This is a genomic window from Leptospira soteropolitanensis, from assembly GCF_026151655.1.
In the GTDB taxonomy this organism is placed as follows: Bacteria; Spirochaetota; Leptospiria; order Leptospirales; family Leptospiraceae; genus Leptospira_A; species Leptospira_A soteropolitanensis.
Genome location: NZ_JAMQPN010000001.1, coordinates 691,111 through 748,781, shown reverse-complemented (window position 1 = coordinate 748,781; position 57,671 = coordinate 691,111). Strand labels below are relative to the sequence as shown.

60 protein-coding genes (2 of these 60 only partly in view) are annotated in these 57,671 nt (G+C 37.9%); 31 read left to right on the top strand and 29 right to left on the bottom strand.

Annotated features, from left to right (window positions below):
- A protein-coding gene (locus ND811_RS03650) for a sulfatase family protein (RefSeq protein ID WP_265350962.1) crosses the window boundary here: on the bottom strand, positions 1 to 1,642 show its 5' portion. Its footprint begins 767 nt before the window's first position; only the first 1,642 of its 2,409 coding nucleotides appear in the window; it begins with the start codon at positions 1,640 to 1,642; its stop codon lies beyond the left edge, outside the window.
- Between the two features lie 11 nt (positions 1,643 to 1,653).
- Here ND811_RS03650 and ND811_RS03645 point away from each other — a divergent pair, with 11 nt between their 5' ends.
- The 4 genes from ND811_RS03645 to ND811_RS03630 all read left to right on the top strand — a co-directional run bounded on the left by ND811_RS03645 (position 1,654) and on the right by ND811_RS03630 (position 4,056).
- On the top strand, positions 1,654 to 2,520 hold the full coding sequence (locus tag ND811_RS03645; protein ID WP_265350320.1) for an alpha/beta hydrolase: 867 nt from the start codon (positions 1,654 to 1,656) through the stop codon (positions 2,518 to 2,520).
- Positions 2,521 to 2,533: 13 nt separating this feature from the next.
- Positions 2,534 to 2,971 carry an FAS1-like dehydratase domain-containing protein gene (locus tag ND811_RS03640; protein WP_015676961.1) on the top strand — a complete coding sequence of 146 codons (438 nt, stop codon included), beginning with the start codon at positions 2,534 to 2,536 and terminating at the stop codon, positions 2,969 to 2,971.
- 15 nt (positions 2,972 to 2,986) lie between these two features.
- Positions 2,987 to 3,406 (top strand): MaoC/PaaZ C-terminal domain-containing protein, encoded by a 420-nt coding sequence (locus ND811_RS03635; protein WP_265350321.1) that lies wholly within the window; start codon positions 2,987 to 2,989, stop codon positions 3,404 to 3,406.
- Between the two features lie 224 nt (positions 3,407 to 3,630).
- The gene (locus ND811_RS03630; RefSeq protein WP_265350322.1) at positions 3,631 to 4,056 is read left to right on the top strand and encodes a PH domain-containing protein; all 426 of its coding nucleotides are present in this window, start codon (positions 3,631 to 3,633) and stop codon (positions 4,054 to 4,056) included.
- Between the two features lie 116 nt (positions 4,057 to 4,172).
- On the opposite strand, the gene ND811_RS03625 is transcribed toward ND811_RS03630, so the two are convergent.
- From ND811_RS03625 to trxA, 5 genes are all read right to left on the bottom strand, one after another.
- A complete protein-coding gene (locus ND811_RS03625) occupies positions 4,173 to 4,853 on the bottom strand; it encodes a M15 family metallopeptidase (RefSeq protein WP_409035805.1) in 681 nt (226 codons plus the stop codon).
- Complete coding sequence (locus tag ND811_RS03620) at positions 4,850 to 5,743, bottom strand: VanW family protein (protein WP_265350323.1); 894 nt, start codon at positions 5,741 to 5,743, stop codon at positions 4,850 to 4,852. The genes ND811_RS03625 and ND811_RS03620 overlap by 4 nt, the downstream gene beginning before the upstream one ends.
- The gene (locus tag ND811_RS03615) at positions 5,733 to 7,058 is read right to left on the bottom strand and encodes a hypothetical protein (RefSeq protein ID WP_265350324.1); all 1,326 of its coding nucleotides are present in this window, start codon (positions 7,056 to 7,058) and stop codon (positions 5,733 to 5,735) included. Before ND811_RS03615 ends, ND811_RS03620 begins: the two co-directional genes overlap by 11 nt.
- Positions 7,059 to 7,064: 6 nt before the next feature.
- Positions 7,065 to 8,357, bottom strand: a complete 1,293-nt coding sequence (locus tag ND811_RS03610) for a discoidin domain-containing protein (protein ID WP_265350325.1) — start codon at positions 8,355 to 8,357, stop codon at positions 7,065 to 7,067.
- Between the two features lie 70 nt (positions 8,358 to 8,427).
- On the bottom strand, positions 8,428 to 8,742 hold the full coding sequence (gene trxA, locus ND811_RS03605; protein ID WP_265350326.1) for a thioredoxin: 315 nt from the start codon (positions 8,740 to 8,742) through the stop codon (positions 8,428 to 8,430).
- Positions 8,743 to 9,099: 357 nt separating this feature from the next.
- On the opposite strand from trxA, the gene ND811_RS03600 reads away from it, so the two are divergent.
- The gene (locus ND811_RS03600; RefSeq protein WP_265350327.1) at positions 9,100 to 10,152 is read left to right on the top strand and encodes an SDR family oxidoreductase; all 1,053 of its coding nucleotides are present in this window, start codon (positions 9,100 to 9,102) and stop codon (positions 10,150 to 10,152) included.
- Between the two features lie 190 nt (positions 10,153 to 10,342).
- Complete coding sequence (locus ND811_RS03595) at positions 10,343 to 10,942, top strand: DUF4269 domain-containing protein (RefSeq protein ID WP_265350328.1); 600 nt, start codon at positions 10,343 to 10,345, stop codon at positions 10,940 to 10,942.
- Here the strand turns inward: ND811_RS03595 and ND811_RS03590 are convergent.
- Positions 10,924 to 11,529: an alpha-ketoglutarate-dependent dioxygenase AlkB family protein gene (locus tag ND811_RS03590; RefSeq protein ID WP_265350329.1), complete on the bottom strand. Its 606-nt coding sequence runs from the start codon at positions 11,527 to 11,529 to the stop codon at positions 10,924 to 10,926. The two genes, ND811_RS03595 and ND811_RS03590, sit on opposite strands and share 19 nt — an antisense overlap.
- Positions 11,530 to 11,678: 149 nt before the next feature.
- Between ND811_RS03590 and ND811_RS03585 the strand changes: the two genes are divergently transcribed.
- From ND811_RS03585 to ND811_RS03570, 4 genes are all read left to right on the top strand, one after another.
- The gene (locus tag ND811_RS03585) at positions 11,679 to 11,915 is read left to right on the top strand and encodes a hypothetical protein (RefSeq protein WP_238776828.1); all 237 of its coding nucleotides are present in this window, start codon (positions 11,679 to 11,681) and stop codon (positions 11,913 to 11,915) included.
- Positions 11,915 to 13,057, top strand: coding sequence for a suppressor of fused domain protein (locus tag ND811_RS03580; RefSeq protein WP_265350330.1), 1,143 nt, complete (start codon positions 11,915 to 11,917; stop codon positions 13,055 to 13,057). The genes ND811_RS03585 and ND811_RS03580 overlap by 1 nt, the downstream gene beginning before the upstream one ends.
- Before the next feature lie 67 nt (positions 13,058 to 13,124).
- The gene (locus tag ND811_RS03575) at positions 13,125 to 13,706 is read left to right on the top strand and encodes a hypothetical protein (RefSeq protein WP_265350331.1); all 582 of its coding nucleotides are present in this window, start codon (positions 13,125 to 13,127) and stop codon (positions 13,704 to 13,706) included.
- Positions 13,707 to 13,730: 24 nt separating this feature from the next.
- A complete protein-coding gene (locus ND811_RS03570) occupies positions 13,731 to 13,901 on the top strand; it encodes a hypothetical protein (protein ID WP_265350332.1) in 171 nt (56 codons plus the stop codon).
- 137 nt (positions 13,902 to 14,038) lie between these two features.
- On the opposite strand, the gene ND811_RS03565 is transcribed toward ND811_RS03570, so the two are convergent.
- Complete coding sequence (locus ND811_RS03565; protein ID WP_265350333.1) at positions 14,039 to 15,058, bottom strand: synaptic vesicle VAT-1 family membrane protein; 1,020 nt, start codon at positions 15,056 to 15,058, stop codon at positions 14,039 to 14,041.
- 77 nt (positions 15,059 to 15,135) lie between these two features.
- Here ND811_RS03565 and gcvT point away from each other — a divergent pair, with 77 nt between their 5' ends.
- Genes gcvT through ND811_RS03545 form a run of 4 tightly spaced genes read left to right on the top strand, consistent with a single transcriptional unit; the run spans position 15,136 to position 19,960 of the window.
- Positions 15,136 to 16,248 carry a glycine cleavage system aminomethyltransferase GcvT gene (gene gcvT / locus ND811_RS03560; protein WP_265350334.1) on the top strand — a complete coding sequence of 371 codons (1,113 nt, stop codon included), beginning with the start codon at positions 15,136 to 15,138 and terminating at the stop codon, positions 16,246 to 16,248.
- A gap of 30 nt (positions 16,249 to 16,278) precedes the next feature.
- Positions 16,279 to 16,671 carry a glycine cleavage system protein GcvH gene (gene gcvH / locus ND811_RS03555; RefSeq protein ID WP_265350335.1) on the top strand — a complete coding sequence of 131 codons (393 nt, stop codon included), beginning with the start codon at positions 16,279 to 16,281 and terminating at the stop codon, positions 16,669 to 16,671.
- A gap of 16 nt (positions 16,672 to 16,687) precedes the next feature.
- A complete protein-coding gene (gcvP, locus tag ND811_RS03550) occupies positions 16,688 to 19,600 on the top strand; it encodes an aminomethyl-transferring glycine dehydrogenase (protein WP_265350336.1) in 2,913 nt (970 codons plus the stop codon).
- 24 nt (positions 19,601 to 19,624) lie between these two features.
- Positions 19,625 to 19,960, top strand: a complete 336-nt coding sequence (locus tag ND811_RS03545; protein WP_265350337.1) for a (2Fe-2S) ferredoxin domain-containing protein — start codon at positions 19,625 to 19,627, stop codon at positions 19,958 to 19,960.
- Between the two features lie 49 nt (positions 19,961 to 20,009).
- On the opposite strand, the gene ND811_RS03540 is transcribed toward ND811_RS03545, so the two are convergent.
- Entirely contained in the window at positions 20,010 to 20,714 is a 705-nt protein-coding gene (locus tag ND811_RS03540; RefSeq protein WP_265350338.1) for a hypothetical protein, read from the bottom strand.
- Between the two features lie 516 nt (positions 20,715 to 21,230).
- On the opposite strand from ND811_RS03540, the gene ND811_RS03535 reads away from it, so the two are divergent.
- Positions 21,231 to 22,010: a c-type cytochrome gene (locus ND811_RS03535; protein WP_265350964.1), complete on the top strand. Its 780-nt coding sequence runs from the start codon at positions 21,231 to 21,233 to the stop codon at positions 22,008 to 22,010.
- Between the two features lie 5 nt (positions 22,011 to 22,015).
- On the opposite strand, the gene ND811_RS03530 is transcribed toward ND811_RS03535, so the two are convergent.
- From ND811_RS03530 to ND811_RS03510, 5 genes are all read right to left on the bottom strand, one after another.
- Positions 22,016 to 24,466 carry a C1 family peptidase gene (locus tag ND811_RS03530; protein ID WP_265350339.1) on the bottom strand — a complete coding sequence of 817 codons (2,451 nt, stop codon included), beginning with the start codon at positions 24,464 to 24,466 and terminating at the stop codon, positions 22,016 to 22,018.
- Positions 24,463 to 25,089 carry a permease gene (locus ND811_RS03525; protein WP_265350340.1) on the bottom strand — a complete coding sequence of 209 codons (627 nt, stop codon included), beginning with the start codon at positions 25,087 to 25,089 and terminating at the stop codon, positions 24,463 to 24,465. Before ND811_RS03525 ends, ND811_RS03530 begins: the two co-directional genes overlap by 4 nt.
- A gap of 74 nt (positions 25,090 to 25,163) precedes the next feature.
- Positions 25,164 to 26,864 (bottom strand): hypothetical protein, encoded by a 1,701-nt coding sequence (locus tag ND811_RS03520; RefSeq protein ID WP_265350341.1) that lies wholly within the window; start codon positions 26,862 to 26,864, stop codon positions 25,164 to 25,166.
- Between the two features lie 38 nt (positions 26,865 to 26,902).
- The gene (locus ND811_RS03515) at positions 26,903 to 30,277 is read right to left on the bottom strand and encodes a methylmalonyl-CoA mutase family protein (RefSeq protein WP_265350342.1); all 3,375 of its coding nucleotides are present in this window, start codon (positions 30,275 to 30,277) and stop codon (positions 26,903 to 26,905) included.
- Positions 30,278 to 30,380: 103 nt separating this feature from the next.
- Positions 30,381 to 31,202, bottom strand: coding sequence for a lysophospholipid acyltransferase family protein (locus ND811_RS03510; RefSeq protein WP_265350965.1), 822 nt, complete (start codon positions 31,200 to 31,202; stop codon positions 30,381 to 30,383).
- 71 nt (positions 31,203 to 31,273) lie between these two features.
- Here ND811_RS03510 and ND811_RS03505 point away from each other — a divergent pair, with 71 nt between their 5' ends.
- The gene (locus ND811_RS03505) at positions 31,274 to 32,284 is read left to right on the top strand and encodes a phosphatase PAP2 family protein (protein WP_265350343.1); all 1,011 of its coding nucleotides are present in this window, start codon (positions 31,274 to 31,276) and stop codon (positions 32,282 to 32,284) included.
- 3 nt (positions 32,285 to 32,287) lie between these two features.
- Entirely contained in the window at positions 32,288 to 33,565 is a 1,278-nt protein-coding gene (locus tag ND811_RS03500) for an oligosaccharide flippase family protein (protein WP_265350344.1), read from the top strand.
- On the opposite strand, the gene ND811_RS03495 is transcribed toward ND811_RS03500, so the two are convergent.
- Positions 33,543 to 34,169, bottom strand: a complete 627-nt coding sequence (locus tag ND811_RS03495; protein WP_265350345.1) for a hypothetical protein — start codon at positions 34,167 to 34,169, stop codon at positions 33,543 to 33,545. The two genes, ND811_RS03500 and ND811_RS03495, sit on opposite strands and share 23 nt — an antisense overlap.
- A gap of 82 nt (positions 34,170 to 34,251) precedes the next feature.
- On the opposite strand from ND811_RS03495, the gene ND811_RS03490 reads away from it, so the two are divergent.
- On the top strand, positions 34,252 to 35,598 hold the full coding sequence (locus tag ND811_RS03490) for a hypothetical protein (protein ID WP_265350346.1): 1,347 nt from the start codon (positions 34,252 to 34,254) through the stop codon (positions 35,596 to 35,598).
- Here the strand turns inward: ND811_RS03490 and ND811_RS03485 are convergent.
- From ND811_RS03485 to ND811_RS03470, 4 genes are all read right to left on the bottom strand, one after another.
- A complete protein-coding gene (locus ND811_RS03485; RefSeq protein ID WP_265350347.1) occupies positions 35,595 to 36,491 on the bottom strand; it encodes an ATP-binding response regulator in 897 nt (298 codons plus the stop codon). The two genes, ND811_RS03490 and ND811_RS03485, sit on opposite strands and share 4 nt — an antisense overlap.
- 63 nt (positions 36,492 to 36,554) lie before the next feature.
- Positions 36,555 to 37,919 (bottom strand): PDZ domain-containing protein, encoded by a 1,365-nt coding sequence (locus tag ND811_RS03480; RefSeq protein WP_265350348.1) that lies wholly within the window; start codon positions 37,917 to 37,919, stop codon positions 36,555 to 36,557.
- Positions 37,906 to 39,363 carry a S1C family serine protease gene (locus tag ND811_RS03475; RefSeq protein ID WP_265350349.1) on the bottom strand — a complete coding sequence of 486 codons (1,458 nt, stop codon included), beginning with the start codon at positions 39,361 to 39,363 and terminating at the stop codon, positions 37,906 to 37,908. The genes ND811_RS03480 and ND811_RS03475 overlap by 14 nt, the downstream gene beginning before the upstream one ends.
- Positions 39,356 to 40,225, bottom strand: a complete 870-nt coding sequence (locus ND811_RS03470; RefSeq protein ID WP_265350350.1) for an LIC11113 family protein — start codon at positions 40,223 to 40,225, stop codon at positions 39,356 to 39,358. The genes ND811_RS03475 and ND811_RS03470 overlap by 8 nt, the downstream gene beginning before the upstream one ends.
- Before the next feature lie 172 nt (positions 40,226 to 40,397).
- On the opposite strand from ND811_RS03470, the gene ND811_RS03465 reads away from it, so the two are divergent.
- Genes ND811_RS03465 through ND811_RS03455 form a run of 3 tightly spaced genes read left to right on the top strand, consistent with a single transcriptional unit; the run spans position 40,398 to position 44,385 of the window.
- A complete protein-coding gene (locus ND811_RS03465; RefSeq protein ID WP_265350351.1) occupies positions 40,398 to 41,246 on the top strand; it encodes a sulfurtransferase in 849 nt (282 codons plus the stop codon).
- A gap of 58 nt (positions 41,247 to 41,304) precedes the next feature.
- Positions 41,305 to 43,539 carry an alpha-glucosidase gene (locus ND811_RS03460; RefSeq protein ID WP_265350352.1) on the top strand — a complete coding sequence of 745 codons (2,235 nt, stop codon included), beginning with the start codon at positions 41,305 to 41,307 and terminating at the stop codon, positions 43,537 to 43,539.
- An 18-nt stretch (positions 43,540 to 43,557) separates the two neighbouring features.
- Complete coding sequence (locus tag ND811_RS03455; protein WP_265350353.1) at positions 43,558 to 44,385, top strand: metallophosphoesterase; 828 nt, start codon at positions 43,558 to 43,560, stop codon at positions 44,383 to 44,385.
- A gap of 11 nt (positions 44,386 to 44,396) precedes the next feature.
- Here the strand turns inward: ND811_RS03455 and ND811_RS03450 are convergent, their stop codons facing one another.
- The 7 genes from ND811_RS03450 to flgN are packed head-to-tail and all read right to left on the bottom strand — an operon-like array spanning position 44,397 to position 49,996.
- Positions 44,397 to 44,801 (bottom strand): OsmC family protein, encoded by a 405-nt coding sequence (locus ND811_RS03450; protein WP_265350354.1) that lies wholly within the window; start codon positions 44,799 to 44,801, stop codon positions 44,397 to 44,399.
- Entirely contained in the window at positions 44,798 to 45,472 is a 675-nt protein-coding gene (locus ND811_RS03445; protein WP_265350355.1) for a lysophospholipid acyltransferase family protein, read from the bottom strand. The genes ND811_RS03450 and ND811_RS03445 overlap by 4 nt, the downstream gene beginning before the upstream one ends.
- Positions 45,473 to 45,532: 60 nt before the next feature.
- Positions 45,533 to 45,772 (bottom strand): carbon storage regulator CsrA, encoded by a 240-nt coding sequence (gene csrA / locus ND811_RS03440; RefSeq protein WP_012390131.1) that lies wholly within the window; start codon positions 45,770 to 45,772, stop codon positions 45,533 to 45,535.
- 3 nt (positions 45,773 to 45,775) lie between these two features.
- Positions 45,776 to 46,237 (bottom strand): flagellar assembly protein FliW, encoded by a 462-nt coding sequence (fliW, locus tag ND811_RS03435; protein ID WP_265350966.1) that lies wholly within the window; start codon positions 46,235 to 46,237, stop codon positions 45,776 to 45,778.
- A 52-nt stretch (positions 46,238 to 46,289) separates the two neighbouring features.
- Positions 46,290 to 47,555 (bottom strand): flagellar hook-associated protein 3, encoded by a 1,266-nt coding sequence (locus ND811_RS03430; RefSeq protein WP_265350967.1) that lies wholly within the window; start codon positions 47,553 to 47,555, stop codon positions 46,290 to 46,292.
- 5 nt (positions 47,556 to 47,560) lie between these two features.
- Positions 47,561 to 49,474, bottom strand: a complete 1,914-nt coding sequence (flgK, locus tag ND811_RS03425) for a flagellar hook-associated protein FlgK (RefSeq protein ID WP_265350356.1) — start codon at positions 49,472 to 49,474, stop codon at positions 47,561 to 47,563.
- Between the two features lie 9 nt (positions 49,475 to 49,483).
- The gene (gene flgN, locus ND811_RS03420) at positions 49,484 to 49,996 is read right to left on the bottom strand and encodes a flagellar export chaperone FlgN (protein WP_265350357.1); all 513 of its coding nucleotides are present in this window, start codon (positions 49,994 to 49,996) and stop codon (positions 49,484 to 49,486) included.
- Between the two features lie 86 nt (positions 49,997 to 50,082).
- Here flgN and ND811_RS03415 point away from each other — a divergent pair, with 86 nt between their 5' ends.
- Positions 50,083 to 50,259, top strand: a complete 177-nt coding sequence (locus tag ND811_RS03415; RefSeq protein ID WP_265350358.1) for a DUF1289 domain-containing protein — start codon at positions 50,083 to 50,085, stop codon at positions 50,257 to 50,259.
- A gap of 5 nt (positions 50,260 to 50,264) precedes the next feature.
- Here the strand turns inward: ND811_RS03415 and ND811_RS03410 are convergent, their stop codons facing one another.
- Positions 50,265 to 50,552: an LIC10235 family protein gene (locus tag ND811_RS03410; RefSeq protein ID WP_135573202.1), complete on the bottom strand. Its 288-nt coding sequence runs from the start codon at positions 50,550 to 50,552 to the stop codon at positions 50,265 to 50,267.
- A gap of 214 nt (positions 50,553 to 50,766) precedes the next feature.
- Between ND811_RS03410 and ND811_RS03405 the strand changes: the two genes are divergently transcribed.
- Positions 50,767 to 51,102: an Mpo1-like protein gene (locus ND811_RS03405; protein WP_265350359.1), complete on the top strand. Its 336-nt coding sequence runs from the start codon at positions 50,767 to 50,769 to the stop codon at positions 51,100 to 51,102.
- Position 51,103: 1 nt separating this feature from the next.
- Positions 51,104 to 51,694, top strand: a complete 591-nt coding sequence (locus tag ND811_RS03400) for a hypothetical protein (RefSeq protein ID WP_265350360.1) — start codon at positions 51,104 to 51,106, stop codon at positions 51,692 to 51,694.
- On the opposite strand, the gene aat is transcribed toward ND811_RS03400, so the two are convergent.
- Entirely contained in the window at positions 51,672 to 52,337 is a 666-nt protein-coding gene (gene aat, locus ND811_RS03395; protein ID WP_265350361.1) for a leucyl/phenylalanyl-tRNA--protein transferase, read from the bottom strand. The two genes, ND811_RS03400 and aat, sit on opposite strands and share 23 nt — an antisense overlap.
- The gene (locus tag ND811_RS03390) at positions 52,334 to 53,065 is read right to left on the bottom strand and encodes a hypothetical protein (protein WP_265350362.1); all 732 of its coding nucleotides are present in this window, start codon (positions 53,063 to 53,065) and stop codon (positions 52,334 to 52,336) included. Before ND811_RS03390 ends, aat begins: the two co-directional genes overlap by 4 nt.
- 12 nt (positions 53,066 to 53,077) lie before the next feature.
- Here ND811_RS03390 and ND811_RS03385 point away from each other — a divergent pair, with 12 nt between their 5' ends.
- The 7 genes from ND811_RS03385 to ND811_RS03355 all read left to right on the top strand — a co-directional run.
- Positions 53,078 to 54,250, top strand: coding sequence for a hypothetical protein (locus ND811_RS03385; protein ID WP_265350363.1), 1,173 nt, complete (start codon positions 53,078 to 53,080; stop codon positions 54,248 to 54,250).
- Entirely contained in the window at positions 54,247 to 54,621 is a 375-nt protein-coding gene (locus ND811_RS03380; protein ID WP_265350364.1) for a hypothetical protein, read from the top strand. The genes ND811_RS03385 and ND811_RS03380 overlap by 4 nt, the downstream gene beginning before the upstream one ends.
- A gap of 86 nt (positions 54,622 to 54,707) precedes the next feature.
- Positions 54,708 to 55,190 (top strand): RNA polymerase sigma factor, encoded by a 483-nt coding sequence (locus tag ND811_RS03375; protein WP_407658854.1) that lies wholly within the window; start codon positions 54,708 to 54,710, stop codon positions 55,188 to 55,190.
- On the top strand, positions 55,174 to 55,533 hold the full coding sequence (locus ND811_RS03370; RefSeq protein ID WP_265350365.1) for a hypothetical protein: 360 nt from the start codon (positions 55,174 to 55,176) through the stop codon (positions 55,531 to 55,533). The genes ND811_RS03375 and ND811_RS03370 overlap by 17 nt, the downstream gene beginning before the upstream one ends.
- A gap of 7 nt (positions 55,534 to 55,540) precedes the next feature.
- On the top strand, positions 55,541 to 55,921 hold the full coding sequence (locus ND811_RS03365) for a hypothetical protein (RefSeq protein WP_265377405.1): 381 nt from the start codon (positions 55,541 to 55,543) through the stop codon (positions 55,919 to 55,921).
- A gap of 71 nt (positions 55,922 to 55,992) precedes the next feature.
- Positions 55,993 to 56,667, top strand: a complete 675-nt coding sequence (locus tag ND811_RS03360; protein ID WP_265350367.1) for a response regulator — start codon at positions 55,993 to 55,995, stop codon at positions 56,665 to 56,667.
- Positions 56,660 to 57,671, top strand: the 5' portion of a protein-coding gene (locus tag ND811_RS03355) for a HAMP domain-containing sensor histidine kinase (protein WP_265350368.1). The gene runs 353 nt beyond the window's last position; the window shows 1,012 of its 1,365 coding nt (coding positions 1-1,012); the start codon lies at positions 56,660 to 56,662; its stop codon lies beyond the right edge, outside the window. The genes ND811_RS03360 and ND811_RS03355 overlap by 8 nt, the downstream gene beginning before the upstream one ends.

The window sequence follows — 57,671 nt, the reverse complement described above, 5'->3', positions numbered from 1 at the left end:
AATCAACACCTTGGTAAGTAGAATTTTTCGGTAACAAATCTAGAAATCCTAAAACAGTTGGAGCCAGTGACAATAAAGAAGACTGACCCGGAATTCGGATTTGTCCATTTCTAGATTGATTTGCAATCTCGGAATTCAAATTTTCCCTGATAGACTGAGGAAGTTTGATAAAATATGGGACATTTATTTCCTCATCATAATGAGTTTCCCCATGACCAAACCGAGTCTGCATAATAAAATGATAACTATAATCGTGATGTGCACTAAAAAGTTCCCCATGATCACCGGTGACAATGATCATAGTTTCTTCATATACCCCTTCTTTCTTTAAAGCATCCACCAACCTGCCAATTTCACGATCGGTATAATGCATCTCGCCTAGGTAACGCTGCACCGGAGATTCATATTTATAAAATACATCAGAGGGAACAATGGATCGAACCGCGGCCATATCCTCTGGCGGAGGAGAATAAGAAGCATGGGGAGTATTCAAATTAAAATGTAAAAAATAAGGTTTGTCTTTGTATTCGATGACAAATTGGATTGCTTTGTTTGTAAGAACTTCTGTGTCCACAATATCCATTCCCACTTGAAAGGAATTATGAAATCCCAAATCCAAACCCACGGTAGTGTAATCTAAAAAGAAAACATTATTCATAATGGTCTGGGTAAAGTAACCCGCTTCGCGAAAGGTTTTAGTTAAGTTGTCTCTTTTTTTTCCATAATAAACTTTTCTCTGGTAAGGTTTTGTTGAAAACCAAGAATTCCCCAAACCCAGGTTAGACGAATACTCAGAATGGAAAAATGACATCATAGAAGGTTTGGTCCAGTTTCCATTTGCAAAAGGATTTTCAAAAAATACAGATTCCTTTGCCATTTTGTCCATCACTGGAGTCACTGAATGCGGATACCCATAGGATCCAAAAAAATCCTTCCTGGCTGAATCAATCACAATGAGAATCACCGACTTGGGTTTTTCCAAACTTTGTTTTCCAGAAGGATTCTTATCCTTTGGATATAACAAAGGTTCTCCGACAAATAAATAACTATCCGCGCTATCCCAAACCAACCGAAGAGATCCAGATTCGCCGATTTCCAATACAACTTTTTTATTAATCCAATCTTCTTTAGATAATCCGGTAAGATCCCATTCTGTTAAAACAGATTCTCCTGAATAAATTTTTAAGATTCCTGAAACTTGACTTTGAAATTCCGTTCCACCTAACAAACCTACGAGAGAAGAAAATTCATAACTTCCTTTCGGAATTTTGAATTCATACTCTTGCCCTGGCGGAAAAAAAAGGGAATCCAAGGAATGATTTAAAAAAATCTCTTTGTTTGTATTAAAAGTAATTTGTGTATTTTCCCATTTGCGAGAGAGAGGAAGCCCACTTTGGCGACCTGGATTCTTTTTCCAATGATAGGGTAATAAATCTTTAGAAATCGAAATTTTGGATTTTGCATTTCGTAATTCCAAAACCAGATCCACGGGGAAACGCCTTTCCGATTTGTTCAAACAGCTGAAGAGACAAAAAAAGATCGTTAAGGCGAAGGGAAGAGTCGCTCGCATATGGAACCAGTTTGGAAAACAGGTTTCCGAAGAACAGGAAAAGTTCTTTCTTTTTAGGTTTCCATCGTCCATCCTTGACATCTATGAGTAATTGGGAACAAGCCTACTCCCGTGAGGAGTCTACCTTTCAAAATAAAGACGGTGGTAAAATTTATTACCAAATTTACCGACCAAAATCGGGAGTCAAACGTGTCCTTGTGGTTCACCACGGAATAGGGGAACACGGTGGCCGTTACAATTTTTTATTGGAGGCTATGGCGGAACGCAATTACGCCATCTATCTCATCGATTGCCGTGGTCATGGTAAATCCGATGGCCGTCGAGGGGTCATCACTCATTTCTCTGACTTTTTTGCTGACCTCAAAGAACTCATCGATATCGCCAAACGAAATGAAGGTGTAAGTAAAGTCACATTGCTTGGTCATTCGATGGGAGCAGCTATTACTTTTCTTTACACTGCTACAGATAACTATCAAAATGATTTAGATGCTTACATTTGTAGTGCACTTCCTATCAAAGTCAAAACCGACTTAGTCATGGATATCAAAAAGGCCGCAGGTGGTTTTTTAGCCAAAGCACTTCCTACTCTCACGATTCCTACAGGACTCAATGTAAATCTAATTTCACGCGATAAGTCAGTAGTAGAAGCTTATGTAAAAGACCCTTTAGTGCATGGAAACGTATGTACATACTTAGGCGACTATTTACTCAACTGCTACACTCTTGCGTTAGAATCAGCTACAAAAATCACAATACCAATTTATATGTTTCACGGGAAAGAAGACCAAATTGCGCTTCCTGAAGGAACCACGGATGCATTTGAACGTGTGGCATCCAAAGACAAAACGATAAGACTTTTTGATGATTTATATCATGAAACCATGAACGAACTTCCAAAAGACAGAGCAATCGTCTTAAAAGAGTTAGTTGCTTGGATCGACAAACACTAAGGAGACAATGCCAATGGCAATAACAAAAGATATAGTTGGAAAAAAACTAGATCGTTTTGATTTCACAGTGGAACGAGGAAAGATCAAAGAATTCTGCCTCGCCATCAACGAAAAAAACCCAATCTATTTTGACGTAGAAGAAGCAAAAAAAGCAGGATACTCAGATGTTCCCGCTCCACCAACTTTCCCTACGGTCATTATGTTTTGGGGATACCCAAAGATTTGGAACGATATGGCGGAACTCGGTATCGACCTTTCCAAAATCCTTCACTTAAAAGAAGAGTATACGTATCATAAAATTCTGTATCCGGGCAAAGTGTACGCACAGTCCGAAATTTCCGATGTAAAAGTGGGAAGAGCAGAAATCGTAACTTTCAAAACAACCATCTACGATGAAAAAGATGATCCTATCCTTTCTGCTGAGATGGCGATTTTCATTCGTAAGGATTAATACAGGAGGCTAACAATGGCAAAAATTCAATTTGATAAAGTAGAAGTTGGTCAAACTCTTCCTCCACTCGACATCCCAGTGATCGAACATGCGAATTTAGTTCGTTATGCGGGTGCATCGGGAGATTTTAACCCTATCCACAATGATCCAGACTTCGCAAGAAAAGCAGGCCTTGATGGTACTATCTCTCACGGTATGTATGTTATGGCACAAGTTGGAAGACTTTGCACTTCTTGGGCTGACCAAAAAGACATCGCATACTTTGGAGTGACTTTCAAAGCTATGACTAAACTCGGTGAAAAACTCACTTGCGTGGGAACTATCAAAAAGAAATTTGAAAAAGACGGTAAAAAAACAGTTACTGTGCTCGTTGAAGCAAAAAACGAAGCTGGCGAAGTCAAAGCCGGTGGAGATTTAGTCGTAAACGCAGTATAAAAACAAAGTTTAGTTTCTTTTATCACTTTCTAAGAAATCCAAATAAAAGAACAAAATTTAAAAAAGGCATCTTGCGAAAGTTAGGTGCCTTTTTTATTTGGGCGCACGAGCGGGCTCTTCGGGGTGCGCGTTCGCTCCCGTCCTCGTTGGCATACGCCATCTCGGACCAAGCCCTTCGATCCCTTGCGCAGTGATTTCCATTTTGTCCTACAGGTAAAATCAATATGCCAACAATGGATCAGATCAAAACACAACTCCAAGGCCTCCTAAAAAACCATCCGAATGTAAATATTGACATATTAATAGCTTACCATCCTGCATTTACCTGTCTTCCTGAGATTTTAGAAGATGAGGAATTGATTCAAGGTTATTGTATGGGGCTTTTGGAAAGTAAAAAACAAAAGATGGGAGCTGGTAAATGGATCGTCTTACTCACAAACAAACGGTTTTACTTCATTCGGAAATTGATGTTTAGATCTAAATTTGATTCCATTCCTATAGAACTTCCTGATATCAAAAAACTAACACCAAAGATGGGTTGGTTTTTTGGAAAGATCCAGTGGGAAACAGAAGACGATACAATTCAGATGTTACAGATTGGGAAGAAAGATTATGAGTTTTTTTTGCCTTGTTTGGAAGGATTTTTATAAAATAAAAACAATACAATGAAACATCCAGAAAAACCAGGGAGAGTAACAGTACCTTCACATGTATGGAATGGAAGCACCAAGTTCTAAAACAGACGTTAACTGGGTTGATGTATAACCTACTCCAAATCCTCAAAGGGAATGTCCAAAACTTCAAAACCAGCACATTCCAAAAAATCAAAATGCCACCACTCGGTTTTGTTCACGTGAAATCCATATTTACGGAGGGTGCTAATCAAAACAGTTCGGTTTTTCAAAATTTCAGGATCAGAAACGGGTGCTTCGGCCCAAGCCTCCTTTCGAAAGGAATCATATTCCGTAGGCATAGGAAGTTCAAATTTTGTTTTTAAATCCACCAAAGTCAAATCAATCGCACAACCTTTGTTATGCCTAGATCCAGTTTTGGGTGAAGCCACATACCTTGTATCCCCAATGATTTCAAAAAATTTTACAGTAGCCGCATAAGGCCTGTAAGCATCAAAAATTTTCATCGAATAACCAAGTTTTAAAAACTCTTTCTGCGCCTCTCCTAAGGCTTCCGCTACCGGTTTTCTAGCAAAAGCCTTCGCCTCTTTATAGATAACATGTTTAGTAAAGTTATTCGATGTTGCATATCTGATATCCAAAAAAATCCTTGGAATTTTCTTTTCTAAGTTGATGAGTTCTTTATTTGGATTTTTTTGTATCGATTGTTCGTATGCCTCACGATCCAATACTTTTAGTTTAATTTCCTTGGATTGGGAGGACAAAGATAAAAATGGAAAACCCAGACACAGCGCGACCGCAACTAGTTTCATCATTTTCTCTTATTTAAGTTTCTGATAGAACTGGATTCTTTCGATTCCAGAAGTGGTTCATACATCATCCAAGCAGTATTTTCTGTAACCAATTCATCTTTCAAAACTTCATTTGTTCCTTTAGAAATTAGTTTTCTGCGTATCGTATTTCTTCTTGTATATCCACCCCAAGGTTCTGCATAAAAACCGTGAGAAGATTCATAAACTTGGTAGGAAAAAGGGACATCCATATCAGTAAACCATTCTCCTTGTAAAAAATCGTCCTCAATCCATAGATGTAAAACAAACGGTTGTTTGGTTGTATTTTTAATTTGTAAGTCTATGTAATTATAAGACAATGTAGCACCCGATCCAAATGGTAAGGTCCTTTCGGAATCGGGGAAAATATCAAAACTATGACGCCATCTTTCTTTTACTTCCAAAGGTGTATGTAAAGTCATCCAATAGATAAGATTGGCCATCTGGCAAAGTCCCCCACCGGTTCGTTCGATAAAACCCCCATTGCGCAGTTGCATTCCAGGTAAATACCCTTTCCTTCTTGTGGGTTTGCCCACTAAATACCAAAAGGATAAAACTTGATTCGGTTCGAGAATGATTCCATCTAACTTAGAAATAGCTATATTTAAATTTACCCTTTTGTTCTCTTGAAGATACATAGGAACATCTTTTAGTTTACGATAAATAGGAGATGAATGTTTAAAAATAGAAATAGGATAATTTAGGCGCATTTCCCGAATTGAAATTCTTGTAGTCGCAAACAACTTTCGCTCTAAAAACCAAACAATATACCGTTTCCACTGAAAATAGATTTTTCCAAAAAACAAACGTAAAAAACCACGATGAACTTTTTCATTCATACCAAGGATAAATTTTTTTTTGAAACTAAAGCCCATTCGTATGTTTTCTCTTTATAAAATCAGGACGTTCCTTGTAGGGGTTTTTCCAAGACTTCGCTACTAGTAGAAGTTTTGAATTTCGTTTTTCTAACGACAATCGGTATTTTTTCCAATCCTGTTCTCGAACTAGTTGATAATCTCCCAGAGGTTTAATGAATGAAAAAATTGGCTTTTTATTTTCATCCTTACTAGATAACAAATTTTCATACCGAATTCCATACACTGCACGATAAATTTCTGTATCTTTTGGTAATTCCGAAATGGCCTTTGCATCTGGTTCGAAGGAAAGGCAGTCTTTGTTAAATTGGAAATGGTAGTATTCACAGAATCCGTGGTGTGCGACAAGTAAACCATTGTTAGGTACAGATGCCATCGATTCTCCCGGTATCCACATTTCCTCATAGGAATAACGGAATTGGTTGGGATTTATAAATATAGTAAAAATCCAAAGCCCAGAACTTACCATCCAAACTAAAATTTGTAATATATTCCACTGGATGTATATTTGATTGAGAAGGATCAAACTCAATAGAATTCGGTATTGTATGTCAGCAAAGTGAAAGACAGGAAATAATAATAGAAATCCGAAAAAAGCCAAAGCCTTACGCATTCTTCGAAACTTAGGTGGCGATGATCCAAAAACTAAAAAAGTCCAATCCCAAAGGATGCAAGGACCAGCTAACGCAAAAGCTGCGACTAAAGGAAAATTTTCTTTTTCACTATAGAACCTTCCGCTTGGATCTTCAGGGAGTAAAAAAGGTAGAAAAAAGCCAAAACAGAAAATAAAAAGATAAAACTTTTCTGGAATTTGATAAAGGATAAAAACTCCTAAACCAAGAAGCGCCACCATTGGATGAAACCAAAGTGCAACTAAAAAAAGAATTCCAGAGACAACCCATTGAAATAGGGAAGAGGAAAAAAAGGAAATCTTTGCTAATGCCAATGATGGTTTTTTGTTAGTCGCAGTTGTGGAATAAAATCCGAAACTAAGAGCCAAAAATCCCAAAGCCCAACTTTGTTTAGGATACAAAAATCCCAAAACAAAAACCAAAATACTAGGTAAGAAATTGAATCTTTGCTGTGGATTGTCTTTTCCTGAAAAAACTAAATACCTGGCAAAAAAGAAAGATGTAATAAGCCAAATGGATGTTAATGTTTGAAAAATGAATAAGGTTCCGTCGCTAACCCCAAACATTCGAAATAATAAAGCGACGATATGAAATACAGGTGAGTTGTCTGGCGAATGCAATTTCCCCGATTTTAACAGGGAAATTGCTTGGACACCATACCAATAAATATCCTTACCAAACAAGGGGATTTAGTCTGAAATTTGAATTTTTTTGCCAACCATCTGTAATCCATTGGCTGACTTTTTAACAGTGAGTGTATCGCCAAAGATAACAGTCGATTTTTCTTCCGTAGTTTCCGCATAAGGACTATTGGAGTCCAAGCTTTGTGTGATTACCTTATGGTCCCTTCCAAAAATTTTGATTTTCGCTTCATTTGCATTGGCATCAAGTAAAACCCAATTTCCATCTAATACTCGTTTTTCGGAAATATCATCCTTCCAGATGACAAAGGAACCGTTAGAACGAAATACATAATCCATTCTTCCATCCGATATATCCCCAAAAACTGCTTTGTTTACAAACCCAGAAAGGATGGTATTTTTTGTTTTTGAAAGAACAGACCTTTTGAATTCGTCTGCATTTTTATCAACGACGGTAAATCTTTTACCCTTTTCACCAAGTAAAATGATTTCGGCAATCACAGTATCTTTCCAAGTTTTCCCGGGTCGAACCTTCTGAATGGTAAATTTAAACTTTTTTCCAGAAAGGGTCTTCGGAAAAAAAATTCTTTGCCCTCCTTGTTTGTCTGCCACCTTGATGGAAAAAGACTCTGAATCATTCGATACGAGTAAATCTGTCACCGATCCATTTTTATGAAAAAGTGCATCTAATCTTTGATAACCGTTAAAGATCTCAATCCCAGATAAACCAACCTCATTTTCTAACTGAATTTCAAACGATTCGCCAACGCCATCGGTGGGAACCCCTTCCACCCATGCAAAATCAATACTACCATCAAACAAACTATATGCGGGATAATTCGGAAGTGTGCTACTCGCAGTGACTTGCCCTGTGATAGGTTCAGGATATAAAACATCCAATTTTTTTCCATTTTGGAAAAAGGATACAGTTTTGATTCCATTTGCCGAATCCGGCAATAAATAGATAACGTGAACTCCGTTGGATTTTATTTTTTGAGGAGTTTCTTTCGTGCAGTCAAAATTGGTCGCATAACTACCATCCTTATAAAAAGCTACATAACCCTTTTTTTCCTGGCATTCGATAGCAATTTCATTAAAAAATGCACGGCCATCTGTTTTTCCGGCTTGATTCCATTTTGCACCGTTTGAAAAAAATATGGTAATCCCGTCCAGACTGGTTTCAGGTTTCCAGTATTTGCCGGAAATAAATACATTGATAGGACTTGTTCCATCTGCAGAAGAAGCTGCTTGGATTCGTTCGATGACGATGGAGTTTTCAATCGGGTTATTTCTGCAAAATAAAACCAGGAAAGCCAAAAGAGTTAGAATTATTTTTTTCAATGATTGTACCTCGGCAGATACAAAGAATCCAAAACTCTTTCGGCATAGGCAAGTAAAAAATTGACCGATCTTAGATCATCCCACCAAACACTTTTTTAATTTCCTCACTTCGCATAGCACCCGAAATACGATGCATCTCTTTTCCATTTTTAAACAAAATCATTGTAGGGATTCCCGTGATACTATATCGTCCGGCAATTTCTTGTTTTTCATCTGTATTAATTTTGATGATGGAAACTTTCCCTTTCCAGTCCTTAGCAAGTTTTTCTAATTCTGGAGCGACCATCTTACATGGGCCACACCAAGGGGCCCAAAAATCCACAAGGATAGGTTTATCATGTGTTCGAACCAATTCTTCAAAACTCTTTGGTAAGTTTTCTGCCATAACATGTTCTCCTATTACTTAGACATATATACCCTGCAGGGTATATAAAATTATTGAAAATTTTTAAAAAAATGGAATAGAATATTGGCCCTTCACTGATAAAAGTCAGCACATAAAATTGTGATCAAAGCCTATTTTGCTGCGATAAAAGAGTAGATTTTAAGCGAGAGGGATTTGCAGGACTTGGTCTCTGGTGGGCACAAAGTGCACAACCAGAGACGGGAGCGAACGCGGACTCCGGAAAAGCCCGGGCCCTTTTGGGCCTCGCCCAGACAAAAACAAACAAATCATTGTTAGGGAAAGATTCTTTCGGTTTTGTTTCTGGATGACCTAGAAACTTTTAGTCTAAAGTTCAATATGAAATCGATCAATTCAGAATTACCAATTGTTGTTACGGGAGGATCCGGATATATAGCATCTTGGATCGTTAAATATTTGTTAGAAGATGGTAAGGCAGTAAGGGCTACCGTTCGAAGCCTTAAAGACCTTTCAAAAATTGAACATTTATTAGAGTTAAAAGAAAAATATAAAGAAAAATTGAATTTGTTTGAAGCAGACCTAATGTTGGATGGAAGTTTTGACAAAGTCATTGCCGATACCGAACTTGTCATTCATACTGCGTCTCCATTTTTTGTGGCTGGGGTAAAAGATGCTAAAAAACAATTGATCGACCCAGCATTACAGGGAACTAAAAATGTTCTTGAATCATGCAATCGCATATCTTCTGTTAAGCGAGTAGTTCTCACATCAAGTGTAGCTGCCATTTATGGCGATAACATTGATTCTTTACAAGTTCCGAACCAAACGTTTACCGAAGAACATTGGAACACAACTAGTAACCTGTCACACCAACCATATGCTTATTCAAAAACTCTTGCTGAAAAAGAAGCTTGGGAAATTCAAAAAAGGCAATCTCGTTGGGATTTAGTTGTGATCAACCCTTCTTTTGTGATGGGACCTTCTCTTTCCAAACGTATGGATGGAACGAGTGTTGAATTTATGAAAAATATGTTGAAGGGAGTTTTTCGCACAGGTGTACCCGATACAAAAATGGGATTTGTAGACTTTAGAGATGTCGCAAAGGCACATATCTTGGCAGGATTGACACCTAGCGCAGAAGGTAGGCACATTACTTCAGCAGAAGTAATGCCAATGTTAGGTGTTGCAAAGATAATTAAGGAATTTTTTGGAAACAAATATTCTGTTCCTACAGGAACTTTACCGAAGGCACTTGTGTATGTAATTGGACCTTTTTTTGGATTATCATGGGGATATACAAAAAACAATATTGGACAACCACTCCAATTAAATAATGAATATAGCAAAACTAACTTAAGATTAATTTATCGGCCGTTAACGGAAACGATTGTGGATCACGTGAACCAAATGGAAAGTTCGGGTTTGTTATGAGTTTTTTATATATTCCTATTTAAGATTTTGGTGCAACTGCGAAGTTTTCATTAAAATTTTTGATGAGATTCGGTTCCCAAAAGACAAACGTTAGATTTTATGGTAGGAGTTGGGCCGGGGATTCACCCCACAAGCCCGCCTCCACCACCCATTCAGGGTGGGGGCCGAGACTGAGCGTACGAGACATAATATGCATTCTTTGCTTTCCCAACCGTTCCAACAAATTGATTACTTACAATCCGGAACACCTAAACAAAAGGAATTGGCAATTGATTTAGAAGAATGGAAAATTCTAAAATCCTTACATGGTTTCAAACCGGTGCTTGCGGGTACGATTCCATTAGATATCGATACAGATTCTAGCGATGTGGATATCTTAGTAAAATTCAATATCCCAGCGCATTTACAAAAGATTTGTTATGCCAAGTTTCGCAATTTACCAAATTATAGTTTTTCTGAAAAAACAATCGCTCTTCGAGTCACTTTGATTTGTCGCTTTGAAACTAAAAAATTTAAGTATGAAATCTTTGGACAATCAGTGGAACCCACGGATCAATATGCTTGGATCCATATGATGGTGGAAAGACGATTTTTGACTTTGGCGGATCCTTCCTTTCGAGATGAAATTCGGAATCTAAAAAAACAAGGAATCAAAACAGAAGCGGCGTTTTGTAAAGTATTGGATTTAAAAGGAGATCCCTATAAAACATTAGTCCAATGGAATCAAAAATCAAATGAACAGTTTCAAGAATTACTTTTGCAAAGAGGGTTTCAAACCAATCCGAATTGACGAAAGGTTAAATTGATTCTTGGTCGTTTGACCTTCATCGCTTTTGGGAGGGAATGCAACCAATGTCTTTGGATGACATCTTTCATTAAAAGCAAACTTCCGTGTTCTAACTGCAACTCTACTTTCTCTTCTGTTTCTTTATGTTTGTAACGAAAAATCCGTTCGGCTCCCAAACTCACAGAGGCAATGGTAGAATTAGGACGTAAAGAAGTTTCATCATCACTATGCCAAGCCATCCCTTCACTTCCATCATGGTATAAATTCAAAAGACAGGAATTGAATTTTTCATTGGACGCAATCTCTACTTTAGATTTTAATTCTAAAAGGTCAGGTGACCAAGGTAAGGCAGTTTTGGTAGTTCCTGAATACCGGTAAGAAAAACCTTTTTCCGCATACCAAGCCACACTTCGTTTGGTGGTAATGTGTTTTCCATAGAGAATGGCCTCGTCCGGTTTCCATTCGATTCCTTCTAGTAACGAGTAAAATGTCCGATTTGCTTCCTCTGTAGGGAGAAAATCAAAGATGTACAACAAAACCCCGTCATAAGGTAAAAGATTTTCTGATTCAGTTCTTTGGAATAAATGCATGGATTTCGAAATCGGCTATTTTTTAAAAAGTAAGCCACTGTTATTTTTCTCCGACTGACCAAAGAAATCCAATGAAAATCGATACCGACTGGCAAAACCGTCTAAAATTTTAGTTGGTTTCCCTTGGAGACCAAGGAATCTATACTCGTATGACCCCAACACGCACGATTCAATCTTTTATCGACGCTAAAAAGGAAAACCAATCTCCTTCACAAGAAGTCTGGAACTCACTAAAAGGTTACAGAAAGTGGAATGAACCAGAACTCATCGGTCTAAGAAATGCCTCTGGATATTATCCAGATATTTATTTTGAAGAAGGAATGGATGAAACCATAGCCAAACTACTAGCAAAATTCAAAGAGAGAGTTGTTCCGCATAAATTTTAATGAATCCAAGCACCCCTAAAGTTTTATACCAAGAAGCAAATCCCTACGGTTCTTTTACTGCCTTTTTAGAAGATGATGGAAGAACCATTTACTTATACTTACAATCACATAACAACCCTGAGTGGCCCATGAAAACACTTTGGGTGCGTAACTTAATTGATGCCCCCGACGCACGTGTGGAGGAAGATTTTGATGCAGGTCTTGCGCCCGTACTGACCAAATCAGAAATCACAGATCCAAAAGCGCAAAGTTCACTCAAAGAAGACCAAATCCATTTCATATGGTCGGAAGAAGGCGATGCAGTGGCATTATTTGTGGATGAAGAACTACAAGCCTATCTTCCTTCTTGGTCAGGGATCAAAGGGATTCATGGATATGCAAAGTTTGCAAAAGAAGAAGCACCTACTGCCTCTCCCCTTGGTGATCCAGAAAATGGAGTGATTGCCGAACGAGTTAAAAACAATCGTAAATTTTGGGAATCTGTTGCAGAAAAAGATCATTGGAAGAAAGCACAAAAACTTCGATTGGATTTTTTAGAATCAAAACTTGGGAAACATGAAAAATATTGGTCTGCCGATGGTGGGAAGTATCCTTCTCTTGGGATCGCGTCGTTTTTACCAAAAGAATTTCCTGGAATTAAAATCTTCTCTACCATTGGGATGAGTGTTCAAAACCAACCTTCGATTGAACTCTATCATAAAGAATATGAAAACTTTTCTCGGATCGAACTTGTATTTGCCATCCAACTACTAAAAGATGCAGAAGATAAATCAGAAACTTGGATCCAACATGTACTTGGTGAGATGGTAAAGTTTCCTTGGAACACAGGAATCTGGTTTGGTCACTCTCATTCCATTCAAAATCCAAGAAAAGATCCCGATCAACTCTATCTAGACTTCAATTGGTTCGTTCTACGTAACGTCACAGAGGAAATAGAGCAGGGTTCCAAGGAATTATTACCAAACCTTCATGGACTCATCACTGAGAATGGAAAACGCGCTAATTTTCTCATATTAACACCTATTGCTACCGAAGAACGAATTTGTTTTATGCGAGAAGGTTCTGCAAAATTTTGGGAAACATGGAAGAAGGAAGGATACAGTTTCTTTCACGACAGCGAACGCAGGATGTTAGAATTCTAATTTTCTAGATTTTAATTCTAAAAAAATCCGATTCAAACTCTAAAATCTGACCGTTACTCTAAGAGATATGGCAGAGACGTATACAAAGTACTTCAATTTAGAATTTGAACCCTTTTCTTTAGAACGAATCCTGGAAGAAAGACAAGATTCTTCCGGATTTTTCCTCTCTACCGTATTCCAAAAACGGTTTTCGGAAGAAGTGAACCTCAAACGCCACGAAGATCAAAAACTTTGGATCCAAACCAAGAATCTTCGTTACGTAGTTCTAGATGGGATTCAGAAAATTTCCGATGAAAATGGACGACTAGAACCAACCAATATCCTCTACTTACTTGTATTTTTTGATTTTAATTCCATCACTGAGTATGGTTTCGAAGACGTTTGTAATGTATTAATGAAACGATATGATCTCCCTTCTCTCATCTTAAAAATGCCTGACACAGACCATTTAGAAATTTGGGGAAAGGATCATTCGCGTAAAAGTTATAAAAACGTTGTGCATCCTAACATTGAATCATTAATGAAAGCCCTCTTTGATTCCATTAATAAGAAGGATCATTTCCAATTTATTGGTTTAGAAAGAGCCAATTCGGATAAAAAATCAGGTTTTTTGATGAGTAGAAGGGGTTTTACAAGGGCAATTGCCTAATTTTTTCTGAACTTACCCTTATAAATGAAAAAACCCGCAGGTTTTGCGGGTTTACACAAACTTTCTTCGATCATATCGAAGGAAGAATCAAATCTAAGTTATTTCTTAGATTTTTTCTTTGCAGCTTTTTTCTTCGCTGCTTTCTTTTTTGCGGCTTTCTTTTTAGCAACCATTGTGATCGTCCTTATCTTTTGATTTCAAAACACGGCTGTCCTTGGCAAACAGAGAGTGAATTGATACGACATAATTAAATCATATCATTTTAAATGTAAAGAAATTTTATTTTTTGCATGAATTTTTATTCAAAATAAAAAAACAGGCTAATACTCATTCTACGGAACAATGATAACGATCTTACCAATAGTTTGTCCCGATTGAAATGTACGGAGTGCATCATGTATCGAATCAAACGTAAACTCATGTCCAATGGTTTGTTTTGGTAGTGATAACATCATTAAATCGGAAAAATGTTTTCGAAGTTCATCAATTTCATTCCACAACCATATTAAATTGAATCCCATCACCGATTTATTGTCTGAAATCATGGATAATGGATCAATTTTTGGTCGTGAGAGGTAAGAATATGCAATGGAAAACCAATTTCGGTATGAATGTGATGGTGTGAAGTTGGCACTACCATAAGTAACAAGCCTTCCCATTGGTGCTAAGAGATCATAACTGTCCTGAAAATAACGACCACCTAAACATTCTAAAACAATTTTTAGTGGATGATCTGATAATATTTTCTGCATCTCTTGTTTAAAACTAGGAGATCTAATGAGAAAATAATCATAACCAACCTCTTCTAAGATCGAAAACTTAACGGAATCACCTACAAGACCGATGGTGATTGCTTTTTTTTTCTTCGCAATGTGACCTGCCATGATCCCAACACCACCAGCAGCACTATGAACGAGAACATGATCTCCTTCTTTTACTTGTCCAAGAGGAACCAGTGCATAGTATGCAGTGAGTGCTTGTACAGCAAAGGCTGCACCATCTTGCATTGACCAACTCTTAGGAAGAGCAAATACAGTTTTTTCAGAAATGTTAAGATGAGTTGTGTATGCACCAAATCGAGTCACTCCAAACACAGAGTCACCAACTTCAAAATTCTTTACTTTTTCGCCTATTTTTACGATTTTTCCCGCAAATTCCAAACCGGGGATGAAACTTCCCTTTGGTGTTGCTGAATACAAACCATAAACCGAAAATACATCTGCGAAGTTAAGTCCAATGGCTTTTACTTCAATGGTTACTTCATCACCTTCGGGTGGCCTTAAAGGTTCATTTTTACGATGAAGGTTGTCGATAGATCCGGTTTTTTCAATGCGATAGACTTCTCTTAACATAATATCTTAAAAAAAATTCAATTCCATAACGATGAAACCATTTTTCAATGGTTTTAGAGTCTGATTGAGAGAAAGCCGTGGAACTAAAACAAACACCTTTACATACAATTCATAAAGAAATGGGAGCCAAGATGGTTCCTTTTGGTGGATGGGACATGCCTGTACAATATACGGGAATCATCCAAGAACATTTAGCCACTAGATCGGCTGCGGGACTCTTTGATGTTTCCCATATGGGTGAAATTTTTGTCACAGGAAATGAAACCGATGTTCTTTCTTTTTTAGAATCAGTCACTTGCAACACCGTCACTGGAATGAATGTAGGCCAAGTACAATACAATGCAGTAGTAAATGAATCTGGTGGTCTTGTGGATGACATCACTGTTTATAAATTCAGTGATTCAAAATATATGATTTGTTCCAATGCTTCGAACTACCCTACCGTGACAAAACATTTAGAAACATATAAAAAAGGAGAAGTCACTGTCGTTGATGATAGTAAAAACTGGCATCAAATTGCATTACAAGGTCCCAAAGCGGATGAAATTTTTTCCAAATATCTGGGCAAGGACTTAAGTTCTATCCTTTATTATCATTTTGAAGAAATGAATTGGAAAGGAGAAACCATCATCGTATCTCGCACTGGTTATACGGGAGAAGATGGTTTTGAAATTTACACATCGAATGCACTTGGTGTCACTCTCTGGAAAGAATTATTAGAAATAGGAAAAGATTATGGTTTGGTTCCTGTTGGTCTCGGGGCACGTGACACACTAAGGCTCGAAGCAAAATATCCACTCTATGGTCATGAATTAAATTCTGAATGGACACCTGTGGAATCGGGAATCAACTTTATCGTCAAAGAAAAACCCTCACCTTACCTGGGATATACGCGGATCATCGCAGACAAAAAGAACGGACCCAAACGAAAAGTTGTGGGAATTCGCCTTTTGGAACCTGGGGTTTTACGCGAAAATTTCCCAATTTTCTCTGGTGATGGAAAAGAAATTGGCAAATCCACTTCAGGAACCCATTCTCCTAGCCGGAAAGAATCCCTAGGCCTTGCGATTCTCGACACCGAATTCACCAAAAACCAGATGGAAGTATTTGTGGAGATTCGTGGGCAGAAGAAATTGGCTAAAGTGGAGACTGGCGCCTTCATAAAGGGCAGTGTTCGAAACAATCGTTAAACAAGGGCGTAGATAAGAAGAGGAAAAATCATGGCAGATACACAAGCAAAAGACGGTTATTATTATACGGAAAAACATGAATGGGTTAAAGTAGAAGGTGATATAGCGCTCATCGGAATCACTGACTTTGCACAAAATGCACTTGGTGACATTGTGTTTATTGACCTTCCGAAACCAGGAAAACAAATCAAAGCAAAAGACAGTCTTGGAACCATTGAATCAGTAAAAGCTGCCGAAGATTTGTATTCGCCAATTTCAGGTGAAGTTGTGGAAACAAATGCAACTCTCGGTTCCAATCCAGCGGCAGTGAATGCAGAGCCATTTGAAACTTGGATGGTAAAATTAAAAAACATACAAACTTCCGAACTCGGAAACCTTTTGTCCGCAGCACAATACAAAGAATACGTATCTAAATTAGATTAATAGGAGTTTTTCTAAAGTGAGTTCCACAAAACCTACATCACCTCTCCAATCCCCTTACGAAGAAACATTAGAACCAAGTGATAGCTTCCTCCGTCGCCATGTCGGTGTGACAGAAGAAACAGTTTCTTCGATGCTCAGCACAATTGGCTATAAGGCTTTGGACGATCTCATTAATGATGCGGTTCCGGAAAACATTCGTTTACGAAAGGAACTCAACTTACCAAATCCAATTGGTGAATATGCTCTCCAAAGAGAACTGAAGAAAATAGTTTCTAAAAACAAAATCTATCGGTCTTATTTGGGTCTTGGTTATTATTCTTGTATCACTCCTGCCGTGATCCAAAGAAATATTTTAGAAAACCCAGGTTGGTATACGGCGTACACTCCGTACCAAGCAGAAATTGCCCAAGGTAGAATGGAAGCTCTCATCAACTTCCAAACCATGATCACGGACTTAACGGGAATGGAAATTGCAAACGCATCTCTTCTGGATGAAGGGACAGCTGCAGCGGAAGCAATGAATATGCTCTTTTCTTTAAAGGATGATACACAAGGAAAATCATTTTTTGTTTCACAATCGGTGCATCCTCAAACATTAGATGTGATTCGCACACGAGCGATTCCACTGGGAATCAACATTGTTGTGGGTTCTTTTAAAAAGATGGTTCCTTCCAATGATTTTTTTGGAGCAATTGTACAATATCCTTCGACTGATGGAACCATTTTCGACTTTAGTGAATTCATTGAAAGCCTTCACAAAGTCGGAGCAAAAACAGTCGTGGCTGCTGATCTTTTGGCACTTACCATTTTGAAAGCACCCGGTGAAATGAATGCGGATGTTGTTGTGGGAACTACACAACGATTTGGATTGCCACTAGGATTTGGTGGACCTCATGCAGGGTACTTTGCCACAAAAGAAGAATACAAACGAAACATGCCGGGTCGTCTTATTGGAGTTTCTAAAGACTCTCAAGGAAAACCTGGTTACCGCCTAAGCCTTCAAACACGAGAACAACACATTCGTCGTGATAAAGCAACATCTAACATTTGTACAGCGCAAGTACTACTCGCAGTTTTATCTTCCATGTATGCAGTGTATCATGGACCAAAGGGTTTAAAACAAATTGCTTCTCGAGTCCATCGTATGACAACGATCCTTGCCACTGGACTTGAAAAACTCGGATATAAAATCATTTCCAACCCCTACTTTGATACGATTCGTGTAGAATTGTCTAAAATTTCTTCTGCAGAGATCATCCACTATGCGGAAGAAAGAGAAATCAATATCAGACAGGTTTCTGGTCATGTGATTAGCATCTCTTTAGATGAAACTACGAATCTAAAAGACATCAAAGACCTTTTGGAAATATTTAATGAAAACAAACCGTTACATTTTCAATTGGAAGACTTAACCTCAAAAGAAGAATGGAAAATTCCAGAACTCTTGGAACGTAAGTCAACATACTTAACACATCCAGTGTTTAATAGTTTTCATACAGAAACTGAGATGCTTCGTTACATCCGTAGATTGGAATCCAAAGATTTATCACTCACCACTTCTATGATTGCACTTGGGTCTTGCACTATGAAACTCAATGCATCCACAGAAATGTACCCAGTGACTTGGCCAGAGCTTTCCAATATTCATCCTTTCGTTCCTGAAAACCAAACTGAAGGATATAGAACACTTTTTAGCCAATTAGAAAAATGGCTTTGTGAAATCACTGGATTTGCTGAAGTATCTCTTCAACCTAACGCTGGTTCGCAAGGCGAGTATGCAGGTTTACTTGCGATTCGTAACTATCACCAAAGTCGTAACGATATGCATAGAGACATTTGTCTCATTCCAATTTCTGCACATGGAACTAATCCTGCTTCCGCAGTGATGGCAGGATTCAAAGTGGTTCCTGTGAATTGTGATACCAATGGTAACATTGATGTAGATGATCTTAAGAAAAAAGCAGTCGAATACAAAAGTAGTTTAGGTGCACTCATGGTTACCTATCCTTCTACACATGGTGTATTCGAAGCTTCCATCAAAGAAATTTGCCAAACCATTCATGATAATGGTGGGCAAGTGTATATGGATGGAGCCAATATGAATGCACAGGTTGGACTCACAAGACCTGCAGATATAGGTGCTGATGTTTGTCATTTAAACCTTCATAAAACTTTTTGTATCCCTCATGGTGGTGGTGGTCCTGGTGTTGGACCAATCGGTGTTGCTGAACACTTAGCACCTTTCCTTCCAGGACATAGCCTTGTGGAAAATGGATCGAATAACAGCCAGTGGGCGGTATCTGCTGCTCCTTGGGGATCGGCATCTATCATTGTGATTTCTTGGGCTTACATTGCCATGCTTGGATTTGAAGGATTACAATTTGCAACAAAAATCGCGATCCTCAATGCAAACTATATCGCTAAAAAATTAGAATCTTCATTTCCAGTTTTATATCGCGGTAACAAAGGTCTTGTAGCTCATGAGTGTATTTTAGATATGCGTGGATTCAAAAAAACAAGTGCTGTCGAAGTAGAAGATATCGCCAAACGTCTGATCGACTATGGTTTCCATTCACCGACCATGTCTTTTCCTGTTCCAGGAACTCTAATGGTCGAACCAACAGAATCAGAATCAAAGGAAGAACTCGACAGATTTATTGATTCTATGTTGGCCATTGCAGGAGAAATAAAAGACATTGAGTCAGGAGTTCTTTCCAAAGAAGATAACCCTCTTAAAAATTCTCCTCATACAGCAGACATGGTCATCAGCGACTCTTGGAACCATTCCTATCCAAGAGAACGAGCGGCTTATCCTCTTCCTTGGTTGCGTACACGTAAGTTCTGGCCGAGTGTTGGTCGTGTGGACAATGTTTACGGAGACCGCAACTTAGTATGCTCTTGTATTCCTATGGAAAATTACGCTGTTTAAGTAAATTAAGGAAAAGAAAAATCAATGTTTTACGAAAAACATGTTTTTGTTTGTGAAAACCAACGGGCACCCGGAGAACGGGTGTCTTGCGGAAACCAAGGTTCTATCGAACTTCTAAAACTCCTCAAACAAAAAGCAGCCAAAGCAGGTATCGAATATAAATTTCGGGTCCAAAAATCTGGTTGTTTGGACCGTTGTGAACTGGGTCCCATCCAAGTATCTTACCCCGAAGGAAAATGGTTTGCGATGAAAACGGAAGCAGATGTGGAAACAATTTTAGAATTTTATCTCAAAACTAACCAACCGGAAAAATACAAACACCTAATTGTCGCAGATGATGCAGTGGCAGGGGAAAAATAAAAAATAACCTAAATCTATTTTTTTAATAACCATCATAGAAAAATTTTTTCTATGATTTCGAAGTTGTAAGTAACCGTTCTACCCATTGTTTATCCATAACCAACAATCGATTTTTTTTTAAGTTTTCTTTTACAATCCATTTGATATGTTTATTTTTATATTTTGCAATTTTTTCAAAAGCAATTTTACCTTCCTTAGGAAGAGAGGCAATCGCAACGCTCCATCCATATCCAAGAGTTTTTCGTAAAGAAATTTGGTTTCCCGAAAGTTTTCCTTCAATTTTTTCAAAATCCAAAGTAATCTGATTAAGAATTTCTAATAGTTCATTAACAAAAGATTTTTCCTTTAATAGTTTGGGCTCACATAAAGCGGCAACAATAGCTCGCTTTTCTAAGTCATTGCCACTCATCCATTTCTTTAAGTTGGTGAGTATTTCTACTTTATGATTTTCTGTTATCTCTTGGATACCAATGGCAACTGATTCTCTAATCCTCCAGCTACTATGTGAAGCATATTTTCTTATGTTAGTTAATGTTTTTTTTATATTATTATTGTTTAAAATACAATACCCAACAATTCCACACATCACTACAAATTCTTCAGGAGAATTGCTCAAATCTTCATTATAAAATGACAAACACTCGTTAACTTCATTTTCAGATGCGTTTTTTGAAAATAAATACAAAAGCCCCAAATTACCTCTTGGCCCTGGTAGATGCGAATTTTTTAAAAGATGTTCAATTCGTTTGGTCATTGATTTGTTAAGGAATTAGATTTGATTGAACTATATATCTTTATAAGACACAACGATTTGAATTGCAATGGTCATATGGAACTCATTTCAATTAAAGACAGTACGTTTCAAATTCTATGATTACCAAGAAACCAATTTTGTTTCTCCATTTGATTCCAACGAATATTTAAACTATTTTATAACTCTTACAGTGTATTCTTTACAAAACTATGAACTTTTCAAAATGAAATTTTTCGTAAAGCGAAGATTTGCTCGCGAAATTAGGTAAGTGTGATATAAGGAAACCATTGGGAGGCGGGTTCAGTTCCTCTCCCTCAATCGGGTGGGGATACCAATATCCAATCTGTACCAATCCGCGAAAAACCCTCCTAATTCCCCTTGACCAAAAACATCTGCTCGAGTCTCTTTGCTCCACCTATGAAAAAAATTTCGCGTATCCTTATGATCACCTTTCTATCCTTAGTGGGCATTCTCGTAGCGTTAATCACGACCATCTATGCATTGAGTTCCGCTCGTATGAACAAAATTTACGAAGTAAAGTCTGTCCCTATTCCTAAATTTTCCAAACCTATAGATATCGCAGAGGGAAAGCGTATCTACCAATCCAGAGGATGTGGGGATTGCCATGACGTTAACGGAAGCGGAAAAACCTTTATTGATGATCCCGCCATAGGAACCTTATCTGGATCTAACCTAACAGCAGGTATAGGAGGAGTTTTATCTGATAATACTGATGAAGAACTTGCTATTGCGATTCGCGACGGTGTTGGAAGAAAAGGCAAAGCTTTAATCTTTATGCCTTCTACAGATTTTCAAGGTATGACCAATGAAGATGTTGGTAAATTAATCTCCTATTTACGTTCCACCCCCGCTGTTGACAAACCACAAGGCGAAGTCAAACCAGGACCGTTGGGCAGATTTCTATTTTTAATTGGAGAAATTCCTGTTTTCGTATCTGCGGAAATCATTAATCATGAAAGAAACCACCTTACAAATATTACACCCTCTATATCTATAGAATATGGAAAATATGTTGCATCAACATGTACAGGGTGTCATGGATTTGATTTAAAAGGTGGGCCTATCCAAGGTGCCCCACCAGAATGGCCTTCGGCACAGAATATAAGTAAAAATGGTCTCGGTCATTATACAGAAGCAAACTTTATCAAAACCATCAGAACAGGAAAACGTCCCGATGGTTCTGAAATGAAATTCCCAATGCCTTGGAAAAGTTTAGGGCAACTAACAGATACTGAACTTAAGGCACTTTGGATGTATTTACAAACGATTAATTAATCGTATCACTTCTCTTTACTAAAACTTAGTTCCACACCGTTTTCAATTTCTTTGAGCGATTGGAACTGAGCTAAAGAGTTTCCTTCCAATGATTTAGATAATTCAAATAAAAATCCATTAGCTCTTAACGTTTGACTCCCCGGTATCCATGTACCTTTGAATTGACGAATATCTTTATCACCTAACGTAAATTTAGCGATAAAATCTTGCCCATTCCCAGCGATCTCAATTCCTACTGTTTGCGGTCCCATTTTCGGATTCCAATACATTGAAGTCCAGGTACCGACAAAAGAAGCAGGCAATTCCTCTAGTGAAAATGCCCTTTTCTTAACATTTACTTTTGGTTCATTCCAAAAAACAGATACAAAATTTGAATCTTTAGACTCAGAACCAAATTCTGATTTAGAACGTACTGAGTATAAGAATAGATCACCTGACTTTCCAGGAAAAGTTTCGCTATAAGAATTTTTATTACCTTCTACAGAGGAAACAAATTCAAATTTTCCAGTCTTTCCATTTCCATTCAATTGTTTGCGATAAATATAATATTCAAAACTATCCTTTACCAAATCCCATTTTAAGCTGATTAATTTATCTTTTCCAAAAATTCCCGAGGTAAGTTTTTTGGGAGGAGGCAAAGAGACTCCGCCAGCTCTTTTAGTTAAAACAGGATCTGTTTTCCCAAACGCCACTTCACTTGGTTCTGCATATCCTAAGTCATTTGCAGATATAATAGTATATAAATATGGTTTTCCATTTTGGATTGTTAAGTCAGTATCCGTGAAACTTGTTCCAGTAATTTCAAATTGCCCAGAAGGTTCTGCTCTTTCATCAAATCGATACAAGTAATAGATTTTTGCCCCTGGAGCAGCATTCCAATTTAAAACAATTTTATTGGCAAATTCACCATTAGTTGCTGTTAAATGACTGACTTGATTCGGCAACAAGTTTTGGTCAGCAACATCAACGATCACTGAATCACTCCAATCACTAGATTGCTTTGAAGGTAATATGGCACTCACGCGATAATAATTTGATTCACCTACTTTGGGAGAAGAATCTATAAAGTTAGAAGTTTTACTTGTTCCGATGTTTTTCCATTTCAATTCTGAGTCTGCACGTGCAATTGTATAACTATTTGCTCCATCCAGTTCAGACCAACTTAATTCTACATTCGGCATAGTTCCGCTAACATAAACCACACCATTGAGACCAACCACCTGACCCAAACTCCCAACTACATTTGATTCAGCAGCTGTAAATCCCTCCACTTCCAAAGAAGAATCAGATACTTCTTCAGCACTTATGGAAACAATTTTATACACATATTTAGAGTTAGGTGATACTGAAATGTCAGTAAAACTTGGTATATCGGAATAAGCGAGATCATAAAATTCTGACTCATCTTTTCTTTGAATCAAATAGGCAACAGCTAAGTCTTGTTTTTTCCAAGTCAAAATAATCTTAGAGTCAAATTCTCCTTTTGAAACTCTAATTTCATTCGGAGGAAGTAGAGGTACCTTTGTTGGGATTGTAGTTAGATTCGGCGTATTCTGAGGTTTGGGTTCATCAATAATAGCATAAGTTTCTTGTCCAACTTTAGCGAGCATGGAATAAGAAACCCAACCAAATCCTTTATCACCCCAATTGGTTCCCCAAGAGTTTTGTAATTTAAACGCTCCTTTTTTTCCTGACTTGGATTTTTTATTATCATCATACCCGACAATCGTCATGGCGTGACCACCATAACTCTGCCCGCCATTCTCATCATAAATGTTAGAGCCTTTTAATTTATAGAATGCATCATCAATGATCATTCCGACCATAACTACGTTCTTACTGACTAATACCCGTTTAATTTCATCTGGGTTTTTAAAGTTAAGTCTAGAGAAGGATTTAATTTTGTATTTAAGTGCTTCTTTTTTGGAAGATTGCGATGGTTGTGTAAGATAATCTTTATCAGAATAAGGCATACTACTCCAAGGAGCAACACCGCTAGTCTTCAAAAATTCCATTGTTTTGTAATAGTATAACCCTTTATCTTCTCCACCATTTTGTTGGTTGTAAATAAAGGCTGGTGAAAATACAAAATTTCCTTTTCCGCCAGCAAACGGCGGATCATATTCAGAAACCTGTCCTTTGTTTTTTAATAGATATGATTTGATTGCGTAACCGGTGGCCCAAGCCACACAGCTATTTTGCCTTCCTTGATTTCCAACAGGCGGCATCTGTGAAGAGAGATCAACGGATTTAGGTAGTTCATCAAAGGAATTAAAATCTCTTTTGAGAGGAATACTGTCTTGGATTTCTTTGGAACTGGGAATGTATCCACAAGAAAAAGTTCCAGGCTTGCATCCTGGAGAACGTACGCTACTTGGGTCAAAGTCTTCAGCAAAAATTGCAGTAGAAATTACAAGGCAAAGCCCTATCACTTTCCAATTTGGTTTTAAATTCATGGTTTCATCCTTTCTATGATTTGTATGATACTATTTTTTTGATTCCATTCTGGATTGTTACGATCTTCCAATTGATAATAAAACTTTGATTTGGTGGATTCTAAATAAAATGAAACGTAATTATAACTGACACCTGTCATTTGTACTTTAGGAACATCTTCCATCGGTAGATGATTGATTTCATATAAAAAAAGCGATTCCATCCATTTTTGATATTTTTGTGGAGCAATCTCTTTTGATTCATTTAAAATCAATTTCCCTTTCTCCACTACTCGACGAGATAAGATAATTCTATTTTTTTCAGTCTCTAACTGAAATTGTTTTGCAAACCGAAACTCAGGCGCAACAGCACCAGAGCTTTCATCCCAAACGATCTTCATCGGCTTCCAATATCCTTTTTCGTTTTTAAGTTTTAAAGTTTCCGTTGGGATTTTTTTTGGTTTCAATTTTGTTATTTTATTAGTTTTATCCTTCCTCTTTGCATCAGAAACTGGGGATGGATTTGGAGTTGTCTTTGTATTCGGCTCTGCTTTCCTCTCCACTCCAGCCAAAACAAGACAAATTAAGAGAAGAATTAATTTTATATATGAAATCAAAGTGGATCGATCAAATCTTGTTCTCAAAAGAAAACAAGACTTTTTTAGTTATAAAACAGTGTTCGAAAGTTATAAAAAATGAGCCGTAGAAAGATAGAAGATTAGCTACTGCTAATTTCTGCTTTCAGCCACTTTTTCTCTCCAATGGATTTCTTCATATTTTCAATGAGTGCCACTGTGATGTTCGTATTGAGTTTTACCATATCAGGATCTTGTGCAAAAACAATCATTTCATCAATGATGTAGTCTATTAAGTTCTCGATAGACTTTCTTCCCGAAGGATCAGTTGCCATCGCCACTGTTGCCTGTGAAATTGCAGAATAAATAGTTAAACTAATTTGTTTGGTAAGATTTGCCTGCATGTCCTTAGGAAGTAACGATATTGGTTTCATATTCGCGGAAACACGCTCAGATACTTCAGTCACTAGGTTCTGAATCAAAGCTTGTAAGTTTGGATTCTGAGCCGATTTAGCAATATTTTTAATCGCAACTTTTTTAAGTTCATCTCGATTTTGGTCAATGGCATTCACGAGTTGATCAAGTGAATTTCCAGATTTTACTTCATTCTGAGTTTCTGTAAGAATCTGAATGGTGACAATATCAGAAATTTCTTCTTTGATGATATTGGAATAATATCTCAAAGTTTTACTAATCAAGTCGTTCCCTAAAATACGAGTGAATTGGTTGGTTTGTAACATTAGATAAATTTTATAGACCCGAACCAAACGAAAGAAACGAAATGTAGCTATAGGAACGAGTCCTAATACATCATACCAATGATAAATGGGATATAAAAACCAAGCTATATAAGTTTTATTTTTGATTGCTATAAGCCAACTCAGTATAAATTCAGCCAAAAAGAAAAACAGAAACGGTGCATCTAACAATAAGTAGTTGTTTACTGGGCTTCCATCTGATGCGATGGCTCGGTAATAGTTGAGAGCAAAATATTCTTTAAATTGAGAATTGAAAAATTCAATTTTTTGTTCTAAGGATCTGTTTTGGTCTCTCCAAAACCAGGCGAATGCCACAACAGTCGATGGAATTCGGTCTCTGTTCAAAACCGGATCTAATTCTTGCCTTAATTTGATATCCCGAGCTTTTGTTTTGTGTGTTTGGTATTCATTTTTAATTTTTGTTTGAATTTCCGTTAGGAATTTTGTTTGTCCAGACATGGCAAACGGATTAGTTTCTACAATCTCCAACATCCGTTTGTCCATCTTCTGAAGAATAGATAAAATTTCTTTCGACTCATTTGCCTCAACACTCAAACGGTTGATAAAAGCATATTTTTCAGAAAGTTCACCTAAAGTTGTGATTTCATCTGTTTCTTCCATAACACTAAAAAAATCATTGAGTTGAACCAATATATCTTCCACTTTTTTTCGGCGGACTTGGACGTCTTCAATTTGAATCGCCGACTCAAAGTTAGCATATAAGGAATCAAACTTTTCATTTGCTACCTGTGATTTTAAAGAAGTTAGAGTTTTGTAAATCTCTTCTCTCGTGATTTTTCTTTGGTTTTCTCGAAAACTATCATCACGCAGTTGAGTTAAATATTTTAAATCCTCCACCAAATCAGTGTAGGCGGTTGTGGTTCGATGAGGTTCAATTCCTAAAATTGGTTTGTCATAAAGTTTTAAAATTTCTGGGAATTTGTGAAAGTAAAACGGCCGCAAACTTAAATAACTTAAATCAAAAATAATGAGGGCCAAGTTCCCAAGGACAACAAAAACCATTGTTACGTCCCAGAGTAATGGAATTCCTAGTTTGTGTTTTTTGATTAAATCCCAAGAAATCATAAAGTCACCAAGGGTAGATGCACTACCCCTTCCTTTGTTTACATGTTACGGCGGTACTGACCTCCCACTTCGTACAAAGCGTGTGAGATCTGCCCTAAGGACGCCACTTTCACCGTTTCGAGTAACTCTTGAAAGATATTTTCTTTCGCACGAGCTACTTGTTTTAATTTTGTAATCGCAAACTCTGTTTTGCCTTCATTTCGTTTTTGAAACGCCTTCAAATTTTCAATTTGTTGTTGTTTCTCCTCATCTGTCGAACGAATCACCTCACCAGGAATGACAGTCGGTGATCCATTGCGATTGAGAAATGTATTCACACCAATGATCGGGTACTCACCAGTATGTTTTAAGGTTTCATAGTGGAGGGACTCTTCTTGGATTTTATTCCTTTGGTACATCCGCTCCATCGCACCAAGTACCCCACCCCTTTCGGTCAGACGATTAAATTCTGTTAAGATGGCTTCTTCGACTAAATTGGTAAGTTCTTCAATGATAAAAGCACCCTGTAATGGGTTTTCATTTTTGGCAAGACCAAGCTCTCTATTGATGATAAGCTGGATGGCAACGGCCCTGCGAACCGATTCTTCTGTGGGAGTTGTGATGGCTTCATCATAAGCATTGGTATGAAGCGAATTACAATTGTCATAAATTGCGTATAATGCCTGCAATGTGGTTCGAATATCATTAAAATCAATTTCTTGAGAGTGTAGCGACCGACCTGATGTTTGGATATGGTACTTTAACATTTGAGATCGTTCATTGGCTCTGTATTTGAACTTCATGGCTTTGGCCCAAATCCGTCGTGCCACACGGCCAATCACGGAATATTCGGGATCAATCCCATTTGAAAAAAAGAAAGATAGGTTCGGAGCAAACTCATTGATGTCCATCCCGCGACTTAAATAGTATTCTACATAAGTAAATCCATTGGCTAAGGTAAAGGCAACTTGGGTAATAGGATTGGCACCAGCTTCTGCTATATGGTATCCACTAATCGAAACCGAATAAAAATTTCGAACTGCATTTTGGATGAAGTGGTGTTGGATATCCCCCATCATCTTTAAAGCAAATTCCGTAGAGAAGATACAAGTGTTTTGGGCTTGGTCTTCTTTGAGTATGTCCGCTTGCACCGTTCCTCGCACTTGCGAAAGGGCTTCTTTTTTTAATTTTTCATAAACATCTTTAGGTAATACTTCATCACCCGTCACACCAAGAAGCATTAATCCCAAACTATTGTTAGTTTCAGGAAGTGCCCCATCGAAACTCGGAACCACTTGCCTTTTGGCCGCGTAGATTTTTTGAATTTGGGAATTCACTTCTTCCGTTTTCCCTTCCGCGCGTATGTATTTCTCACAAGCTTGGTCAATGGCAGCATTCAAAAAAAATGCAAGCACCATTGGTGCGGGTCCATTGATGGTCATGGAAACCGAAGTGGAAGGATCACAAAGATCAAAACCTGAATAAAGTTTTTTAGCATCATCAAGTGTGGCAACATTCACACCAGAGTTTCCGATTTTTCCATAAATATCAGGACGAATGTCTGGATCTTCCCCATACAAAGTCACAGAGTCAAAAGCAGTTGACAGTCGTTTGGCGGGCATTCCCGAACTCAAATAATGGAAACGACGATTGGTTCTTTCTGGCCCACCTTCTCCGGCAAACATACGTGTCGGATCTTCTCCACTTCGTTTGTAAGGATACACTCCCGCCGTATAAGGAAAAAAACCTGGGAAGTTTTCTTGGTAAGACCAATGTAAAATATCACCCCAATCGACAAAACGCGGTGTGGCAATTTTTGGAATTTTCAAATGGCTGAGAGAAACCGTATAGTTATCCACTTTGATTTCTTTGCCACGAACAAAATAAGAATACTGTTCTTTGCGAAAGGATTCAATTTTTTCAGACCAAGTATCCAATATGTTTTTGGATTCAAGTGATAAAGAATCCCATAACGATTGATACTCGGATTCCAAGTCTTTAGTTGGTTTTCCCTTTTTGGTTAAAACGGAAATGGCACCTTTTAGTTGGTAGGCGGATCTTGCAATTTCTGCTTCTTTGGAAATCCACTCAGCATTCCGATCAATTTCTTCTTTAATTTCTGTTAAATACCGAACACGGTCAGGCGGTAGCACAACAGATGCCTCTCTTCCCGTTTGGTTTTTTAGGTATTTCGATTTCCAATCCAATTGGCACTTGGCAATCACGACACCAATCAAATGGGCATAGAGTTCATCCGTTCCTGCATCTTGGAACTGAGACGCGATGGTTCCAAACACCGGCATTACATCTATTGGATCATTGAATAAATTGCGAGACCTTTGGTATTGTTTTTTAACATCCCGAAGGGCATCCAGTGCCCCGCGTTTGTCAAACTTGTTGATCGAAATCACATCCGCGTAATCGATCATATCAATTTTTTCTAACTGAGTGGCGGCACCATACTCCGGTGTCATCACGTATAACGAAACATCGGCGACTTCCGTAATTTCAGAATCACTTTGTCCTATCCCAGCAGTTTCAACTATGATGAGATCATATCCGGCAGATTTTAAAATTTGAATGGCACCTTTCACACTTCTGTTGAGTGCAATGTTTGCTTCTCTTGTTGCAAACGATCTCATATACACTCTTTCGTTAAAAATGGAATTCATTCGAATTCGATCCCCGAGGAGGGCCCCACCTGTTTTTCGTTTGGATGGATCGACAGAAAGTATCGCTATAGTTTTGTCTGGAAAGTCATGTAAATACCGACGAACGAGTTCATCAGTTAAAGAAGATTTACCAGCTCCACCAGTTCCTGTAATCCCAAGAACGGGAATGTTTTTTTGCGGCGGGGGAAATTCTAAATTAATGGAGTAATTTGTTTTTTCTTGCAGAAGTGAAAATTCCATCTGCGTGATGGCTTGTCCAAGTGCTAAATAGTTTTTCTTTTGGATTTGTGACGCTAGGTCTCCGTTAAATGACAGTGGAGTAGGAAAATCAGATTGTTTGACCACATCATTGATCATCCCTTGCAAACCAAGGGTCCTTCCTTCATCAGGAGAATAAATATGAGCGACACCATATTTGTGTAAAACTTCAATCTCCGAAGGAAGAATGGTTCCACCACCACCACCAAACACGCGAATATGACCTGCCCCTTCTTTTTTTAATAGATCAATCATGTATTGAAAATATTCCACATGACCACCTTGGTAACTGGTGATCGCAATCCCTTGTACATCTTCTTGGATGGCACATTGGACAATCTCTTGTACACTCCTGTTGTGGCCCAAGTGGATGACTTCCACCCCACTTTGTTGCAAAATCCTCCTCATGATATTGATGGAAGCGTCGTGGCCATCAAAGAGAGAGGCCGCCGTCACAAATCGAATTTTGTTTTGGGGGGTGTATGTTAAGATTTCGGTGGTCATAGAGAACAACGTTCTAGAAGGATTGGTACGGGTTCAATTGTAAAATATGACGGGAATGACATAGTTTTTGAAAACTATGCCATATTTTTCTAAAAGGTCGAGTTTAAAGTACGGATTCCGCCTTTTTCATCAATTCCCTCACTCGATTTTCTAAAATTTCAGTCAGTTCTTTGGCCGCTTTTTTCTCCGGTCCCGTAGGAAATTCAGAAGGAGGGATGGGTTTGCCGATCACATAACGAATTTTGGTTTTGAAAGCATCTCCCGTTAGGAAAGCCTTCGGTTTTGACATGTTTGTGGCACCTACAATCCCAGAAGGAATGATGGGAACCCCGGCACGAATGGCCAGTTTTGCTGCCATAGCCCGGAAAGATTGGAGTTCGCCTGTTTCTGACCTAGAACCTTCCGGATAGATAGAAAGAAGCTCTCCCTCTTTCATTAAATCTACCATATAATTCTCTAATTTTTCGTAGTATTCCATCGCAGCCCTTTTGTCCATTTCGGATTCTTTGGCTGCGTTGCGGATGATGGGCATACTTCCCCAGTTGATCAGGTTTTTTTTCACTACACTTCCAAGTGAATTCACCAAAACCTCAATGACTGGTTTAGTTAGGCTTAATGGAGGGTATTGAAACGGTGAGTTCTTATGGTTGATTAGAGCCATAATCTCTTCTTGCGGGTGAAAAAGCTCATATTTGCCTAGATAAACGATTTTTCGATCAGCAAAGGCACCTTGGACAGCAATGTCCAAATAATCTGTATGGTTTGAAACAATAAGAGCTCCACCAGATTCGGGAATATTTTCATATCCAGCCACTTTTACGTCGTAAATAAGCTCCAAGAGGTTACGGAGAACGGTTTTGGGAACTTCGCGGGGTATCACGAAAAGACTTTCTAATATATCTGCGGCGTTTTGGTTTGAATCCATAGAAACATCACATATTTCAAAATAAAACTTTATGAAATCAAGTTGGATTTTCATCTTAGATGGAAATTCCTATGAAAGAACTCCTCCAAGCACAGAACTCCCTTTGGTTCTCCCCTATCCCCTTGGATTCCCTACACCATTGGGATCCAACTTTCGGTGGTATCTTTGTCGCGATTTCGACTCTCTGCCATTACCTGGGGGGAAGTAGCTTTTTTTTAGGCCTCATTTCCTTCGTTTATATTTATTATCGTCCGAAACTTGCTTTTGAACTTTCTCTTGGGTTACTTACCTCAGCGGTGATGGTTTCTCTTTTAAAGTTTTATTTTGAAAGTCCAAGGCCCTTTCCGTACCCGGAAGCCTTTGATGAAAAAGCATTCGGATTACCCTCTGGACATGTTTATTCAGCAGTTGTCGTATGGGGACTGTTAGCGTATCGAATCCCAAAACTTTGGTTTCGAGTTCTTTCTGCTTTCATTATTCTTTTTATGCCGTTTTCCAGAATGTATCTTAAAGTACATTTTTTGGGAGATGTTAGTATGGGATTTGGATTGGGTGTGATCCATTTACTGATTCTTTTATTTTTACTCGATCGATTTTACAAAAAAGATTCTATCCCCGCCTTCCTACATACTGATAAGTATCGAACTCTAAGTTTACTGGGCATAGTAGTGACCTTATCGCCGATCTCATTAGATTCTCCTTTTTTATCGAGCGAACATCACCATAGTTTATCGGGAGTTCTTATGGCAAGCGGTGCTCTCGCCGGTTTTTGGATGGGAATTTTATTTTATCCAAGGTTGAGCAAACCCGAATTTTTAGATTGGTCTCTTCCTAAATTTAATTTTTCTTTCGGAACGAAAGAATTTAATATTTTTTGGAATACGATACTTGTTCGTTTGTTAGTTTTAGCTATCGTGATATCGCTACTCTATGTGTTACCCGGAATAATGATCAAAAAGTCCATCTGGAAGGATGATTTGTTTTTAAGATATATTCGATACTTAGTGGTTGGATTTGCACTTATCGCCATTGTTCCCTTAGTTCTGCAAAAAATAAAAAAAGGAAAGTTTTTGCAAAACTAATACATGCAAAAAATAAAAAAGATATTTCAAATTTTAAAAGTGGAACTAATGAAAGAAGGAGTTCTTAAAAACTCTTTCTTTGTTAGTAGTTCCAAAGCAGTATCCGCTGTCACCAATTTGGTGTTTATGATTTATTCCGTGAACTTACTGAGCAAAGCGGAAAATGGAAAACTCCAATACTTTTTAGGTTTTTTACCAGTCGTTTTAGCTGTTGCCGAATTCGGACTTCCTAACGCTCTAATCAAATATATTTCTCCAATGGCAGAACGGAAGGAAAACCCTGGTGCCATTTTAAATGCATCTCTTCGAATCAAATTTTATTCTTTTTTGTTTTTATCCCTAGTTTGTTTTGTAGCTTTCATCACTGGTGACGAAAACTATTTTGTACTTTTACTGCTGTTATTTGGTGGAATCATCATTTCGTTTATATCATATTTCGAAAGCCTTTTTGTTTCTTACCGTAAATATAAATCTTTATCACTTTGGAACCCACTTCCAAATGTAGTCCGACTTTTATTATTACTCTATTTTTCTCTGTCAAGTGTTCATCCATTAACTTATATGGATATACTTGCCATTTTCTGCATTGCGCCTATATTTGTTTTGTTTTTATTCTTTTTCTTTTTTAACAATGATGAGATCTCATTTACCGCTGAACCTAAAGAGATTAGAATTAGTGAAAAAAAACTTTTGCTTTTTAATCTTTGGGCATTTGCAGCCTCTATATGTGCAATTCTATCTGATCGACTTGAAATCTTCTTTCTAAACCAATTCCACCCTCCAGAGATTGTTGCGGATTACGGAACCGCCTTACAACTATTTAGTGGCTTCATCATTATACTTGCGACGTTTAACTCTATTATTTATCCAAAATTAGCGAGACTTGCAGAAACAGAAGAATTCCCCATTGTTTTAAAAAAATCAGTTTTTTTAGGTGGGATGATAGCAATCGCACTATCTCCTGGAATTTTACTTGCAGAACCCATCTTAACATTGTTATTCGGCACTAAATATACCAATTCGATTTCGGTTTTTAAAATTTTATATCCAAACTTTTTATTACAATTAGTTTTTGCCCCCTTAGGAACGGCACTCTTTGCTTTAGGATTACCGAGACTACTAGCTGGACTAGCACTACTGCGATTGTTATTTGGTGCCATCTTTGATTATTGGATTATCCCTGATTGGGGGGCCAATGGAGCGGCGATATCGCTCTTTCTCGGGCAAATTGTATCTTGGTTACTTTTAACAGGTTACTTTATGGCTTACTTTCGGAAGTAACAAACTCATATATTTTTTTATAGTTTGATTCTAGTGTTTCCCACTCGTTAGGAGTAATACTTTTCCCATATAACTTCTGATAAGCATCTTTTACGGATTTTCCTTCAGAGATGTATTCCTTTAACTTTAGGATTACCATTTTTAATTGGATCGAATCGTTTTGGATGTCATAATCGCGATTGATTCTAGTCCCTGAGGCCATTTCAAATTCGCGAACAAAAATCTCGGGCAACGTAAAAATACCATAACCTTCGAAATGATTGGTTCGAAACTCTGATCGCGTTTTGGCCCAGGCCAGCAAAAACAAAGAAGGATTAGGCGGATTTCCACCTAACAATGTCCCATCTGGAAATTGTAATTTCTGAGAAAATCGGACTACCGCCCTAGAAAGTTCTTTTCTTCGACGAACTGAAAAATTTGTTTTTTCGGCTTCTGTAAGATAGGTAAATAAAACAGCTTCTTCTTTGCTATGGTCCGCCTTTTCAAAAAACCGACTCAAATCATGTGAAAAACGAGTGTCAGCTTCCCTATAAGAAAAAATAACCAACAGAAGAGGGAAAATGAGAAGAAATCCATGTCTGTATTTCAAAAGTATTTTCTTCATCCCTACAAGTATCGGGATAGTTTCCTTTCTCTTTCTTTCTTTTTTTTCCAGTCTTTGGGCACAATCTTACTCGGACTCGGTCATGGACGATGAACGTGCCAATCGCAGTTTTGGCCGAGTGGTCGTCAAAGATAGATTCCAAACAATTCCCTCTGGGACGGATATAAAGGGATTTGGTCTTCAAACAGAGCTCATTACCGGCGGGAGATTTCAATCCCAAAAAGGTGGTTTGGTTTTGGAAAAAGCCAATCGCTATTATGGTTATGGAGTTTTAACAACCCCAAGTCTTTTCTATTACGCAGGAGAAGGTTGGAATTTTGGAATCCTTATTGCACCTCGGGTTGGTATATCCGAAGAAAGAATAATCGATAAAGAAGTCCGCACGATTTACGATTCAGAATTCACAGCCCTAGTATCTAAGGAAATCTCTGGAATTCAATTGGCATTGGAAGTTGGCCGAGGATTCAATAGATTAGATCGATATGGTTTTTTCTTTGTTGGAATGTCCAATTTTGGTTCTGCATCCGTTTCTTTTACTTCCGGTATTCGCATAACAGGAATTCAATTAAATGCCAAACCAGAATTGGAAAATTGGTTTGGCCCACCCTGGAGCGGATACCGAAGGGAAATTTACGGAGGTTTGATTAGCTCTGAAAAAATTCTAATTTGGGAAGAATTACGTTTTTTTCATTATCTATATTCTGATCCAAACCATAATACCAATGGGCAAATTCTTTCAGGCCAAAGAGTTTCAGGGCGTTATTCCTATAGCGGAATGGAATTCCAATTTAAAAAATTTTTAGATACTTGGGCTTTGGATTTAGTAGGGATTCGACTTCTTGGAGAATCAAAATCCTCCACTAACCCTTGGTCCGAAAAACAGATCGCCACCAATTCCTATTTAGGGTTTTTATCTCTACACTCTCAGGGTGAAAAATTTAGTTTTTCTCTTGCTGGACTTGTAACGAAAAAAGACCAAAAAGATCGATTAGATTCAAATAGCAATGGTTATGCGTCAAACTTTGCCGAACCAAGAGTGCTTGGAGGTTTCTCTTCGTTTTTACTATACCAGACCTTGGATTCAATAAACCCTCCCCAGTTTCGAGATGTACCAACAAAAGAGAATCCTAATTTTGAAAACAAAGGAAACCGCATTTACGGGATACAAATGGGATGGGATTGGTATTCTTTTTTTCGAACAGATTTATTTTTAAACCGATCAGACTCTGGGTTGGGAAAAGGTAACGAAGTCATCGGTAAACTTAGCTTTTTATCAAATGATTATGGTAAGTTATTCGCTCAAATGAGTGCATCTTATACTTTGATGGACCCTCGCAAAACGCACGTTTTCATCACTGAACCATTCACATTAGAAGAACCTAAAAAAGAATATCTACGGTTTTATGTTTCCTTAGGAATGAAGTTTTAATTGGTTTGCATCAGTTTGTACCAAGTTTTAAAAAATCGAACCTCATTGCCTTTTTCATTATAAACAATAGAATCAATATTCATCTTAGCAAGAAAAATACCTCTTCCGCTGACTAGGTTAGCCGCAGGATTGACAATGGGATTGGGAATCTGGCTAACCGCAAATCCATTTCCCTCATCGCGAATCACAATCGTAACTCCAACATCGTCCATCGATATTTCAACAAAAACGGAAGAATTATTTTCTGCACAACGTGAATCCACTAACTTAAAATAATCCTCATTCGCCTCTAAACATTCCTGTTTTTCGACATAACTCACACCAGCTACACCGTGTTCAATGGCATTCGCTAAAAGTTCATATAATACTATTTTGATTGAAATCAAATCTTCGTGGGTAGCGAGCGGAGAATTTAATATTTGTTTAACAATAAATGCTATATATGAATTTAATTTTTTAATTTGAGGTTTAAGTTTGATTTTGCAATCAGAACTAAACTGCGTGATTTCACCACTATTGAAAAGAAGAGTTAAATCAATATCTGCATTTTCGAATTTTTTAATTCGAGAACGAAGTGCTTCCATTCGAAATGGCTTCAGAAAAAAATCTACAGCCCCCATTCTAAAAACGTCAATGGCGATTTGAATGTCACTATCGCCAGTAATGACTAAAAAAGGTGTTTGGTTTCCTTCAGCTCTCAGCTTTTGAATGAATTGAATTCCATTTAATTTAGGTAAGCTGATATCAGAAATAATAAGGTCAAAAGTATTTTGGTTGGTGATCGTTAAAGCCTCAAGTCCATCTGAGGCCATAGTGACGTTAAATTCGTCCTTAAAATATTCCCAGAATAATTCCCGGATTGTATCTTCGTCATCAACAAAAAGGATTTTCATAGGTCGGAGTCTTAGAGTAAAGAGAACTTCAATCTATAACAATTGTAAATCTATTTTTAAATTTTAGTCTTCCAAGTTGTAAGAACGTTCCAATTTATATGTCGATTGTAACTCTTGTTGGAGGTCCAAAATCTCTTTACGTGTAAAAAATGCTATTTTTCCGCCAGATAGCTCAAACGCGTAGTAGGTGGCATCCTCCGATTGTAGAAGATTTTTCAATTGGCTAAGCGAAGTGACTCGGGTTCCGTTTACCTTTTCTAAAACCAAATCTTGAAATTCCTGATATCCTAGGTTCCCTTCTAGGGGAAAAACCCGACTTAAAATGACGATCTTTTCACGAATAGGGTGCACTTTCTTTTGGTAGTAGTCGGAAAGGTAAACCAGTTTTTTTTCTGATTTGACGCGGTATTCAGAACCAAACTCTTTCAAATACGCATTCGTAAGTTCCGTAAAGAAAAACCCACCAGCGATCAAATATAACGGTTTTCTTTTTTTGGCCTCTTCGGGAATCAAAAAATCATTAGAATCATAAGCTCTCAAATCATAACTAACAGATTGATTTTGGAAATTCCGGCGGATTTTTAATTGAACAGAATCACCTAATTCGCGCAAGGTGCCATTAGATTTTCTTAAAATTAAATCATAAACCTTATCAGCCCGGTCCCAATCATCAATTTTTGAAAGAGAAGTTGAGTTGATCTCTGTGATTAAATCTCCAGGAAATAAGTTGTATGCTGGCCCTACACCAGGGATCACTTCCGTTACCAAAAGTGGATTGTTAATATTTTGAGAGTAATATTCACGTTCTGATGGAGTTAAATTTACATCAAAAACCAAACCTGGGTGAGGGAACGGTTTTCCATTTGTTCTATTGAAAGTTTCCACGTACTCTGGAGGAATTAAATATTCTCCAATGGTGACACCGCATAATACTTGATTCTTAAAGAAAAATTCGGCTTCTTCTGAAGTTTTTTTCTCAAACAAAAACACTTTGATCGGGGTTTTTGAAAAAGGTAGAAACACATAACGAGACTTACCCGTTGGGCAATGTTTATTAGTCAATTTGGAATCGAAAACGACTGGTTTTGGAAGTTTTGAGATTCCATTTGTCTCTAAAAGAATAAATCCTGTTTCTTCATCATAAGATTTAATGCCTAGTTTAGGAACTGAATAATCAAAAGATTCAAATTCTGCAAAGACAGGATTTTGTTTCGGTAAGGTAACGCCAAAGAAAAGACCTTTTCCTACATAAATCAAATTTATTTTTCTGGAAAATGGTTCACCTATGAGCCAAGGGTTTTGGTGACTTGTCTTTTGGAAGGTAATTCTAGACTCAATGACTCTTTTGTCTTCAAAATCTTCTGCACCAAGCTGCAACAAGGTGGAAAAACTAAAAAGGATTACAAAAACATATTTAAAACTCTTCATAACTTGCACCATATCTTTTTTTCACACGTTGGTTCATCTGATACACTGATTCTGGCCTAAGTACAATGGGCAAATCCATCCCTCGAAACCTGAGGACGATAAAATCCTTTTTTTCATTTTTCCAAATGTTTTTAAATTCATTTAAATCTTTTGGCACTCGACCATTGATCGATTCGACTACTTTGTATTTATACTTTTTATATTTAGAAGTTTCTGGATCATTAAATGTATAGCTGAGTACAATATCTCGAGTTGTATATCTGTACAATAAATCTTGAATAAAATAACTATAATGGTATTTTAAAGAACTATCCAATTCTCCATCTTCTGAATGAAAAAAAGATCTAGTGATCGGTTGGAAAACGAATCCTGCCTGTAAAAAATAATCTTCTGTCGAATCTCGATACAGATCCAACGCATAGTTTTTTTGTAGATTCACTTCAGCATCGAAACGTTTCCCTGCTCGATAATAACTCACAGCGACTTTTGAATTCATTTGTTTGTTTTCGATCCAATCAATGATGAATTCTTTTTTATTGGCCTGAGAAATTTCTCCATCGTTTGACAGAGGAAAATTATCTAAAGCGATAACAAAATCCTTCTCTTTCAATACTTTTGAAAATGTTGAAGAAGGATAAATTCGATTTACAAAGATTCCCATTTGGTTCGATGGAACCTTCATTGCTTGTTTCAAACTTTTTGGATTTCCATTTTGAAAAGTGAATCCGATATTTGGAAAACCATCATATTTACCATCTGCAATATCTTCTAAAAAATGACGGATGATGTCGTTCGAAATCAAATAAGCAATTCCTGGTTCTAAAGTACTAATTTGAAATACAAGCCCAACCACTTTGCCATTTTGAACTGCAGGCCCACCAGAATTTCCAGGTTGGATATTAGCATTGATTTTTAATACATTTCGATAGTCTAACCCTGAATAGGTGTATCGATTTTTTTCAAAACGAAGGATAGATCCTTTTTCTACTGATAAACTATCATTCCCATTGGGAAAACCTAAAAGTAATACATCCGATCCTAAATTGGGAATGCCTTCTAAGAAGGACAGAGTATTCGTTTGTTCCGAAAAATCAGGATCTGCAACTTGTAATAAAGCAAGGTCACAATCATAACCAATATATTTAACATCCGCTAAATATTCTTTTTTGGTAAAACTACTTTTAACAAGAATTCTTTTTGCATCACGTACAACATGAGCATTTGTCAAAATGGTTTGATTTGGTAAAACAAGTCCCGATCCAAATCCAGTCGATAGATTCTTTTTCATCCAAGGTTGAGTTTTATTTTCTGTATTGAAGCCTTCGTTTTGAATGAGAACCACCGAACGAAATATAGAATCTACAGCTGGCTCTGGATCTGCTTGAGCAAACAACGAGTAGTTCAAAAGAAAAAATAGAATAGAGAGTTTAAATAATTTATTCATAATACAAAACAATTTTCTCCCAAAAAGTTTGAGTTTCTGTGATCTTTTTTAGCACAGCACTTCCCAAAACGCGATCACCAGGTTTCGGATCTTTCCAAATTGTATTTGAAGTTATCAAATCTCCGGAAGCAGAGGATGGTACACGAATCAAACTATATGCAGAATCGCGAATGCAGGTGATTCGAAATACAAAAGAAACTGTTTGATCCCAATAAAAACTTTCATCCTTTTCTATGTATTCCAAGGGACAGGAAGAATCAAAAAAAACTTCAATATTGGAAGGAACTTCTTTTCTTCTTTTGGGATTTTGAGAGATGGATTTAAAATAAAATAAATTCGGATTTTGAATCGGTTTATAAGAAGGAATTGATTGTTTTCCTTCGATAACCGCAGGTATTTGTTTTTTAGAAGGATAATCCAAATCGGTATCATCGGTATTCAATCGTGCCTGGAATTTTGTTTGTCCAGGAATTAAACCTGTTTCAATTTCTAAATATTGTTTGTTTCCTATTCGATGAACAGCCCTTAATCGAAACGTTCCTGGATCCAATTTTTTTTTCTGATTGGATTGAAATTGAATCAACATCGGATCTTCAACTTTCTGGCAACTAAAACGAAAGTAGGTAACCGAAGAGATTCGAGATGCTGGCTCCAATCGGCAATCTCCATCATCCATGAAAAAACTTTGTTTCATTTGGATCTGTTTTCGGATCTCTTGGGATGGTTTCCTCTTTTTCCAAGCGCTCACTTCCTCTGCAAGCGATTGTAGTGTTAAGTTTGTCTTTGTGCGGTCCGCAAAACTGACTTCTGAGACAAAAAATAACAAAATCAATCCGAAGTATATGTATAACTGCTTAATCATGGAATACCGATTGTTGTGATTATCGGCGTACCGACCCCATAGAATCAACTGACATCCAATTGATTTCTTTTCTCATTATGTCTCAAACCGAAGTTGAACTTTTTTTTTGGTTTTCAGACTTTCAAAAATTCATGGGGGGGAAAAGTAATGTAAGAAATAGGAGAATACTTTTTTGAACTGGAACTTTCTTAAAACCGAAATAGAACCTGGTGACTTCCTCATCGATTGTCGTTCCCAATCAGCATATGAAGAAGAAACATTAGAAGGTGCTTATTACTATCCATTTATCAAAAAAGCATTCGGATCTGATCCAGAATCACAAAAGAAATTGTACGGACCGATGGTTGCAGTCGTACAAGAATTTCAAAAATCTAAAAAAACACGAATCATAGTTTTCGATGAGGGAATGGGAATGTTTTCCACCCGTATGGTGTATTTGCTACGTGGGATGGGAATTAAGGACGCTTATGTTCTTGGTCAAAAATGGCCAGTAGAAGGAAAAAAAGCAAAAGGCGAACTCAAAATAGAACCTCCCATTGCTGACAAAGTAAAACCCATTGAAGGCGTTGTAGACAAAGCCTTTATGGAACGAAATCTTACTAAACTCCAAATCTTTGATGCAAGGACTATGGAAGAATACGAAGGAAGATTGCCACGACTCACGGCTCCTGAAGAAGGAACTCTTTGTGGGCGTCTGCCAGGGGCTTTTTTATGGGATTGGAGAAACTTGTATGATGGAGAAGCCAACCTCATCGAACGTTCCCTTTTCAAAAAACGTCTGAATGGTTTTCCTTTTATGCCAGAAAGACCCACAGTCATTTACGACTATAATGGGGCTCGCTCTTGTTTACTTGCTCTCATGCTCCGGGAAGCAGGTTATATTGATGTCACCACCTACCAAGGTTCTTGGTTTGAATGGAGAAAATCAAGTCTGCCAAAACAAGCTGTCGCTGTATTTGGTGCCAAACAAGGTGCTGCCGCAGCACCACGTGTCGGCGGATTGGATCGCAAGAAAGTTTAAAAAAGTATTTACGAAACAGTAAACCATCGATCCACTAATCTCTGCTCCTGGAGGGTCGATGGTTTTTCGTTTTATCTATTTATCACTATCACTGTTCTTTTTGGAATGTGCCTCTCGCATCATCTCTAATGTCCCTGTTGCAGAAGAATCTTATTCCCTCACTCCAAAAGTCCAGTGGATTCAATCTGCAAATGATTTCACTTTAAGAAACCAATCACTTTCTAAAGACTTTATTAAACTTTCCCTAGAAGAACCATTCCTTTTGGCCTTCACCAAGGATACCATATCCAAATACAGAATGGCATCATTTCAATTTAAAGAAAGTCTACAAAAAACTTGCAACAAACAATCTGTAGACGAAATCAAAAAGGAATTAGGAAAAATCACCATCAAAGGGAAGTTAACTGGAAAAGATTGTTCCACCGATTACCAACTCCTTTTCCAAACCAAATCTGATACAGAAGTGGAATTCAAAATCACTCTCTCTGATCCTTCCTTAAACAGAATACAGTTCCATTACATATCTTCACCAGATGAAAAAATCTTTGGGCTTGGCGAACAGTTCACTTATGATGAACTCAAAGGAAAAACTCCCTTTTTATTTACAGAAGAACAAGGTATAGGCCGTGGTGACCAACCGATCACTGCGGGAGCAAATATTATGGCAGGGGCCGGTGGAAACGCATATACCACTTATGCACCTATCCCTCATTACATTACTTCCGATAATCGTTCGGTATTTTTCGAAAACAGCGGTTATGCGAATTTCGACTTCAGCGATTCCAAAAAAACCAAAGTGGAGTTTTGGGATTTCCAATCGGAAAAATCATTAACCGGAACCATTTGGATTGGATCGTCTTCCAAGTCCCTCATTGAAGCATATACCAAAAAAACAGGAAGGTTTCCGAAACTTCCGGATTGGGCTTACGGCACTTGGCTTGGTGTCCAAGGCGGAACAGAAAAAGTATCTGCCATCGTCAAACAAGCAAAAGATGCAGGAAATCCCGTCACTGCTCTTTGGATCCAAGACTGGTGTGGGAGACGTGTCACTAATTTCGGAGACCAACTCAAATGGCGTTGGTATGTAGATGAAACATTGTATCCCGACTTTAAAAAATTTGTGAAATCAATGAATGATCAAAATGTACAAGTGTTAGGTTACATTAACTCCTTCCTTGCAGATACAGATCCTAAAAAACCAAATGATGATTTTACAAACCCACTCTTAACGGAAGCGAAAGCAAAAGGATATCTTGTAAAAAATCAAAGCGGAGACAACTATCTTATCCAAACCGTTGGGTTTCCTGCTTACCTCATAGACCTGACAAACCCGGCAGCGGTTCGTTGGACTAAAGATCTCATCAAAAAAAATATGATTGGAATGGGACTTTCTGGTTGGATGGCAGATTTTGGAGAATGGTTACCTTATGACGCAAAATTGTATTCTGGAATCGATGCCAAAATATATCACAACCGTTATCCGGTCGATTGGGCACGGGTCAACCGAGAAGCCATCAAAGAAGCTGGGATGGAAGGTAAAATTGTATTTTTCAGCCGTGCGGGTTACAGTTATTCCAATACTTACTCCACTCTCTTTTGGGAAGGAGACCAAATGGTAAGTTTCGGAACCAATGACGGACTTCCCTCTTCTATCATCGGCCTTACTAGTTCAGGGATCAGCGGTTATGCATTAAATCATAGTGATATCGGTGGATACACAACTATCACAAATCCACTTAAAAACTACCACAGATCCAAAGAACTTCTATTGCGATGGGCAGAGGTTTCGGCATTTACACCTGTCTTTCGCACCCATGAAGGGAACAGACCGCTTAAAAACTGGCAGGTATATACTTATATAAAACCTGATGGTACCAGATCTCTGGGTGATGAAGATACTGTGGCACTATTTGCAAAAATTGCGAGAATCCATTTTGCCCTCAAACCATATATCCAAAGTTTGGTGGAAGAGGCATCAATGACTGGAATCCCTGTTGTCCGACACAATTACCTTGTAGAACCGGAAGATAAAAATTTATTAAATTATAAATACCAGTTTTTTTTAGGAGATGACCTTCTTGTCGCTCCGGTAGTAGAAAGTGGAGAAATTGTACAGGATGTGTATCTACCTCGTGGAAAATGGTTACATCTATGGACAGGAACCACTTATGATGGATATAGAAAAATCCAAGTCCCAGCCCCTATTGGAAAACCTCCCGCATTCATACGTGTAGGTGGAAAATCGGAAGCCCTCATTCGTTCTTCCATAAGCTCTATTCGGAACAAAGACTAAAAGCGGAGACCTACCCAAATGAAATTTGCATTGATTGGAGACATCCACGGGTATTGGAACAAAAAAGACATAGAGTATTTCAATGCTTCAGATTATGACTGTTTGTTTTTTACGGGAGATTTACGTGGCAATCCCAAACTCGGAAAAATTTCTTTTGAAGGTCTCACCAAACGTGCGTATATGATTCCGGGAAATTGGGATGGGATGAGTTTGACTTCTATCATTGGAGAAGTGATCCAATCGAAAGTCCTCATCCATTCAGGGCAAATAGGCCAACACTGGAGAATGAGAAAACTTTCGGAACTAGTAAAACCCATTTCTTTACTCGGTTACAGTTCCCTAGTTTTGTCTAAGGATTTGGACTTAAGTCTGATTGTTGGTCGTCCTCATGCGATGGGTGGTGGTCTGAGTTTTGCACCTTATATGGAAAAGAACTATATGGTTTCAAATATGGATACCTCAATCGAAAAGTACAAACGACTGATCGATGGAACTAAAGAAAAGAACTTATTCTTTCTTTCGCATAACGGGCCTTTGGGGTTAGGTGCTACTAAAAATTCCATCTACGGTGCCGAGTTTAAAAAAGAAGGTGGGGACTGGGGAGATCTGGATCTTACAGAAGCCATTCAATATGCCAAATCCATTGGGAAAAAAGTCCCTCTGGTTCTTTCAGGACATATGCACCATTCGATTAGCAAAAAAAAAGAAAGAGAAACCCATGAATACACTGGTGGAACCTTCTATGTGAACGGTGCCAAAGTCCCAAGAATTCGTGAAGGAAAACATTTTCATACAAAAATCGAATGGGATGGTGGTTCTGCTACGGTGATTCCTTTGTGGGTTTAGTAATCCGTTCTCTAACCCAAAGCTGTTTCTATCTCAATTTTTCCACTGAGAATTTTATGAACTGGGCAAGCGTTGGCAACGGAAAGTAATCTTTCCCGTTGTTCAATGCTTAAATTTCCAGAAAGAAATACAACTCTTGTAAATTTATGATCCTCTAGAGATCGTTTATCAATTGTTACGTGAACTTCCACCGAGTCCAAAGGATATTCTTTTCTATCCGCATACATCCTAATTGTAATGGAGGTACAGGCTCCCAAAGAAGAAGCAAGTAATTCTGTAGGCATAGGCCCAAGATCTGTCCCTTCTTTGTCCTTTGGTTCATCCGCTATCCAATGATGTTTTCCTGCCGAAATTTTAGTTTCGTATTTGGTTTTGGTGGTAGAAACTACCACCTTGTCTTCGAATACTGCTGTCATTTGGATTCTCCTTTATGAATTCGCTCTGCTTCCGCTATCGCACGGTTACGGTTGTTTAACATAGCCTCTTCTACTTTTAGACGCATCTGTTCAAACTCTTCTTCATTCAAATTACGAGGAACCGAAATAGGTTCTCCATAGGAAACAACAAAGGTTGTAAAAGGTTTAGGAACTCTATGTTTATCCCAAGCTTTTTCTAGTACCCATTGACGACTACATTCATAATGAAAAGGAATGATTGGAACTTGGGTGACTTGCGCTGCGGCAATGATCCCTGGTTGCAGAACAAAAGCAGGTCCCCTTGGACCATCGGGGGTAAAAGCAGCAGGTAATCCCTTTTTTAAATGTTGGATCATAGCTTTTAATGCTTTTGATCCTCCTTTTGAACTACTTCCACGAATGCTAGTGTTTCCGAACCGGTGGACTACTTCGTTGATATAGTCTCCGTCTTTCGATTCAGAAATCAGTACGGCTACGTTTTTTCCCCTGTGCAGATACGGAGAGTACAAAACGTTCGTATGCCAAATAGAGTAAATAAAAGGCTTTTTATTTTTGAATAATTCTTCGTAACGTTCGTTTGTCAAAAAACGAAACCTGGAAGTAAGTCCAATCAAACGTTGGAACCAAACAACAACAAGTGGCAACAACCAGACTAAAATTTTACGTTTCAATGTTTAACCGTCTCCCTAGAGCTTGACTCCAGAGAAACGCAAATCGAAGTAAAGATCAAGTTAAGTTTTCTTTTTGAACAAATCACCGAGTTTGCCCAAATCTTCTGGTTTGATATTGGTACCGGCAGCTTTTTTGTTTTCTTCCTGAATTTCTTTGTAAACTTCTGCACGATGTACAGATACATTTTTAGGAGCTTTGACGCCAATTTTTACTTGGTCACCTTTGATATCGACAATCACAATTTCGATATCATCACCGATCATAATGGATTGGTTACTTCTCCTCGCAAGAACTAACACGAGTTATACCTTTTCGGAAGACATCTCTTCCATAGATTCAATGATATTTTTACGAATGGGATGATTTTCATCCCTGGAAATACATTGTTTTCCTTTTCCCTCTTTTCCATTGAGAATGATAGGGCCTTGTAAATTAGCCGTCATTCCTTTGGGATTGTCATGAGGAATGGTCACAATTAAAAATATAAGACCATCTTTCCAACTGGAAAGCCCAATGTCATTAAGTTCCTCATCAGATACAGCAGGTTTATAATCATTCATAAACAATTCTGGTTGGATGACAATAAATGCCAGTCCCGATTCTTTTGTGGATTGTAACCATTTGAATGGACTTTCAGGACTTTCTTCAATGAGAGCATACTCATCAAATTCTTCAAATCCAAGTAAACCTTGTGGGAATTTTAGGATTTGTTTTGAGTCCACTTGGATGGTTCCGAAAGGTTTTGTGTGAATCGTTACCGACATTCTAGTTCCTATACTTTCTTTTCTTTCTAATATAACCGTCATTTAGTTTCCGTTACCGAAGGAAATCCATAAGAGTTGGTTTGATAATTTTAGAACCGACATTGAGCGCATAACTATGAATTGTTTCCAGCCACTTCATATTCATAATTGTTTCCGGAAAATCGATTCCTTCATTTTTAGCAAGAAGTTCGGTCATATACATTTTATCGTAAGAAACACGTTCTTCATGTTGTTCCAAACGATTCATACGAGCACCAATGGTCGACCTATGGCGAAGGATATTTTCCAAAGCCAAATCCAAATCACCTAAATCCCTACCACCAATTCTTTCTTGGTCTTTTTGGATGAGGTCATTTCGAAGTTGGATAAGAACATCAAATACAGAAAGTCCTGTAACAGTTGCCGACTTAGAATAGTTATTCGGTGGTTCACTTGCACTTGGTTCAATGAGTCCAATATCACGAAGGACTGTTCCTCCATCCACATCCTCTAACCAAATCTGATGAGGAGCCGTAGAAGAAATGGAAATATTATCTTGGGCAAGTTTACTTGCTTTCACTTCCAGAGGTGAGTTGTTGATTTTATCAATCACATCATCGATGGTATCACCCACAGAAATATGAATCTCTACACCATCGATTTTAAACTTTTGGTCAGAAGTGGCTTGGTAAGCAGAGTTATCCACTTTGGAAGTGACACTCACGTTTGTTCCCCAAAACACTTTGTTCCCAGGAATGGTAATGGGAATATATTCACCTTTTTCGATTTCACGGAGTTGTTCTCCGATATCACCACGATACTCAACGCCTACGTATTGGTTTTTAAGTTCAAGGCCTTGGAGACCTTTGATTTTTGATTCAATCGGTTCAAAGGGAGGTCTTTCAATCACATGACCACCAAACAAAGGTTGTCCGGTAGCATCTCGAGCATTGGCAAGATCCACAATGGCACGTAAATGTTGGTCGATCTCTTTACCAATCGCCACTTCCAATTCAAATCCCTTGTCCCCTTGGTAAATTCCGTTTCCGGCTTGCACCGTAAGTACACGTGCTCTTTGGAAAATTTCACCCATCTTGTCTAGGACACCATCAATCTGTTGTAATCTTTGGTATCCATCCCCAATGTTTTCTTCGTATTGGGAGAGTTCGTTCAGGCGGGAACGAAAGTACATTTGGTTTGTGGCCGCACCCGGATCATCAGATGGTTTACGGATTTTTAATCCCGTTCCGAGTTGGGTTTGGGTTTCGTCCATAGCCACTTGGTGGCGGTTTAAGTTTCGCACCAAGGAATTGTTTTGCATCATGTTAGTGATTCTGATCATGATTATACACCTAACCTATTGATGATGGTATCCAACATTTCATTGAGTGTGGAGATCATTCGCGCGGATGCGTTGTAAGATTGTTGGAACTGAACCATATTGGCCATTTCCTCATCTAAATTCACACCCATCACAGACTGACGCATATTCTCAAGTTCTACCATCAGTTCATTTTGCGTAGTATACTCTTGTTTTGCTTCCCTTGCTTCAGTTCCCAGTCTAGAAATCAGTGAGTTATAAAAATCATCCGTTGTTTTGGAATAATCAAACATCACCGGTTTTTCGCGGAGGGCTGCCGCAATGAGAAGGGCATTGGATCCATCTTTTTGACCATTCGGCGAGTTATAATCACCGGATCCATTCACATCTTTTCCACGAGCTGCTGCAATGTTTGCAGGATTGTTTCTGACATCTTCTGACATTTTAAAGAAAGAAGAAGGATGATACATAGGTGTGAGAGTGATGTCCTGCGCATTCGCTTGGAATTTGTTGATCTCACCTACTTTACGGTAATCAAAAGATCCAGCAACACCTGCAGCCGTTAAGATTCCTGTTAGACCCACAAGAAGTTCTCCAGAATCTTCCAAATGGCGAATCATAAAATTTTCTTTTTTATCCAAAGGGTTTGTCGTGGCTTTTAGCGCCAACTGGTTGTCATGCGACATGTAAGCCACAACACCAGTTTCCGAACGATTGATTCGTTTGATGACAGCATTCAAAGTATCATCTTTAGAATATGGAACTAAAATTTCAGTTTCCCCACCAGGACTAACTTTCAAAAAACGCATGGTTCCTGAAATTCCAATGGGACGATCGGCATCAAGGGATGTGCGACCTGTTACACGGAACACAGCCGTTTTATCATTGAGGCCATCTCCATCAGTATCAATTTCACCGAAGGTATTGGTAGCAAGTGCCCTGCTTTCAAAAAAGTTTAAATTGGTTTTTCCATTCAAACCAAATCCATCTTTATGAATTTCATTGATGACATCCATCGCATTGATGGCGAGAGCATCGACAGCATTGATTTTTTCGACGAGAATTCGGTCTCTGATTTCATAGAGAGCTTGGATGCTCCCCTTTCGAAGTAAAACTGTATCTCCCGTTTCTGACCATTTTAAATCCAAAAGTCCATCGTTATTGGGATTTCCTACCAAATCGATTTTATGAACTTTTTGTCCTTGGACAAGGATCTGTTGGCCAATAAAAACCATCAGTTCGTCTTCGTCACTGCGACCGATGGTAATGTCCGCCATCCCAGCAAGTTCTTGTAAAAGTTCGTCCCTTCTGTCGAGAAGGTCATTCGGATTATCACCTAATGCTTGTGATTTTGTGATTTTTTCGTTCAGAGATTTGATATTCTCTGCAACCGTATTTAAATGGTTTACTTTTGATTCAATTTCGCGATTGGACTGGTCTCTGAGTAAAGAAAGTTTTCTGTACACATCTTCCATTCGAGAGCCAAGAGCCTCTGCTTTTTCTTGTACCACGGCTCTATGTGCTGTTTCTTCTGGATAGTTAGAAAGATCTTCCCAAGAAGACCAGAACTGGTCCATCATGGAACGAAGTGTGGTTCCAGTTGGTTCGTTAAAAACTGTTTCTACTTGGTATAAGTAATCATTCTTTTTCCCCCAATATTCTTTGAGAGAAGAAGAATCAATGATACGGTCATCGATGAAATTATCACGAACTCTTTCGATTTCGGAAATTTTTACCCCTTGCCCAATTTGTCCTGGCACTTCGGCGCGGTTGAATGCTGGCTCATAAAGAGGATCCATACTATTCATGACCACTCTTTGGCGAGCATAATGTTTGTTATCCGCATTGGATATGTTATGACCTGTTGTTTGGATCGCTTGTTGATGGACCGAAAGTCCTCGTTTCCCTATTTCAATTCCTTGGAATGTTGATCCCATACGATTCTCCTAGGCAGTCGCGTTCAAAATGATCGCGCCTTTTTGGCCCTGCCCACGCCTTGTCGGTTGTTTGTGTGAGGTATAAACTTTTTCTCTGGATAACTCTTGCAAAGAGTCAACAGTTGTTTGTAAAAACTCTTTTCTTGTTTTTAAGAGTTTTTCATTTGTGATGATGGCATCTTTTAAATCAGCAACGACCTTCTTTAATTCTAAAGCAAAGGTTTTGAGTTTAAAATTGGATTCACGATCCATTTGGTTTAAAAAACTAGTGAGCGTGATGGATGATTCGTCTTTTGTGAATTTTTCCTTTTCATACACATCTTCGATGGTTTTCATCCGAATCCGTTCCAATTCAGAGGCTTCTACCATAATATGATAACTTTCTTTGACAAAGGACTCTAAGGATTTTCCGTCCGCAGAATGGATGGATGCTCTTTTTTTGCCTTCCAATTCCAGAAGGCGCTTGTAACAGTCTATTTCATTAGTAAATAAACTTCTAAGTGATTCTACCCAATCCAACATGCGAATTCCTTTTCCCTTATGGGAAGGATCGACGGATTCCGAAACTAGCTTAGGAAAATTTATAAAAATTTACTATTTTCAGGCCTATGTCACTAAAATCGCCTTGTACCAAAGTCTGTATGATGGACCCGGATTCAGGGCTCTGTGCAGGATGTTTCCGAACTATTGAAGAAATTGGGAATTGGTCTAAGATGAGCGAAGAAGAGAGAGAAAAAGTTTGGAGTGAGCTCCCGCAAAGAAAGGCGGGAGACTCTCACAGGTAAATTGGTTATTTCGTACCTTTATCGATCTTGTTACGGTGTTCTTCGCACAATCTATAGAGTTGGTCTGTAGATGGATTTTTCTTTGTAACTTTTTTTCCGCATACAATACACATTCCTTGGGCTCTTCTTCGTTTGTATAACAACTGAACTCGCTCGGCACCGGAAAGATTGTATTTACTGATTTGAAGGCGAACCCCTTTGACTAAATAACTACCGATGGCAGATTCATCACCTTTTTTAAGTTCGGCAAAAATCTTACTAAGCTCATCCGGTTTAATCGATTTAGGTTTCATACATTCTCCTACTTTCTTGCTAAATTTAACTCTCTGTTAGATTCTAAATGTTAATGCAAATTAGGCAGTACCCACTAACGTGCAACACAATTTTAAAATCATATCAGAATTATCGAATATAGACGAAAAATCTAGGGACAAACTCTAAGATTAGAATCATTTTTGTCTTGGCAAAGATCAATAATTGATTATGATCAAGTGTAAGGAGACTTGTATGGAAAAGAAATACCAAACACTCAAAGATTTTTTCCCATTTTACTTAGAGGAACATAGCCACCCGTTCAATCGAGCTCTTCATTTTATTGGATCAAGTCTAGCCTTAGGATGTATCCTTGGATTTTTATCCACAGGTAAATTCTATATCTTAGCCTTTGCTCTTGTTAGTGGGTATTTCTTCGCATGGATCGGACACTTTTTTGTCGAAAGGAACCGTCCTGCCACCTTTACCTATCCATTTTATTCTTTTATCTCTGATTGGATCATGTATTTCAAAATGCTGACAGGTCGCATTGATGTAGAATTTGCCAAAATTAAGTCAAATAAGAGCTAAGATGAAACTTGTTCTCAATATACTTGTAACTGCTGTTTTGTTCTATGGTTGCCAACCGAAAGATGTTTCTAAACAAGAGGTGACTTCTCTTCGGGATGGGAACCAAAATAATCTAAATAACTTTGCTAATGTGGTTTTACCAAAAATTTTAGGACAAGAATTCAAACGCTTCGAAACAGAATTAGATAAAGACCAAAAACACGAAGCACAGATCACCTATGGAAGTAATTCAGCACTCACTTTCAATGATGCTTCCGACTACCGGAAAACGAATACCGAATACCATAGTTTGGTGTTACTTCGTATCAGTTATGCCTTGGCACTCCACCAGTTCCACAGACTTTCTTTAAGTCTTTCCAAACCTTTTTTCATTCAGGGTGAAAACAATCCTGATGCAGAAATCCAAGAAGCAGAAATTTTTAGGACCACCATTCCTAAATCCGATTTGGACCTTTTTTGGGAGGATCATCCTAATTTTGATCCTTATCGTGCTCCTAAGTTAGGTGAAAAGGAATGGGAAAATGTGACAGGGGAGATTCAAAAATTATGGAAAGTAGAATTGGATGAATTTAGTCGAGTGAAGTTGGAATGATCCAAGGTTCACAATCACCCAATGCGCGTTCCAATCGATCCAAATAAGAAAGTTTGGGAATTTCATAAGCACCCAATTGCCAAGTCACATGATTCAGTTGTTGGGTGTCAAATAGTTCGAATTGGGACTGATTTAATTTTTCAAACAAATGAAAAAGTCCCACCTTTCCTGCATCGGATTCAAAGGAAAACATACTTTCACCGGCAAAAAACTTTCCGATTGCAACTCCATAGACCCCACCAACTAAAACATCTTCTGCATTCCAAACTTCTACTGAATGTGCCCAACCCAACCGATGTAATTCTTCATAACCATCGATAAATCCGGGAGTGATCCATGTATTATCTTTTTCTCTATAGGAACAACCTTGCATCACAATCGAAAAAGCTTCGTTAAAACTGATACGAAACTTTTTTTGTTTTACCTTTCTTTGAACGGTTTTGGAAAAATGGACTCTTTTTAAATCAAAAATGGCACGCGGATCTAAACAATACCACCGAACGGGATCTTCTGACCAAGGAAAAATACCATGTTGATATGCATATAACAAGCGATCGGTGGAGAAATCTCCACCTACTGCCACAAGGTCTTCCTTCCAAGTCCTTGGATTTTTAAAAAATTGGTCAAAAGTCCTTTGTGTCAAGGTTCCAAAACATCCTTGGGATAATCATATACAATTTTTACTTTCAAACTTTTCCCATTTTCATCGTTGATATTAGAAAGTCCTTCAAACTGTAAAATTCTCCGTGTTTTTACATCATAAACTAGAAGAAACGGTTTCACAACTTGTTTCAAAAGAAAATTATCAACCTCTAGTCGTAAATAAAGTGCAGGCCTTCCCTTCCATTCTCCATCCCTAATCTTTTCAGCAGCAAACTTATAGTCATCCAACTGAATGGGAGCAAGGAAATGAAAAGACATTCTTTCCCCTTTCGATAAAAGCTCCCAATTGTTTCTAACAAAATAATCGAATCCGCCATCCATCACGGCAGGGGACTTGGGAGTATAGGTTCTTTCAGAAAGTGGATCTTCTTTTTTGCGTTTGGAAAATAAACGAACGGACTTTCCCTTTACTTCAGCCCCTTCAATATAACCATCCCGAAAGTCTTCGGTTTTAAAAGTGGGTACTTCTGAGTTTTTATCGAACTCAATATGTTTGGTGCCAAAAACCTTACCTTCTGCGTCTTTGTATTGGATGTCTGAATAGATATGCTTTCCATTATTATAATATTCTTTATGATTGTCTGAATAAATATACTTACCAGTACTAAGATCGTATGCTTTTCCGAAGTATTGGTATTTCGGTTTTTCTGCCCATAACGGGAAAAAAGATGGAAAAACTATGGCAAAAATTAGGATTTTACGTATCATACTGTTTAGACCATGAAAAAATACAGACTGACTGACCAAAGAACTGTTTTGGGAATCGTTTCCAAACTGACTACAACGGTTCTCCAAGATAAGGATACCAAACAAAAGTTTACTCTTCAAAATCCTGTCGCAGTAAAGGATATCCTTCAGTCGGTTCATATTACAATCGCTGCTACAGAACCAATTGTTTCCAAACCAAAATCTTTAGTTTGTGTTCTCAAAGACAATCGTGTAGAGCTTCGCGTAAAACCAGTCAATCCCTACCAAGATGATTTACTTCAGGTTTACGAAATTCTCATTGAACCATTGGAACGATCTGCTAAACGAGCTTCCATTGAAGATATATCTGCTTATGAATTCAAAATGGCCCAAACAGCAGATTTAGGAACTGTCATTTCTATTTATGGAAAAACTTCCATCATCAATCAAATCTTAAACCAATGGCAAATTCATTTGGAACAAATCTTAGCCAACTACGGTTATTTTATTAAAAAAATTCAGATTGGATTCTACTATGCGGTAGACACACAACTTATGGAAGCTCTTGCAACATCCAAAGCTCCATATTACGTGCGTGATGCGAATAAAAGAATTTTTTATACTGATAGAGGATTTTTTAGCCCCAAAAAGTTAAGCGAAATATACATCCGTTCCTATTTGGATTCTCTCCTCGTAAATAATGTAAAATCCACACTCATATTTCCTATCTTCTCCAAGGGGAAGGTTTTACTCGGTTATTTTGAAATTATCAGCAATCTCCCCGACCTAGGAAATCCTATATTACAATCGGATATCGAAGGGCAGGAGGGTATTGGCCCTTTACTTAATTTTTTAGACCAAAAAGCAGAAGAATTTGTATTTCAATTAGAATTTGCATACGCAAAAGAATGGGAAACCTTAATTCGCACAACACCCGTTAGAGATATTAGCGAAGATGGAAGAGGTATGGGAATTACTTTCCCCCCAGGAACAGACATCGAAAACAGAATTGTAGGGTCTCCCGTCTCTTTCCAGTTAGTAATCAATTCTTCTCCCTATACATTTTATGGAAGTCTGAGAAGCATAATAAAAGGAGATTCTGATACAACAAACATAGGTGTTCAAATTTTCCAGTGTGACAAACCAGAGGGAATGTCTTATCTTAGCGCTTATGCATCAAATTTAATTGGAGAGGCTGTTTCGTGACTCCGGAGCAATATGAAACCATTTTAACTATATTAACAAATATTCAGGAGAGGGGTGGATCCGACCCTTACCGTTTAGTTCTATACTTAGTTCCCAATGTGGGGATTATTTTTGGCACCACACTTTTGTTTTTTCTGTTTCAGTGGTGGCATAAACAAAAGATGGCTCTCATCCAATCAGGACAATACAAACCTTGGAGTTTTGACATCAGATTGTATTCCTTTTTCCTAGGTCTTTTGTTGACATTCACTGGATTTGCTTTATCGTTTGTATTTATACTCGTCTTAGGAAGTTCTATGGCGATGTTAGGAGGGTTAATCCCATTCGCAATTGGACTCGGTCTCTTGACCTTCTACAAAATGTACCGGTAGATTCGGTACACCGCATCTGCAACGAGGAAGATTGGAAATCTGTCCAATCGGTCCTTAGAGGAGACGTATCCCAATTCGAAGTTCTCATGAAAAGATACCAAGGTATGGTATTTTCCCAAGCAAAAAAAGCCTTCCTCACAAACGAAGAGGCAGAAGACTTCACTCAAGAAGTATTTTTAAAAGCCTATGAATCCTTAAGCCAGTTCCGAGGAGAATCTCAGTTTTCAACTTGGTTGTTTCAAATTGCAAGATTTCGCCTAACAAAAGTTTTTAAGAAGAAAAAACTTCCGCTAGCTGATTGGCAAGAAGACATCTCTTTTGTTGCTGATAAAAAGAGAACTTCCGTTATTGAAACTTTAGATAAAGAAGAAACAAATCATACACTTCGATCGTTAATTTCCAAATTACCGAAATCATATCAAATGCCGATTCTTCTTCATTACTTTGAAAACAAACCTCTCAAAGAAATTGCAACAGATCTCAATATAAAACTTGGTACGATCAAAAGTCATATTTCCCGAGGAAAGGACCTTTTAAGGAAATGGTGGTCACATGAAATCAAAAGTTAAAGAAAGGTTCTCAAAGGATATGACGGTATTTAAACATCCTGACCCATTCTTAAAAAATTCAGAAGCACCTGCTGTTATCCGCTTTCGAGTGTTAGGGCAAATATTACCGCTCAAGTATTTATTTTCCTCTGTAGGGCTTTCCTTTCTATTATTTATGATCCCAATTGGGACAATTTTTTTATCTGTCTTTTATAACGAAAATACGGGAATACTTTTACCCATTTTGATTAGTTCTAGTTTGTTTTTCTGCTTTTATTCTCTTGTCCTTGGCTTTTTACTCCTCAACACAAGAATTCCTTTTCTGAATGAATGGAAAGAGAAACTTGGATTTGAAGAGGTTTAAAGTATTCGTGAAAGGTCTATTGATTCTCCCAGTTTTCTGTTTTGCCATGTCTCTCTCTGCGGAAGCTTTGCCATCTGCGGATGAATTTTTAAAAATGGATTTAGACAAGGCGCTTCCTCTCATCGAATCCCTTTCCAAAGAAGATTCAAAGGTCCTTGTGTCAGACCTCCGAACAGAAATCAAAAAGTCCTATCCTAAGGCAGACCATTTTTATTTTCTCATCTCCCACTTGGAAGAAATCCAAGCCATCGAAAAAGAACAGGCCCGCCTTCGATCCCTCCTTTGGGTCTATGGCCTTGCCTTCTTTTTGTTTTTTGGTTTCCTGGGTTTTTTGTTACTCAGGCAGCGCCAGGCGATCCGAGACATCAACCAGATGCTTGGAAAATAGATAGATATCGATTCTTTGTCATCATTTTGTATTCTTTTTGTAATGAATCCCTGTTACGTTTGGATTAATTCATGAAAATACTAATTGTAGATGACGAAGAAGACATTGCAGGACTCATCCAATTCCATTTAGAGGAAGAAGGATTCCAGACCGAAGTTTGTCATAATGGGATGGAAGTCCTCCCACGTTTAGAAAAACACCTCCCGGATGGTATCATCTTAGATTTGATGTTACCGGGGATTGGTGGGATGGATCTTTGTAGACGAATTAAAGAAAAATACCCGAACATTCCTATTTTGATGGTAACTGCAAAAACAGGGGAAACAGACGTTGTCCTTGGTCTTGAGTTAGGTGCTGATGATTACATTCGTAAACCATTTAATATTCGCGAACTTGTTGCCCGAGTAAGGACCGTTACACGAAGAACCACTGATCCAACCGGGGAAGTCCAAGGCACTATCTCCACAGGAAAAATCCAAATCAATCCTACCGCACATAAAGTTTTTGTGGAAGGTACAGAAATTGATCTTACCTTAATCGAATTCAAACTTTTGCAACTATTTGCAGGAAATCCTGGAGTAGCTTTTTCTCGGGACAAATTACTGGACCGTATTTGGGGAAAAGATGTTTTTGTAACAGACAGAACCGTTGACGTAAATATCAAACGGCTTCGGGACAAATTGCTTTCTGAAAAGGAAAGATTAGAAACCATTCGCGGGGTCGGTTACCGATTCCGAGATGCGTAGTTTTTTTTCTACATTACTTTTACTCAACTGGGGTCTCTTACTTGTTTTACTGACCCTGGCCTTGGGTGTTTTTTATGTTTATGATCTCGTTGTACCCGCAGTTCGACCGCTTATCTTGTTTGGGTTTGTTTTAATTGCTATTTTCGGTACTTTCTACATTTCAACTAACATCGCGATGCGAATCACAGATCCGCTGGCAACTGTTGAGAAAAAAACTAAAGAAATCAATGCAGGAGATTTTGGTGTTGAACTATCTTCGCCTGACATCAGAGAACTTGCAACACTAACATCTTCCATTAATGAAATGGCGAGACGACTGAAAGTCCAATTTTTGGACCTGACTGTTGAAAAAGAAAAGTTTAATTATTTACTACAAAATCTAAAGGAAGGTGTCTTTGCCATCGATAGAAATGAAAAATTTCTGTTCTTAAATCGCAATATATCAGATACCTTAATAGAAAAAAATTCCCAATTCAAAGCATATACTCCCTCAATCAAAAACAAAGAACTCTTAAACTTTATTACAGAAAAAATCCAAAAAGGTGTGGAAGGAAAAACTGAGTTCCAAGACGGACTACATTTCTACACCGCTCGCATTTATCCAATCAAATCTGATTCCATGATACAATTGTACATCGGTGTGTTATCAGATATCACTGAGGACAGACAAAACCAACTCATTAGGGAACAATTTTTCCAAAATGCTTCCCATGAATTAAAAACTCCCATAACATCGATTAAAGGTTATGCAGAAACTTTAGAGTATAAATTAAAACTTCCACAAGATTCGAATGAAAGAAAATTCTTAGATGCCATTCTCCGAAATACAGACAGGCTCATCCGAATTGTGGAAGATATGTTAACCGTATCCAGGTTGGAAAATCATAAAACTGTTTTAAATCTGACAGAGTTTTCTCTGTATGATTTGATGAAAAATGTGTCCGAATCTCTGGGTGTGATTTATTCCCAAAAAAAACAAAATTTAATTTTAGACATTCCCACTG

What these genes read in the sequence shown, in the direction of transcription:
- ND811_RS03475 (WP_265350349.1), bottom strand. Translation starts at nt 39,363, where the DNA reads ATGAATAAATTATTTAAACTCTCTATTCTATTTTTTCTTTTGAACTAC.
- ND811_RS03385 (WP_265350363.1), top strand. Translation starts at nt 53,078, where the DNA reads ATGAAAAAATACAGACTGACTGACCAAAGAACTGTTTTGGGAATCGTT.
- ND811_RS03390 (WP_265350362.1), bottom strand. Translation starts at nt 53,065, where the DNA reads ATGATACGTAAAATCCTAATTTTTGCCATAGTTTTTCCATCTTTTTTC.
- ND811_RS03405 (WP_265350359.1), top strand. Translation starts at nt 50,767, where the DNA reads ATGGAAAAGAAATACCAAACACTCAAAGATTTTTTCCCATTTTACTTA.
- ND811_RS03485 (WP_265350347.1), bottom strand. Translation starts at nt 36,491, where the DNA reads ATGAAAATCCTTTTTGTTGATGACGAAGATACAATCCGGGAATTATTC.
- fliW (WP_265350966.1), bottom strand. Translation starts at nt 46,237, where the DNA reads ATGTCGGTAACGATTCACACAAAACCTTTCGGAACCATCCAAGTGGAC.
- flgN (WP_265350357.1), bottom strand. Translation starts at nt 49,996, where the DNA reads ATGTTGGATTGGGTAGAATCACTTAGAAGTTTATTTACTAATGAAATA.
- ND811_RS03510 (WP_265350965.1), bottom strand. Translation starts at nt 31,202, where the DNA reads ATGGATTCAAACCAAAACGCCGCAGATATATTAGAAAGTCTTTTCGTG.
- ND811_RS03565 (WP_265350333.1), bottom strand. Translation starts at nt 15,058, where the DNA reads ATGTTAAGAGAAGTCTATCGCATTGAAAAAACCGGATCTATCGACAAC.
- ND811_RS03370 (WP_265350365.1), top strand. Translation starts at nt 55,174, where the DNA reads ATGAAATCAAAAGTTAAAGAAAGGTTCTCAAAGGATATGACGGTATTT.
- ND811_RS03535 (WP_265350964.1), top strand. Translation starts at nt 21,231, where the DNA reads ATGAACAAAATTTACGAAGTAAAGTCTGTCCCTATTCCTAAATTTTCC.
- ND811_RS03595 (WP_265350328.1), top strand. Translation starts at nt 10,343, where the DNA reads ATGCATTCTTTGCTTTCCCAACCGTTCCAACAAATTGATTACTTACAA.
- ND811_RS03635 (WP_265350321.1), top strand. Translation starts at nt 2,987, where the DNA reads ATGGCAAAAATTCAATTTGATAAAGTAGAAGTTGGTCAAACTCTTCCT.
- ND811_RS03575 (WP_265350331.1), top strand. Translation starts at nt 13,125, where the DNA reads ATGGCAGAGACGTATACAAAGTACTTCAATTTAGAATTTGAACCCTTT.
- ND811_RS03600 (WP_265350327.1), top strand. Translation starts at nt 9,100, where the DNA reads ATGAAATCGATCAATTCAGAATTACCAATTGTTGTTACGGGAGGATCC.
- ND811_RS03455 (WP_265350353.1), top strand. Translation starts at nt 43,558, where the DNA reads ATGAAATTTGCATTGATTGGAGACATCCACGGGTATTGGAACAAAAAA.
- ND811_RS03415 (WP_265350358.1), top strand. Translation starts at nt 50,083, where the DNA reads ATGTCACTAAAATCGCCTTGTACCAAAGTCTGTATGATGGACCCGGAT.
- ND811_RS03545 (WP_265350337.1), top strand. Translation starts at nt 19,625, where the DNA reads ATGTTTTACGAAAAACATGTTTTTGTTTGTGAAAACCAACGGGCACCC.
- ND811_RS03360 (WP_265350367.1), top strand. Translation starts at nt 55,993, where the DNA reads ATGAAAATACTAATTGTAGATGACGAAGAAGACATTGCAGGACTCATC.
- trxA (WP_265350326.1), bottom strand. Translation starts at nt 8,742, where the DNA reads ATGGCAGAAAACTTACCAAAGAGTTTTGAAGAATTGGTTCGAACACAT.
- ND811_RS03570 (WP_265350332.1), top strand. Translation starts at nt 13,731, where the DNA reads ATGAAAAAACCCGCAGGTTTTGCGGGTTTACACAAACTTTCTTCGATC.
- ND811_RS03375 (WP_407658854.1), top strand. Translation starts at nt 54,708, where the DNA reads ATGAAAAGATACCAAGGTATGGTATTTTCCCAAGCAAAAAAAGCCTTC.
- ND811_RS03450 (WP_265350354.1), bottom strand. Translation starts at nt 44,801, where the DNA reads ATGACAGCAGTATTCGAAGACAAGGTGGTAGTTTCTACCACCAAAACC.
- ND811_RS03495 (WP_265350345.1), bottom strand. Translation starts at nt 34,169, where the DNA reads ATGAAGAAAATACTTTTGAAATACAGACATGGATTTCTTCTCATTTTC.
- ND811_RS03515 (WP_265350342.1), bottom strand. Translation starts at nt 30,277, where the DNA reads ATGACCACCGAAATCTTAACATACACCCCCCAAAACAAAATTCGATTT.
- ND811_RS03620 (WP_265350323.1), bottom strand. Translation starts at nt 5,743, where the DNA reads ATGGGCTTTAGTTTCAAAAAAAAATTTATCCTTGGTATGAATGAAAAA.
- ND811_RS03520 (WP_265350341.1), bottom strand. Translation starts at nt 26,864, where the DNA reads ATGATTTCTTGGGATTTAATCAAAAAACACAAACTAGGAATTCCATTA.
- ND811_RS03460 (WP_265350352.1), top strand. Translation starts at nt 41,305, where the DNA reads ATGGTTTTTCGTTTTATCTATTTATCACTATCACTGTTCTTTTTGGAA.
- gcvH (WP_265350335.1), top strand. Translation starts at nt 16,279, where the DNA reads ATGGCAGATACACAAGCAAAAGACGGTTATTATTATACGGAAAAACAT.
- ND811_RS03590 (WP_265350329.1), bottom strand. Translation starts at nt 11,529, where the DNA reads ATGCATTTATTCCAAAGAACTGAATCAGAAAATCTTTTACCTTATGAC.
- ND811_RS03585 (WP_238776828.1), top strand. Translation starts at nt 11,679, where the DNA reads ATGACCCCAACACGCACGATTCAATCTTTTATCGACGCTAAAAAGGAA.
- ND811_RS03505 (WP_265350343.1), top strand. Translation starts at nt 31,274, where the DNA reads ATGAAAGAACTCCTCCAAGCACAGAACTCCCTTTGGTTCTCCCCTATC.
- ND811_RS03400 (WP_265350360.1), top strand. Translation starts at nt 51,104, where the DNA reads ATGAAACTTGTTCTCAATATACTTGTAACTGCTGTTTTGTTCTATGGT.
- ND811_RS03640 (WP_015676961.1), top strand. Translation starts at nt 2,534, where the DNA reads ATGGCAATAACAAAAGATATAGTTGGAAAAAAACTAGATCGTTTTGAT.
- ND811_RS03540 (WP_265350338.1), bottom strand. Translation starts at nt 20,714, where the DNA reads ATGACCAAACGAATTGAACATCTTTTAAAAAATTCGCATCTACCAGGG.
- ND811_RS03530 (WP_265350339.1), bottom strand. Translation starts at nt 24,466, where the DNA reads ATGAATTTAAAACCAAATTGGAAAGTGATAGGGCTTTGCCTTGTAATT.
- ND811_RS03490 (WP_265350346.1), top strand. Translation starts at nt 34,252, where the DNA reads ATGGACGATGAACGTGCCAATCGCAGTTTTGGCCGAGTGGTCGTCAAA.
- ND811_RS03470 (WP_265350350.1), bottom strand. Translation starts at nt 40,225, where the DNA reads ATGATTAAGCAGTTATACATATACTTCGGATTGATTTTGTTATTTTTT.
- ND811_RS03480 (WP_265350348.1), bottom strand. Translation starts at nt 37,919, where the DNA reads ATGAAGAGTTTTAAATATGTTTTTGTAATCCTTTTTAGTTTTTCCACC.
- ND811_RS03580 (WP_265350330.1), top strand. Translation starts at nt 11,915, where the DNA reads ATGAATCCAAGCACCCCTAAAGTTTTATACCAAGAAGCAAATCCCTAC.
- ND811_RS03630 (WP_265350322.1), top strand. Translation starts at nt 3,631, where the DNA reads ATGCCAACAATGGATCAGATCAAAACACAACTCCAAGGCCTCCTAAAA.
- ND811_RS03645 (WP_265350320.1), top strand. Translation starts at nt 1,654, where the DNA reads ATGAGTAATTGGGAACAAGCCTACTCCCGTGAGGAGTCTACCTTTCAA.
- flgK (WP_265350356.1), bottom strand. Translation starts at nt 49,474, where the DNA reads ATGGGATCAACATTCCAAGGAATTGAAATAGGGAAACGAGGACTTTCG.
- ND811_RS03625 (WP_409035805.1), bottom strand. Translation starts at nt 4,853, where the DNA reads ATGATGAAACTAGTTGCGGTCGCGCTGTGTCTGGGTTTTCCATTTTTA.
- ND811_RS03410 (WP_135573202.1), bottom strand. Translation starts at nt 50,552, where the DNA reads ATGAAACCTAAATCGATTAAACCGGATGAGCTTAGTAAGATTTTTGCC.
- ND811_RS03500 (WP_265350344.1), top strand. Translation starts at nt 32,288, where the DNA reads ATGCAAAAAATAAAAAAGATATTTCAAATTTTAAAAGTGGAACTAATG.